Consider the following 57,671-nt stretch of genomic DNA (forward strand, 5'->3'; position numbering starts at 1 on the left):
CGCCTGGCTCCACACCTACAATCACCACCGCGGACACACCGCACTCGCAGGCCAACCACCCGCAAGCCGCATCCCCAACCTCACGGGACAGAACATCTAGGGCCTGCCGTCACGTGCGGTCAGGCGGCCGGCCCGGGGCGCCGGGCGCCGGCGAACTCGCCCGCCCAGCGCGGGACGTCCAGGACGTGGTCGACCTGGGCCACCAGCGTCCCGGTGCGCTCGGCGTGGATCATCGCGCCGTCGCCGACGTGGATTCCGACGTGGTGCAACGGCGCGTCCGGGCGGGAGAAGAAGAGCAGGTCGCCCGGGGCGAGGGCGCCGCGCTCCACCGGCGCGCTGCGGTGGAACTGGGCGACGGTGTAGTGCCCGAGCTCGACGCTGCCGTGGCTGGCCAGGTACCAGCAGTGGAGGGACAGTCCGCTGCAGTCGAAGCCGACCGTGCTCTCGCCCAGGCAGGTGCCGTCGAGGTAGCCGTTCTCCTCGTCGCAGAAGCCGAGGCTCGCCCCCAGCCGGTCGCCGCCGCCCCAGGCGTACGGCACGCCGATCTGGGCGGCGGCCACCTCGGCGACCCGGCGGCCGAGGGCGGCGGACGGGAGGGCCGGGGGCGCCGCGTGGTTCGCGGCTCGGGCCGCGGCCGCGGGGGCGAGTGCCGGGATGAGTCCCGCCCCGAGCGCCAGGCCCAGCATCCGGCGCCGCCGGACTCCGAAGGCCTCGTCGCGATACGGCGGTTGGGATTCCATCGATGACCCCTGGTGTTCGGCGCGCCGTCGACGCGCGCGGTCGGAGGCACCAGGATTCCGGCCCGGCGGGTCGGCCCACCATCACCCATACCGGTGAATCGTGGGCGCACCGGGCCCGAGGTAAAGGGGAAACCGCTGGTAAATGGTTTGACGGTCGGTCAGGAGAAACCAACGATGGGCGCAAATGTTCGGTCGAGACCTTCGGAGTGCCCCATGAGCAGTGCCGTCAAGCTGATCCGAAACTCCCGCCTCACCTCGGCCGTCGACTACGCCTATGCGGCCGTGGTCGACGCCCCGGCCCGCTCGCTCTGGCTCGCGGGCGCCTGCCCGCTCGACGCCGAGGGGCGGACGGTCGCCGTCGGCGACTACGAGGGCCAGGCCCACCAGGTGATGCGCAATCTGATCACCACCTTGGAGGACGCCGGAGCCGGGCTGACCGACATCGCCCGGACGACGGTGTACGTGGCCTCCGCCGACCGGGCCGACCTGGTGGCGGTGTGGAACGTGTATCGCGAGTACATGGGGGAGCACGACGCCCCCAGCACCCTGCTCGGCGTCTCGGTGCTCGGCTACGACGACCAACTGGTGGAGGTGGAGGCGGTGGCCGTGCTGCCCTGACGCCCGCCGGCGCGGCGGGAGTTGCGCCGGCCCGGCGACCGGTCCCCCCGTAGGCCTCCGCCGAGCCTCGTGCGGTCGTCCGGCGTATTCACCGGTGTGGTTGTGGAGCCTCCGGGATCGGCTTCCGGGCCCTGGATGTCCGAATTCAGATACCGATCGTTCGGTTTTCTGCTGCCAGGTGGCGTGCGGCGCCGACCCCGCTTTTGGCCACCCGTCGACGGGCCGGCGACCCGTGGGCAAAGTGCGGACCATGCGGTGGGGAGGGGGAGCGTTTGAGGCGATTCGCCGACATCGTCTTGTCGGCCGTAGGCCACCGGTAGCTAAGATACGGGGTGTTTGGTTTTGTTTTCCGGGAGCTCTGGGTGGGGTGGTTGCGGTGGTACGGCAGGAGCGGGCGCTCCGGACGCGTCGGCTGATCCTGGAGGCGGCGGCGTCGGTCTTTGACGAGTTCGGCTACGAGGGCGCCACCATCGGCGAGGTGGTCTCGCGGGCCGGCGTGACGCGCGGTGCGGTCTATTTCCATTTCGCCTCCAAGCGGGATCTGGCCCAGGGTGTCGTCGAGGAGCAGTTCGTCCAGGACGGTGTGCCCGAACGGGTCTGCAAACTCCAGGAGTTCGTGGACACCGGGATGGTGGTGGCCTATCTGATGCCACGTGATCCGCTGCTGAGCGCGGGGGCCCGGCTCTCCCTCGGCCAGGACGTCTTCGACGACCTCGGCGGCGGTGCGATCCCGGGCTGGATCAGCCGGTTGGAGGCGCTGCTCGTCGCCGCGGGCGAGCGAGGCGAACTGCTGCCGCACGTCGTCCCGGCCGACACGGCGTGGTTGGTCACGGCCGCGTGGACGGGTGTGCAGATCCAGTCGCAGAAGCTCTCCGGGCGCGCCGACCTCGAGCGGCGGGCCGCCGGGCTGTTTCAGCACCTGATGCCGAGCGTCGCGGTGCCGGGTGTGCTCGGCTCGCTGCAGATGGGACCGGACCGCGGCGCCCAGGTGGTCGCCGAGGTGGCGGCCGCCCGGGCGGCGGCGGAGGGTGCCGAGGCGCCGGGCGAGTCGCAGCCGGAGGCGCAGGTGGTCGCGGACGGGGTCGGTGTGGGCTGACGGTCCGACAGCGGCCGGAAGTCTCGCTGGCCGGTGCGGAGTTGATCGAGGCTCGGTGGCCTCCCTGCTCGCGGGGGCGTCCGAGCGGCGGCAGACCGGGCGATGGTCGGCCGGCCGGCGGCCGGCTGGTCGGTGGTCGGTGCGGGTGTGGGCGAATTGGCGGCGGCGCGGGATCCATGGGGGTCCGACGCCGCCTTCGGTTTGTCCGTGCACGGATGCGCTGCGTGCCCGGGTCGTGGCACGGCGTGGATGCCGCGCCACGACCTTGGTGGCGGCCATTCATCCCACGGAAACAAACAGCGCGTTCGGTTTTGTATTGACAAACCGCGCGTCCTGTTTTTGACTGGTGACAGTCGCCCTAGGGGTGTCGACCCGGGTGCCAGCCGCGGCGGATCGGCCTGCGGCGTTCCGTGTGATTGGGGTGGTCATCGTGGAAATTCGGGTGCTCGGGGCGCTGGACGTCCGGGTGTGCGGAGTGTCGGTGGTGCCGTCGGCGCCGAAACCGCGTCAAGTCCTGGGGCTGCTGGCCCTGCGGGCCGACCAGGTCGTTCCGGCCGGGGTGCTGGCCGAGGAACTGTGGTCGGGCCGCCCGCCGCGCAGCGCGCGCACCACCGTGCAGACGTACGTGCTCCAGCTGCGCGACATGATCGACCGGGCGCTCGCCCGGGTGGGCACGGCCGCAGGGGTCTCCTGCGCCAAGGACGTGCTGGTGACCTCGCCCGGCGGCTACATGCTGAACAGCGGCGGCGGGTTGACGGATGTCCGCGAGTTCGAGCGGCTCGCCGGCATGGGCTACCGGGCCATGGACGGCGACGACCACCCGCTGGCCGCCAGGATGCTCGGCGAGGCGCTCGGCCTGTGGCGTGGGCCGGCCTTCGCCGATGTGCCCGCGGGCGGCCAACTCGCCGTCGAGTCCAAGCGGTTGGAGGAGACCCGGCTCTGCGCCCTGGACCAGCGGATCGAGGCGGACCTACGGCTCGGGCGCCACCGTGTGCTGCTCGCCGAACTCACCGTCCTGGTCGACCGCTACCGCACCCACGAGAGCCTGCACGGCCAGTACATGATCGCCCTGCACCGCTCCGGCCGACGAGGCGAGGCCCTGGAGGCCTACCAGCGCCTGCGCAACACCCTGGTACGGGAGCTGGGCATGGAACCCTCGGCCGGGCTGCGGCGGCTGCAGCGCTCCATCCTGCTGGCCGGCCCGGAGCGCCCGGACCGCGAAGCGGCCGGGGCCACAGCGCCGGAGGCGGCCACGGCCAGGTTCACCAGGGTCGGCTGAGGACGCGCGGAAGACGCCGGCGCCGCCGGGGCGCCGCTCGGGTGTGGTCGGAACGTGCTTGTCGTTGTGAGGGGTTGTGGGTCGGGTGGTGCAGGAGAGGTCGGAACGGACGCGCGGACGGCTGGTCGAGGCGGGGGCGGTGCTGTTCGACCGCTGCGGCTACGCCGGCGCCACGCTCGGCGAGATCGCCGGTGCGGCGGGAGTGACGAAGGGCGCGCTCTACTTTCACTTCGTGTCCAAGGAGGAGCTGGCCCAGGCGGTGTTCCAGCAGGCCGAGCGCTTGCTGCGCAGAGCCTGCGGCGCCCTGCGCGCCACCTCCTCCCCCCTCCAGGCGCTGATCGACCTGGGCCACTGGCTGGTCGACGCCCTGGAGTCGGACGCCGTGGTCCGCGCGGCGTTCCGGCTCGGCCGGGAGGGTGGCGGCTGGCAGCCGCAGGCCGCCGTGCCCCCTCCCGGCGGAGTCGCCTCCGGCGCCCTGGTCGCGGGTATGCGGGGCTTCCACGGCGTCTGGGCCGGTGTCGTCCGGGACCTGCTGACCGGCGCCCGGCGGGCCGGTGAGCTGCGTGAGCGCACGGGCGCGCTCGGGCCGGAGACCCTGGTCGTGGCGGCAGCCTGCGGGCTGGAGGTGGTGTTCGGCGACGGCTGCCCGGGCGAGGAGCGCGCCCTTCGCGTCGGCGCCCTGTGGGAGTGGCTGCTGCCCTGCCTCGTCCCCCCGGGCTCCGCCGACGGCTACCGGACCAGGCCGCTGGCACCGCTGCCCGGCTGAGCCCCGGCGGCCTGCGCCACCCCGCCGGGCGGGCGGCTCAAGAGTAGGCGGGTCAAGGGCGGGTGGTTCAAGGGTGAGCGGGTGGGGCGTTCCGTACGGCGCGCCCCACCCGGTGCGCTGGTCACGCCGAGCGGAGGCGCTCCGCCAGGCCGGCGGCGGTGAAGGCGGCCACCAGGTCGTCGCGGTCCTCGGTGAAGTGGGCCCAACTGTCGTGGTGGACGGGGACCACCCGGCGGGCGTCGAGGATCCTGGCGGCCTCGGCGGCCTGGGCGCTGTCCAGGACGAGGGGCGCGCCGTCGAAGAGAGCGGGGAAGCGGGGCGCCCCGGCGAACAGGATCGCGGTGTCCACGGGTGCGAACCGTTGGGCGATCTCCTCGACCAGGGGGAGTGAGGCGTTGTCGCCGCTGACGTAGACGGTGGGCAGCCCCTCCCCGGTCAGTACGAAACCGACGACCTGGCCGGTGACCGCCTCGACCTCCGCGCGGGACCCGGGCCCGTGGAGGGCGGGAACGCCGGTCACGGTGACGGTGCCGCCGCCGGGGCGGTCCAGCGTGATGGACTCCCAGTCGGCCAGCCCCCGGGCCGTCCCGCCGAGGCGCCGGCCGCCGCCGGGAGTGGTGAGGGTGAGCGGGACGTCGGCCAGCAGCGCCCGGCCGGAGTGGTCGAGGTTGTCGGGGTGCTCGTCGTGGGAGAGCAGGACGACGTCGACGCGGCCGGTGTCCGCGGGGCTTCCGGCCGAGGGCGCGGTCTTGGTCAGCAGTGGGCCGGCGGGCCGCTGGTAGTCGCCCGGCTCGTCGAAGGTCGGGTCGGTGAGGAACCGCAGGCCGCCGTAGTCGAAGAGGGCGGTCGGGCCGCCGAAGAGGCGGACGGGGAACTGCTCGACGGTCGTGTCGGAAGAAGCCATGGCGAAGTACACCTCACGGATTGAAGCGGTTTATCCGTGAGAAAAGCTAGCCCGTTCTCACGGATGAGCGCAACCGCTACCATGAGATTCATGACGGAGACCGACGACGACCCCGCCCCGCCGCCTGCGACGGGCGAGCAGCAGTACCCCTCGATCGCCCTGGTCAACAGCGCCGTCACGCTGCCCGGCGGACACGTGGTCGACCGCCTGGGCACACCGGCGTCCGCCGAACAGTGGCTCCTGGAGCACGAGCTCGCGCCCGCCGACGCCGGCCTGCGGGAGATGTGCACGGCGCAGGTGCGCTCGATGCGGGAGCAGATCAGGACCTTGTTCGCGGCCCGGGTCGCGGAGCTGCCCGCGCCCGCCTCCGCGCTGACCGCCGTCAACGACGCCCTGACGCGTCTCCCCACCGCCCGGCTGCTGCGGTGGGACGACGGCAACGGCCCCTACCGTGCCGCACCGCACCCCACCACCGAGATCGTCGACCACGCCCTGGCGACCCTCGCCGCCGACGCCGCGGACCTGCTCACCGGGCCCGACGCCGTCCGCCTCACCGCCTGCGGCTCCACCCCGTGCACCCGGTACCTCCTCCGGCACGGCCGCCGCCACTGGTGCTCCACCCGCTGCGGCGACCGCGCCCGCGCGGCCCGCGCCTACGCCCGACGCACCCGGCCCCAGCCGGACTGACCGCCCCGGCGGGAACCCGGGGCCGTGCCCGCGCGTCCCGCCGGTCCCGCCCGCCCGCCGGCCCGCCGGCCGGGTCGGGTCGGCGGGTCGGGTCGGGGGCCGCGTTCGGCCGGGCCGAATGTCAGTGCGGCTCGCCATGATGGCGGTATGAAGGACGCAGCCACCATGGCCTCTCCCGCCGCCCCGGCCTCCCCGCAGGCCTACGCCGATGCCGTCGCCGCCGCCGTACGGGCCGCCGCCGCGTACTACGCCGACGGCGCCACCCCGCTCGGCGACGACGAGTACGACGCCCTGGTGCGGGCGATCGAGGCCTACGAGCGCGAGCACCCGGACGAGGTGCTGCCCGAGTCGCCCACCGGCAAGGTGGCCGGTGGCGCGGCGGTCGGCGACGTCCCGCACAGCGTGCCGATGCTCTCCCTCGACAACGTCTTCTCGGCCGAGGAGCTGGAGTCCTGGGCGGCCGGCCTGGAGCGTCGACTCGGTCGCCCGGTCGCCGCCTGGTGCGTCGAGCCGAAGCTGGACGGCCTCGCCATCGCCGCCCGCTACCGGGCCGGCCGGCTCACCCGGGTGCTGACCCGAGGTGACGGCCTGGCGGGGGAGGACATCACCGCCGCGGCCGACGCCGTGCTCGGCCTGCCCGACCGGCTCGCCGAGCCGGTCGACGTCGAGCTGCGCGGTGAGGTGCTGCTCACCCACGAGCAGTTCGAGCAGGCCAACGCCGTCCGTACCGCCCACGGCGCCACCCCGTTCGCCCACCCGCGCAGCGGCGCGGCCGGCACCCTGCGAGCCAAGGACCGCGCCTACCGCGTCGAGCTCACCTTCTTCGCCTACGACGCCCTCGGCCTGCCCGGCCTCGACCACGCCGAACTGCTGGTCCGGCTGGCCGCCCTCGGCGCCCACACCGCCGCCGGCACCGCCGCCGCGCCGCGCCGCTGCGCCACCCTCGCGGAGGCGCAGCAGCGGATCGACGAGATCGCCGGCCTGCGCGCCGCGCTGCCCTTCGGGATCGACGGCGTCGTGGTGAAGGCGGACGCGGTGGCCGACCAGGAGGCGGCCGGGTCCGGCTCCCGCGCGCCGCGCTGGGCGGTCGCCCGCAAGCTGCAGGCGCAGCACCAGGTCACCCGGCTGCTCGGCGTCGAGTGGAACGTCGGCCGCACCGGGATCATCGCGCCCCGGGCCGTCCTCGAACCGGTGGTGATCGACGGCGTCACCGTCACCTACGCGACCCTGCACAACCCGGCGGACATCGAGCGCCGCGGCCTGATGATCGGCGACCAGGTGTTCGTCTACCGGGCCGGCGACGTGATCCCGCGCGTCGAGGCGCCGTTGGTCGACCAGCGCACCGGCGCCGAGCAGCCGATCGCCTTCCCCGAGGTCTGCCCGCGCTGCGGTGACGCGATCGACACCTCCGAGCAGCGCTGGCGCTGCGTGCGCGGCCGGGCCTGCCAGGCGGTGGCCTCGGTGATCTACGCGGCCGGGCGCGACCAGCTCGACATCGAGGGCCTCGGCGGCACCCGGGCCGTCCAGCTGGTCGAGGCCGGGCTGGTCGCCGACCTCGCCGACCTGTTCACCCTCACCCGGGAGCAGCTGCTCACCCTGGAGCGGATGGGCGACACCAGCGCCGACAACCTGCTCGCCGCCATCGAGACCGCCCGCAGCCGCCCCCTGAACCGGGTGTTCTGCGCCCTCGGCATCCGCGGCACCGGCCGGACGATGTCCCGCCGGATCGCCGCGCACTTCGGCAGCATGGCCGCGATCCGCGCCGCCGACGCCGAGGCGCTGGCCGGCGTGGACGGCATCGGAGCCGAGAAGGCCGCTGTGATCGTCACCGAACTCGTCGACGTGGCGGCGCTGTTGGACCGGCTCGCGGCCCAGGGCGTCGGTGCCGCGGTGACCGAGCCGACCGCTCCCGCCGCCACGTCTGCGGACGGCGGCTCGGCGGCCACGGACGGCACCGCCGCGGGCCCGCTGGCCGGACAGAGCGTGGTCGTCACCGGCAGCATGACGGGCGCCCTCGCCGAACTCTCCCGCAACGCGATGAACGAACTGATCGAACGCGCCGGCGGCAAGGCCTCCTCCTCGGTGTCCAAGCGCACCACCCTGCTCGTCGCGGGCGAGAAGGCCGGTTCCAAGCGCGCCAAGGCCGAGGAGCTCGGCGTGGCGGTCATGACCCCGGAGGAGTTCGCCGCCCTGGTGGCCGACCAGCTCGGCTGAGGGCCGGACCATCGGTGCCGAGCCCCGAGCCCCGAGCCCCGAGCCCCGAGCCCCGAGCCATCGGTGCCGAGCCCCGGGCCGTGGGTGCCGAGCCCCGGACGACCGGAGCCGAGCCCCGGAACACCGGTTGATCACCGGCGTCGGCGGTGCGGTAGGGTAACCGACGCCGAGTATGACCGCGACTCAAGGAGGTGAGCCCCATTACCGGTATGTCCGAGCGGGTGCTCCCGGAGCGCGGCCGTGCGGGCGCCCCGCGCGCGTAGCGCGGACGCGTCGGCGCGGCGCCGGCCCTTGTGGGAGCCCTGACGGAGTCGTCCGTCTCCTCCCGATTCCCCCAAGGGGTTCTCTTGTCGGTCTTTGCCTCCGCCGCCCTCCGTTCCTCGGTGATCTCCCGGCTGCGTGCCGCCGGATGCGTGTTCGCCGAGGACGAGGCGCGGATCCTGCTCGCCGCCGCCACCACACCGGCCGACCTGGGTGTGATGGTCCGCGCCAGGGCCGAGGGGCGGCCACTGGAACACGTCGTCGGCTGGGCCGAGTTCGCCGGACTGCGGATCGCCGTCGACCCCGGCGTGTTCGTCCCGCGCCGTCGCAGCGAGTTCCTGGCCGCCACCGCCACCGCGCTCACCGGCCCGGGCGCCGTGGTCGTCGACCTCTGCTGCGGCAGCGGCGCCCTCGCCGCCGCGGTGGCGGCCGCCGCCACGCACCCGGTCGAGCTCTACGCGGCCGACGTCGACCCGGTCGCCGTCCGCTGCGCCCGCCGCAACCTGGCCGGGGCCGGGGCCCTGGTCGTCGAGGGCGACCTGTTCGCTGCGCTGCCCGTCGACCTGCGCGGCCGGATCGACGTCCTGCTGGCCAACGTCCCGTACGTCCCGAGCGCCGACATCGCGCTGCTGCCGCCCGAGGCCCGTCTGCACGAGGCACGGCCGGCACTGGACGGCGGCGCGGACGGACTGGACGTGCTGCGCCGGGTGGCCGCCGAGGCACCGGGCTGGCTGGCCCCGGGCGGCTCGCTGCTGTTCGAGACCAGCGAGCGGCAGACGCCGACGGCCCTCGCCGTCGCCCGCGCGGCCGGGCTCGACGCGGCCGACGGCTGGTGCGAGGACCTCGACGCGACGGTCGTCACCGCGACCCGGCGCTGACGGGCCGCCCCGCCGCCCGGGCCCGGCGCCGACGGGCCGGGCGGCCGTGGCGGATCAGATCCGGGCGCCGTAGACGTGGTCGACCGGGACGGTGATGAGCACGCGGCGGTCGGAGACCATCGCCTGGCGGTACTCCGCCCAGTCGGGGTGTTCGCCGGCGGCCCGGCGGTAGTAGTCCACCAGCGCCTCGACCTCGGCCCCATCGGGGTCGGTGCCCGGTCCGGTCAGGCCGGCGACGCCCTCGGCGGTGGCCCAGGAGCGCCCGTCCGGCCCGGTCACCTCCAGGCTGACCCGGGCGTCCCGGCGCAGGTTGGCGGTCTTGGCCAGGCCTTCCCTGGTGGAGATGAGGATGGCGTTCGCCGCACGGTCGTAGAAGGGCATGACGGGCGAGAGCTGGGGGCGGCCGTCGGCCTTGATCGTGGCGAGGATACCGAGCCGGCTCTCCGCGAGGAGCGCGTACGGGTCGAAGGATGTGGTGGTCGTCATGGCAGCATCATCGGGCTTCACACCGGTGTGAAGGTCAAGGCGCGGCAGGCGTGTTGCGGTCGGTCGGCCGGCCTGGCTGTTGCGCGGACCCACCGTACGGCACCTGCCTGGGGAGCGGATGCCGTACGCGGGCGGCAGCCGGTCAGCTGTTGCGGCTGATGGTGTCCCGGATCCAGTCCGCGTAGGCGGGCGCACTGGTGTAGAGACCCGGACCCTGCGAACAGGGGACCCCGGGGGCGCCGGGGCCGGAGGTCACGCCGATGAGCTCCCACCGCCCGCCCCGGCCCCGCTGGATCTGCGGCCCGCCGGAGTCCCCGAAGCACGCCATGGCGTCCGGCACGCGGCTGATCGTGCACAGCCTGGTGGGGTCCGCGTAGCCGGGGGCGCACTCGCTCTCGGCTCCCCGGCGGGTGTCGAGCTCCTGCAGCCGCTCCGCGAACCGCGCGTCGGCCAGCTCGGTGATGTCGACGACCGTGCCGAAGCCCAGCAGCCGCGTGTCGGTGCCGGGCCGCCCCGGCTGCTTCGCGATCCGGACGGGCTTCTGGGCGACCGGGCGATCCAGCCGGACCAGTGCGACGTCGTCGCGGTTCGCGGCCACGTTCTCGCCATTCCGGTAGCCAGGGTGGACCACCGTCAGATCGATGGACCGGACGGTGCCGCCGGAGTGCCGCTGGGCACTGCCGATCCGGACGGTCCCGTCCAGGTCCACCGGCCCAGTCACGCAGTGGGCCGCCGTCAGCACCCACTGCGGATCGATGAGCGACGCCCCGCAGGCGCCGTCGGTCAGACCCGCGGACGGGGCCGACATCGGGATCGACGCCATGAACGGGTAGCGCTCGGTGGAGTCCCGTCCGTTGACGATCGCTCCGGCGCTTCCGGCCGTCATGGTGGCGCCCACCGCGGCGACGAGGCCGGCGACGGTCACGGCACGCGGGGTACGACGGCGCATCAACTTCGGCAAGGTGACGTTCCTTTCCTGCTGTTCGGATGTGTCCAGCCTGCGCGGTCAAGATCCACCGAACCATCAGGACAACCGGCCGACGCCTGGTGGGGACAGCCCCCGATCCCCCCGGGGGGCTGTCCTGACCAGGGGGATCAGGCGGGCGTGGGCAGCGCCCCGGCCGGTCACCCGGCTCAGAGCCCGGCGGCGGTCAGCCGTCGATGCGGTGCTCGCGCCAGAAGGGGGTCAGGTCGACCAGGGTGGCGGCCTGGGCGGCGGACTTGAAGGCGGCGGTGGTGGAGAGGCCGTACCAGTGGGTGCGGGCGTAGTCGTGCAGGAGGGCGGACATCGCGGCGGGGCCGATGAGGCGGCGCAGTTCGTGCAGGGCGCAGGCGCCGTGGTCGTAGACGACGGCCTCGTAGCGGGCGGGGTGGGCGTCCCAGTAGGCCATCGGGTTGGTCAGGCGTTCGGCGTCGGACTCCCAGGGGGTCGCGGCCGTGCAGCCCTCGCCGGTGCGGCCGAGGGCGAGGTCGGTGGCGTACTCGCTGAAGGACTCGTCCAGCCAGGGCGCGCGGTACTGGTCGTCGCCGACGATGCCGTACCACCACTGGTGCGCCAACTCGTGGACGAGAGCGCTGGGTTTGACCCGGTCGAGGACGAAGGCCGGGTACTCCATGCCGCTGAACCAGAAGGCGTTGTCCAGCACGACGGCCAACTCGCCGTACGGGTAGGGGCCGTAGCGGGCCGAGTGGGCGTCGATGGTGGCGAGGGCGAGGTCGAGCATCCGCCGGGCGTCCTCGGCGGTGACGTTCGCGGCCGCGAAGACGCCGATCCGGACACCGCCGGGGGAGCGGCCGGTGATCCGGGTGAACGGGCCGGCCGCCCAGGCGAAGTCGCGGACCTGGCGCGCGGCCGCCCGGGTGATGGTCCGGCCCTCGGCACCGGGGGCGTCGACGGCGCTGCCGGTGGCGGGGACCAGCAGCTCGGAGGGGTGGTCCAGGGTGACGGCGAAGTCGGCGGCGAGGGCGTAGAAGGACTCGCCGTTGCCGGTGTACGGGTCGAGGTGCCAGCCGGCCTCGTCGTGGACGGCGAGCACCGGCAGCGCGTTGCCGAGGAAGCTGAAGGCGCCGTCCCGTCCGAAGCGGTCGGCGGCGCCGGGGGCGTCGACGGCGAGGTCGAACTCGACGGTGCCGGCCGCTCCCGGGGGCAGCGGCCGGGGCAGGGCGACCCGTAGCGCGGTGCAGTCCAGGGAGTAGTCGCCCGGGAGGCCGGACAGCCGGACGGGCGGTGCCGCGCAGCCGCCGTGGGAGTTGTCCCAGAGCCGCAGGTACACCTCGTGCAGCGGCCGCGGCGAGGCGTTGGTGAAGGTGATCCGCTCGTGGCCCCGCCAGCTGCCGCCGGTGGCGTCGCTGCGCAGCGCGACGGTGTAGGCGGGCCGGGCCGGGGTGTGGACGGTGTCAGCCTGCGGCACAGGCACAGGCACAGGCACAGGCACAGGCGCAGGCGCAGGTGGTGACGGTGGCGGGGCCGCGGCCACCGACAGGAGCACGGCGAGGACGGCGAGCAGGATGGGGGTTCGTCTCATCGGTCGTGCTCCGATCGGTGGCCGCCGGTGCGGGTCAGCGCGCCGGGGTGGTCTCCCGGTGCCGGGCCAGCACCCGTTCGACCGCCCGGTCGACGCCGGGCAGCGCGGTGCCGAGGTCGGTGTAGACGACCTGCTCCACGGTCGCCACCGTGTGCAGGCCCTGGACCAGGAAGGTGTACTCCCGGCCGCGCTCCAGCAGCAGGACGATCGGCTTGCCGAAGGCGCTCGCCCAGCCGATCTCGATGTGGGTGCCGGGCGAGGCCGGGAAGCCGGGCAGGGCGACGAACAGTTCGGCCTTGCGGATCTCGTCCTGGTCGAGCTTGGTGCACTGCTCGGGCCGCATCAGTTCCTCGCCCCACGCCTCGCGGCGGTGGGCGTTGTGCACGGCGACGCCCTGGGCTTCGAAGTGCTTGATCAGAAGGTCGAACGGCGCCCGGGCGTCGTCCGGCATCAGGCCGGTGGCGGGGTCGAGGAGTTGGATGAACGGCCCGGCCAGGAACAGTGAGCGGACTGCGGGCGCGGCGGCGGTGGGCTGAGTGGTCATGGCGGTCAGTCCTTGATGAAGCACTGGATGTAGGCGTCGCCGCTGGTGCCGAAGGTGTACTCGGTGGTGTCGTAGGCCGTGTACGGGTGGCGCTCGACCCGGATGGAGCGGAAGTGCGGAGTGTACTGCCAGCGCAGCTCGGGCTTGGTGCTGAAGAAGGGGATGAACACGCCGCCCGGGCGCAGCGCCCGGACCACCTCGGGCATGGTCCTGGCCCACAGCTCGGCGTCGGTCCAGACCTCCATGTCCAGGGCCGGGTCGAAGAACATGCCGTCGATGCTCTCCGAGGGCAGTTCGAAGATCCGCTGGAAGAAGTCGCCGCGCTCGACGGTCAGGTTCCCGGGCAGGTCCGGGTTCTTGGCCCGGAACAACTCCTCGACCTCGTCGAAGAGTTCGAGGACGGTGTGGCGGCGGGTGGCGGGGTGTCGGGCGATCCGCAGGGCGGACAGGCCGAGGCCGAGCCCGACCTCGTAGAAGTCCTGGCCGTACTCGCAGAGCAGGTCGGCGCTGGCCCACATCAGGTCGCGCTCCCAGGCCTGCATGGCCTGTTCGCCTCCGATGCTGAGGGTTACTTCACCGTTCTGCTCGATGAGTCGGATCTCGGGCTTGGTGGCAGGCGTCGTCATGGCGGTCGTCTTTCTCGTGGTGCGGGGGATCAGCGGGGCAGGACGCCGAAGTGGCGCCGGGCGGTGGAGACGGCGAGGTCCTGCACGGCGAAGACCGTGAAGTAGTACGCCTGGGGGGCGGTGGCCGGGTCGAAGCGGACGCGGAACACGACGTACTGCGGCTGTCCGCCGGTGGCGCGCACCTTCACCAGCTCCGGTTCGACGCGGGCGTCCTCGCGCAGGTAGGTCGGCACGAACAGGCCGAGCCGGACGGGGCCGGTGCGGGCGGCGTTGAGGACGGCGCGCACCTCCAGGAAGCCGCCCTGCTCGACCTCGTCGGCGCTGTACGCGAGCAGCGAGGGCGCCTCCGGCAGCCGGAAGGTGACGTCGCCGCAGCGCATGCAGACCGCGCAGGTGGTGTCCAGGACCTGCGGGAGCAGGCCGCGGCGGGTGAACTCCTGGGCCGGGCGGCCGCAGTGGCAGGTCACCTCGCGGACCTCGTGGTCGAGCGAGCTGCGGTCGCCGAAGTGCGCCGGGTAGGTCATCAGCTCGTCCTCGGGGTTCGCCGCGACCTGCCCGGCGATCGCGTGGTCGAGCGACTGCAGGTCGGCGGTGAGCGAGGTGTGGATCTCGGCGGCGGACTGGTCGGCCAGGTGGGTGGGCCGGGCCACCCAGAGGTCCACCTTGCGGGCCAGCTTGGTCAGCCGGGGGCGCAACGTGTGGTTGTGCGGCAGGAGTTCGGAGCCGAGCAGGGCGTTCAGCCGGCGGCCGACGGTGAGCACCAGCGGGTCGGGACGGTGATCGGCGGGCTCGGGTGCGGGGTGCGGGGTGTCGGGCAGGCCGAAGCGCAGGAAGGCCGGGTAGGGGTGCGAACCGGCCAGGCTGGCGTTGAGGGTGTCGACGGTGTCGGCGCCGGTGAGGGCGGAGCGCATCCAGGCGACGTTCTCCGGCCGGTCGGAGTCGTGCACCGAGACGGCGGCGACCACCGTGCGGGCGGGCCCGTCCAGCGCGTTGAGCAGCAGCTGGTACTTCGGGTCGTACAGCGCGAGGTCGGCCAGTGGCCCGCTGTTGCAGGCGCTGAGCACCACCTCCACGGCGGTCACCCGGTGCAGCGGGACGAGCTTGTCCTCCGGCTTGTAGCAGGGCAGCCCGTACGCGCAGCGCGGGCCGAGCAGCCCCGGCCGGGACGGGACGGCCGGGTTGAGGCCGCAGATGGTGAACTCGCCCAGGTTGACGCTGTCGTCCTTGCCGTGGCCCTGGAAGGCGACCTTGCGCCAGCGGGTGCCGAGGATCGCGGACTGGATGTCGACGCGCTCGAAGTCCCGGTCGTCGAAGACCTGGACGCCGGGCAGGTGCGGCGGCCGGTCGGTGTCGGTGAACAGGCCGAGGGCGTCGATGCCGGTGTCCGCGCGGGCGTACTGCTTGGCGATGCTCCAGGCCAGCGAGGCGGCGTCCCGGCCGCTCAGCAGCGTGAGGGCGTGGGTGCGGCTGCGGTAGGTGGCGAGCAGCAGCGAGCGCACCGGGTCGAGGGTGAGCCGGTCGTAGCAGCCGATCAGCAGCAGGCTGCCCGGGTGGTCGCGCAGGAAGGCCGGGGCGTCGGCGAGTTGGTCCTCGGGCAGCCAGGTCCGGGCCAGCGGTCGGGCCAGGTCGGCGACGCCGTCCGGGAGTCGGTCCTCGCCGAGGACGACGCCGAGGTCCAGCGGCCGTGGCCGGTCGAGGGCGGTGTAGAGGCGGGAGGCGAGCTCCGCGCTCTGCGCCAGGTCGTCCCGGCCCTCGACCGGGACGGGCACCGCGACCGCGTCCGGCGCGTCCAGGAACTCCTTGACGGCGGACGGCAGGTGGGCGAACTTGACCGGCCGGAAGAGCGGGCCTGCGGGGTTCATCGTCGGTGACCTCGTGGGAAGGAGGGGTGGGAACGGGGACGGCTGCCGGATGGCGCCGGGAGTCGGTCACGCCGCGCACGTCCCGGCGGCGGGGCGGGCGCGGTCCAGCAGCGGGCGGCAGACGAAGGCCAGGGCGGCCGCGGCCAGGGCGGTGGCGAAGGCCACGGCGAAGACCCCGCGTGGCCCGAGCGGCTCCACCAGCAGGCCGCCGATCTGCTGGCCGACGGCGTCCCCCAGCACGGTGGCCAGCGAGGCCCAGGTGAAGGCCTCCGCCAGCGAGCCGCCGTCCGCCACCGAGCCGACCAGGGTCATCTCGACGGCGGACACCAGGGCGATGGGCGCGCCGCCGATCGCCAGCGCGAGCCCGAGCAACGGCTGGGAGGTGGCCGCCAGCGTCAGCCCCGTCCCCAGCGCGTACGCGAGGACCAGACGCGGGAACCGTACGGTCGCCGGGACGGCGGACTGCGAGCGCCCGAGCCAGACGGCGCCCAGCGCGCTGCCCACGCCCCAGCAGGCGTAGACCGCGCCGGTGCCGCCGGGGGAGCCGTGCGCGGCGACGAAGGCCGGGATGGCGAGCGTGAGCAGCCCGATCGGCACCGCGCAGGCCGCCATGATGCCGGTCAGCGCCAGCATGGCCGGGTTGCGCAGCGGCCCCAGCAGGTCGCGGGGCGCGGCCGGGTCGGCGGGTCGGGGGCCGGTCCCGGCCGGGAGCCGGACCAGGGCCAGGCCCAGCGCGCCCGCGCCGCCGACCGCCGCCACCGCGGTCAGCGCCAGCGCGGCCGAACCGGCGAGCATCAGCCCGGCCAGCATCAGCGGCGCCCCGATCACCAGGACCTCGGTGAGGACCGCCTCCCAGAGGTAGGCGGTGTCGCGCTCGGTGTCGCTCAGCGGCAGGCGCGCCCAGAGCGAGCGCATGCAGGCGTTGGCGGGTGGCAGCGCCACCCCGGCCAGGGCGGCGGCGGCCAGCTGGCCCCAGGTGCCGGGCCGGGTGGCCCAGGCGAGGACGGCGAGCGCCGCCGGGTAGAGCAGGCCGGTGGCCAGCAGCACCGGCCGACGCCCGGCGCGGTCGAGCCGCCGGGCGACCAGCGGCCCGCCGGCCGCCATCCCGGCCGTGTACAGCGCGCTGGTCAGCCCGGCCTGCGCGAAGCTGCCGCCCTGCTCGCGCACCACCAGGACGGTGGCCAGCGACATCAGGTAGACCGGCAGCCGGGAGACCACGCTCCACCCGGCCACGGCGCGCACGTGCGGGCGGCGCAGCAGCGAGCGGACGCGGTGCGCCAGGGTGTCGGGGGGCGGTGGCGAGGTGTCGCGGGGCAGGGTGTCGCTCACCGGTCGCCCTCCAGCGCGGGGGCGGGCGCCAGCTCGATGACGAAGGCGCCGAGGACCGCACGCATCCGCCGCTCCACCTCCTCGATCGAGGCTCCCACCACGTGGACGTACCCCGAGGCGTTGTGCGAGGCGCGCCGGGCGGACACCGCGTCGCCGACCCCGACCTTGAGCACGGCGTCGACCACCCCGGGGGCCCGCAGCAGTTCCTCCACCGGGGTGATCCGGCGGACCGTCCCGGACTCGGGCAGAGGAAGCAACAGGTCTCCGGCGCACTGTCGTTGACGATAGCTCAGATCCGGCCGCCGCCCCCGGTAGACGTCCAGGGTGGCGCCGAAGACGTCGAAGCCGTACGCGTGCCCGTGGTTGGCCGGGATCTCGCAGCCGGCCAACCGCAGTCCGATCTCCCCGGCGTACGGCTCGCCGTCGATCAGGAAGAACTCCATGTGCGCGTACCCGTGGTCGATCCCCATGCCGGTGACGATCCGCTGCAGCAGCGCGCGCAGGTCGACCGGCGGGGCCTCGTCGGTGCCGACGCTGATGTTGGCGTTCATCGCGCCCTCGACGATGTCCAGTGGGCGGCACGGCATCGCACTCGGCCAGGCGTCCAGCACCTCGCCCTGGAGGATGATCGCGCACACCTCCCACTCGACGCCGCCGAGGAACTGCTCGACCATCCAGTCCCGGGCGGTCAGGTCGACGGCGGCGAGCGACTCGGGGCCGTCCAGCCGGTGGGTGTCCACGCAGGCGAAGGAGTCCACCGGCTTGAGCACCAGCGGCCAGCCGTGCTCGGCGGCGAACCGCTCGATCTCGCCGGCCGTCCGGACCTGGGCGAACTCGGCCGTCCGCAGCCCGAGTTCGCGGAAGCGCCGCTTCATCACGGCCTTGTCGCGCACCCAGGAGACCTGCTGCGCGGTCAGGTGCGGCAGCCCGGCCAGCGCCGCGAACCGCTGGGCGACGACCTGCCGCGGCTCGGACGGGTTGCAGAACCGGCTGGGGGCGACGGGAAGCCCGGCGGCCCACTGCCGGTACCGTGCGGCCTCCTGTTCCAGCGGCACCCCGGCCCGTACCCAGAAGGCGGGCAGGTGCGCGGTGCGGTGCAGGTGCTCCGCGGAGAGGTCGGCGCGCGCCTCGTCGAAGCGCAGCAGGACGAGGTGGTCCGGGAGCGTGCGGGCCGCGTGGCGGGCGAAGGAGGAGGCGCGGTCGTCCACCATCAGCAGGACCGGACCGGGCGGGCTCACACCGCCTCCAGGACGCGCCGGATCGCCTTGACCGCGGCGGCCTGCTGCGGCTGCGGCAGTTCGGGGGAGAGCGGCACGCAGAGCGTGCGCTCCAGCAGGTCGCGGGTGCGGGCGAAGCCGTCACGGCTGAGCGCGAGCGGCCCCTCGGGGGCGTGGTTCCACGGGAAGCCGTCGGCGTACAGCGAGCGGCGGCCGGTCAGCACCGGGTGTTCGGGCAGCAGGTACTTGCCCAGCGTCCAGTTGGCGATCCCCTCGGCGGTGAGGGCCGCCACGGCGGCGTCGCGCAGCTCGCGCGACTCGCAGCGGAAGCGCAGGCTGACCTTGACGTCGCCCTCGGCGCGCGGGAGCGCCCGGAGGTCGCTGCGGTCCGGCAGTTCGGCCAGCGCGAGGGCGTACATCCGCTCCAGCCCGGCCAGCACCTCGTCGAGGTGGCGGAACTGCTGGCACTGGACGGCCGCGACCTCCTCGCTGGTGACGAAGTTCTCGCCGTAGTAGGCGTCCTGGTTCCAGGTCGGGTAGTGGCCGGGGACGCGGGCCGAGCCGTGGTCGTGGTAGCAGCGCATCGCCGCCCAGGCCTGCTCGTCGTCGGTCACCACCAGCCCGCCCTCGCCGGAGGTGAGCACCTTGTTGTGGTGGAAGCTGAACACCCCCGCGTAGCCCGCCGTCCCGACCTGTCGGCCGTCCGGGAAGCGCCCGCCGAGGGTCTGCGCGCAGTCCTCGATCACGTACGGCACGCCCTGCGGCAGGGCGGCCACCGAGCCCTCCATGTGCGCGGTGATCACCCGTCGGGCGTCCGCCGGCAGCAGGGTCGGGTCCATGCCGAGGGACTCGTCGGCGTCCACCAGCACCGGGATCAGGCCGCAGGACAGCACCGCGCCCGCCACCGCCACGAAGGTGACCGCGGGGATGTACACGAGGTCGCCGACGGAGGGCCGGGTGGAGATCAGCGCCAGCCGCAGCGCCTCGGTGCAGTTGTGCACGGCCAGCGTGTGGCCGGTGCCCAGCCGTTCGCCGACCAGGCGTTCCAGCCGGGAGGCCATGCTCTCCTGCTCGGTCTGGTAGCGGAACAGGACCTGGTGGTCGATCACCTCCTTCAGCTCCGCCATGTCGGACCAGTCGAGGTAGTTGGCGCCGTACGGGAGGAAGCGCTGGCCTTGGCGTTGGTGGAGGGTCATCGGGCGTCGGACTCCGTGATCGGGTGCGTGGTGCCGTCGACGAGGAGCTGCTGGTCGCGGAAGTTGCGCAGCAGCAGGCCGCCGTCGGGCGTCTCGGTGAAGGAGGGGCGGGCGACCGGGATCTTGCCGATCTTCGTCGTGAGGACGTACTGCGGCACGGCGAAACCGGTGATGTGGCCCTGCAGGCCCTCCATGATCTCCCAGCCCTTCTCGACGGAGGTCATGAAGTGCGCGACACCGGTGACGTTGTCGCAGTGGTACAGGTAGTACGGGCGCACCCGGATGCGCAGCAGCTCGGTCATCAGCCGGCGCATGGTCGGGACGTCGTCGTTGATCCCGCGCAGCAGCACGGTCTGGTTGCCGACCGGGATGCCGTGCCGCAGCAGGCGGTCCACCGCTGCGGCGGACTCGGGGGTGATCTCCTTGGGGTGGTTGAAGTGGGTGTTCAGCCACACCGGGTGGTAGCGGGAGAGCATCGCGCACAGCTCGTCGGTGATCCGCTGCGGCAGCAGCACGGGGAAGCGCGAGCCGATCCGGATGATCTCGACGCTGGGGATCGCCCGCAGGCCGGCGACGATCTCCTCCAGCCGGCCGTCCTGGTAGGAGAGCGGGTCGCCGCCGGTGAGCAACACGTCCCGGATCTCCGGGTGTTCGGCGATGTAGCGGAAGTCCTCGTCGTAGGTGCCGCCCTCGTCGTCCCGGAAGTAGCTGCCCTGGAGGTCGGTGGTGTGGAACTTGCGGGTGCAGTGCCGGCAGTAGACCGGGCAGGTCTCGGTGACCAGCATGATCACCCGGTCCGGGTACTTGTGCACCACCCGGTTGGTCCGGCGGTAGAGGGTGTCCCCGACCGGGTCGACCTCGGCGCCCGGGAACTCCACCAGCTCCTCGGTCGCCGGGACGGCCTGCTGGCGGACGGGGCAGAGCGGGTCGTCCGGGTCCATGAGCGAGGCGTAGTACGGGGTGACGCTCCAGCGGTACCGGCCGGCGACCCCGGCGATGGCCCGCTCCTCGTCGGCGGTGAGGTTGATCCACTGCCGGGCCTTGTCGACGGTGTTGATGCGCTTGCGCATGTGCCAGCGCCAGTCGTCCCACTCGGCGGGGGAGGCGCCGGGGCGGTTCGGCGGCGGGCCGGTGGTCCGGTCGGCTCCGGCGCCCCGGTCGGTGTCGGAGGTCTGGTCGGGCCCGGTGGTTCGTCCTGGTTCGGTGATCGGGCCTGGTTCGGTGGGGGTGGGGGACATGGCGGCTCCGTACGGGGTGGAGGACGGTGACGGCGGCTACAGCGGCGCGAGCAGCAGTTGACGGACGGCCCGGGCGACGCCCTGCGCGCCGCGCAGGTCGTCGAGCTCCGGGCCGATCGCGCCCCACTGCGCGTTCGCCCCCGGCGGCTGCCAGACGGCCGGGTCGGCGGGGTCGGCCGCCGACGGCACCGGGACGTGCCGGGTGATCCGCTCGGCCAGGTCGTGTTGGGCGGCGCCGAGCGCGGGGAGGAAGACCAGCGGGGCCCGGCGGGCCTGGGCGAGCGCGACGGCGGCCAGGGTCGGTGAGGCGAGCAGCAGTTCGGCGCCGGCGTGCAGCGCGTCCACGTCCACCTCGGCCGCGCGGCCGACGGTCACGCCCGGCAGGTGCGAGACGGCCGCCCGGACCTGGTCGAGCCCGGTGTCGCAGACCAGCTGGCAGGCCCCGGTGCGGCGGACGGACTCCCGTGCGAGGAAGAGGAGTTGATCGCCGGTGAAGGCCTCGGCCGCCGGGTGCGGCACCTGCCAGAGCGAGAGCAGCAGCAGCGTCCCCCGGCGGTTGCGGCGGCGGGCCAGTCGGGCCGGTGCGAGCAGCCCGGTGGGCCGTAGGCCGCCCGGGTGTTCCAGCCAACCGGGCCAGTGTGCGCGGTGCAGCAGCCGCTCGGTGGGCGCGGGGGCGGCCGCCGGCGCGGAGGCCAGGTGCAGCACCGGGACGCCCAGCGCGGTGAGGCGCGCGGTGGTGGCCTCCTCGTCGCAGACGAGCGCCGCGCGCGGCAGCGGCTCGTGGGAGGCGAGGACGGCCCGGGGCAGGTCGCCGAGGTGGGCGGTCACCCGGCGCAGCGCCAGCAGAGAGTCCAACTGCTCGTCCCGGCAGGCGAGCAGCACCGCCGGCTGCCGCCCAGCATCGGGGGTCAGTACCGCCACGGGGCCACCGACCCGAGCCGGGCGACGTCGTCGCTGTAGCCGGCCGCCGTGGTCGAGCAGCCGTTGCACAGCTGCGGGCCGCGCTCTCGGAAGTAGTCCGCGTGCTCCCGGAACGCGGGCGTGTCCAGCAGCAGCACCCCGCCCTCGCGCACCGGCGCCCCGCCGGGCCCGCCGCCGGTGCCCTCACGGTGCGGGATGCAGCTGCAGGCGTGCATCCGGCCGCCCTTGCCGTCGATGTAGATCACGTCGTCCGCGACGTGGCAGAGCGGCAGCGAGGCCCGGGGCGGGGTGGAGTCCTCGAAGTAGCGGGCCTGCTCCTCGGGCGTGTCCCCGTAGAAGCGCTTGCCCATCGGGACCAGCAGGGCGTCCGGGTCGGCCGCGTAGAGCGGATCGCACACCGCGCGCACGTGGTCCGGGTCCGGGTAGCGGATCGTCCGGTCCAGCTTGAGCGCCGACAGCTCCCACTGGCGGACCCCGGCCTCGGTCAACACCTGCTGGAGTTCCGGCATTTCGGTGTAGTTGTGCGGTCCGACGACGGTGTTGACGCGGGGCAGCACGCCGAGTTCCGCGGCGAGCCGCAGCCCGCGAAGGCCGCCGTCGAACATGCCGGGCGAGCGCCGGTAGGTGTCGTGGGTGGCCGCCGAGGCGCCGTCCAGGCTGACGATCACCTGGGCCAGCCCGGCCGCGGCCAACTCCGGTGCGAGCTTGGGCAGCAGGGAGCCGTTGGTGATGATCGACATCTTCATGCCGGCCGCCGTGCCGGCCCGCACCAGCTCCACGACGTCCGGGTGCATCAGCGGCTCGCCGCCGGTGAACCGAACGTAGTCGACCCCGGCGGCGCGGGCCTTCGGCAGCAGCTCGGCGAAGTCGGCGAGGGGGAAGCGGAAGGTGTCGCGGGAGAGCGCGAAGTCACACATGAAGCAGTCGGCGTTGCAGGCTTCGAGGATGCGGATGAACAGGTAGCGAGAGCGCGTACGCGTTGTGGAGGACACCCGGGACCGTTTCGTGGCTCGTGGTTCGTGGGCTCGTGGCTGGTGGTTCGAGGGGGCGGATCAGTGGACGGGGCCGGCGGCCCCCAGGAGTTCGACCAGGACGTCGGCGACCTGCGCCGCACCCCCGGTGCCGACCGCGGTGGTCAATGCGCCCCAGTCGACGCCGGGTTCCGTCTCCAGGCGGCCCAGCACCGCAAGGACGTCCTGCCGCACGGCGGTTGTCGTCTCGCGCCGGCTCTGCTCGGCGGCGCGGGCGATCCCGCCGTAGATCACGTCGAGCGCACGGCCCTCGCCCTCGGAGCGCAGCGCCAGCGCGTCGTCCTCGGCGAAGACGGCCTTGGGCCAGGCGACGCGGACATCGGTGCCCAGCGCCCTGCTGTGGAAGCGGCCGTTGAAGATCTGACTGAGGTTCTGCGGCGGCAGGCAGACCGTCGGTACCCCGAGCCGGCCCGCCTCCAGTAGCGTGGTCAGCCCGGGGGAGGTGAGCAGCACATCGCACGCGCCGAGCCGGTCGAGGAACTCGTCGTGCGCGAGCGCGCCGACCGTCGTCGTGACGGGCGCCGGACACGAGTCCACCAGCTGCCCGGCCAGCCGGGCCGGCAGGTTGCCCGCGACGTGCACCTCGCCGACCCCGTACGCGGCCAGGGCCTCCAGCGCGGCGGGCAGCACGATCCGCGGATAGCCCGACCAGTCGGCGAGTTGCGGTGCCCGCAGCCCGCCCAGGTTCACCAGCGCCCGCCGGGGCGGACGCGCCGACGCGGGCCGCGCGGCGGCCGTCCCGGTCGCGATCACCGCGTCCACCCACCGCAGGCGGCGGACGTCCGCCAGCACCCCGGCGCACTCCGGCGGCAGCTCGACGCACCGCTGGGCGCAGTACACGTCGGCGTCCAGCGGCAGATCGTCGCGGTCACCGTCCGTCCAGAGGAACGGCAGGCTGTCGACGAACACCACCGGCACCCCGCAGGAGCCGAGCGCCTTCGCGAGCCGTCCGTCCAGCACCACCAGCGCCGCCCGTACCCGCTCCGCCCGGACGACCTCGGCGACCGCCGCCGCCAACTCCCCGTCCGGCAGGTCGAACCAGCGCTCCACCGGCTGCCCGGCCAGCACCGGCCGCCCCAGCCCCGACGCCAGCCCGACGAACCTCAACCCCGGGTCGCGGCGCCCGTGCAGCGCCGACAGCACCGCGCTGATCTTCCCGGAGCTGCCCCAACCGAAGTCCACCCCGGCAACGGCTACGGTCCGGACCTCGTCGTCTGCCTTCATCCGCTCCTGCCTCGCCCCGCATCAGCCCCGCGCACACCCGCCCCGATCGGAGCAGTCGGGCACCTTCGTAGCAGCGCGGGGGAGCGGACGGTTGGCGTACCGACGGACACGCATGGCGGACCACCCTCCCAGGTGAACGCCGTGAACGCTGCGTTGACACTCGTCCCGCCGCACGCCCGTCGGGCAGAGGGCCGAGATCCCCGACGGCTTGCGCCAGGACCCTGCCACTGGCACCGCCGGTCTCACCGTGGCGTCGACGCCACGCGGTCCGCCCCGGCGCCCTCTTCCCACCCGACCCGCCCCGGCGTAGCTTCGTCTCGCCGGATTGTTTTCCATCAAAGGGGGAGAAATGAAGCTCGCATGGGGGCGCCGAGCCGCCTCGCTCGCGACGGTGGCCGCACTGACCGCGGTGGGAATGGGGCTGGCGTCGGGCAGCGCATCCGCGACCGACGCCGTCTACTTGAACACGAGCCACTCGGTGGGCATCTACAACAGCCCCAACACCTGGAACGGCAAGGTCGGCGGAGCCCCGGACTTCTCACCGGGCGGTTACGTCATGGCCGTGTGCTGGACCGTCGGACAGGGCATCGACAACCTGGGCGACACCTGGTACCAGGTCTACGCCGAACTTCCCTCGGGCAGCCACGACTGGCAGTACTGGTCGGGCTACATCTTCGCGGGGTACGCGGACGGCAACGCCCACTCGGTGAATCGCGATCCGTACATCCCCCAGTGCCCATGAGCTGACGAAGCCGTGCGGCGCCCGCGCTGTACACCCGGGTTGACAGCGCGGGCGCGTCGTGGAACTCACGGAGCATCAGGTGCGGTGCCGCTGGTGCCCCGCGCGGCGGTGGTGGGTCGTCGACGGTCCGATGGCGGATGCCCAGGATCGGCCCACGACGGTGCCCGCCCCGGGCTGGTCCCTTCAGGTGTTCCGGGCGCGCGACCGGGGGATACGGGGTCGCGCCGGGCACGCGCTCGGCTAGCTTTCGTGCCGTGGACCGTGCCCTGTGGTTGTCCCGGCTGTTGCGCCGCCCGCTGGTGGGGCGTGGCGGCGCGGTGGTAGGTCGGCTCTCCGATGTCATCGTCCGGCTGCGCGGGCGGGACTATCCGCTGGTCACGGGGCTGGTGGTGCTGATCGGGAAGCACCAGGTGTTCCTGCCCGTCGAACAGGTCGCCTCCTTCGACGCGGATCGGATCGGACTCGCCAGCGAGGTCGTGGATCTGCGCCCCTTCGAGCGTCGCGAGGGCGAGGTGCTGCTGCGCGCGGACGTCCTGGGGCATCGGGTGGTCGACGTGGCCGACGTCGAACTGGTCCGGGCCCAGGACATCGAACTCCGTGAGCGGCCCGACGGCTGGGTGGTCGATCGGCTGGGCACGCAGTCGCACCGCCCCCGGCTGTTCGGACTGGGCGCGACGGCGGAACCGCGGTGGCGGGACTGGAGGTCCTTCGAGCCGCTCATCGGCCATTCCCAATCGGCCCGCGTACGGCGCCCGTTCGGCCGACTGGGCCGCCTCAAGCCGGCCGACCTCGCGGACCTCCTGGAGAACGCCGACCGAGGGGAGTCCCACGAGATCCTGGCGACGGTCCATGCGGACCCGGAGCTGGAGGCGGACGTCTTCGAGGAACTGGAGCCCGACTCGCAGACCCGTCTGCTGGCGGAGAAGGACGACGCCGGGATCGCCGCCGTGCTCGCCCGGATGCGTGCGGACGACGCCGCCGACGCGATCAACGACCTGCCGCAGCGCCGCCGCCAACCGGTCCTGGACGCGTTGCCCGCCGGACAGCGCACCAAGGTCCTGACCCTGCTGGGGTTCAACCCGGCCAGCGCCGGCGGGCTGATGGCGCTGGACGTCCTCGCCGCCCCGGTGGACTCCACCGTCGCACAGGCGCTGGATCTCGTGCGCGGTGCACGCGCTCTTCAGCCCGAGGCGCTGACCAGCGTCTATCTGGTCGAGGCCGTCGGGCAGGAGCGGCGGCTGATCGGCACCGCCACGCTGGTCGCGCTGCTGCAGGCGGATCCGGGCGCGGCGGTGCGGCAGGTCATGGTCACCCAGCCGGTCCGGGTGCTGCCGGACACCGATGTCGAGGACGTCGCCCTGCTGATGACCGACTACAACCTGTTGACCGTGCCGGTCGTGGACGAGCAGGAGCGCGTCCTCGGCGTCATCACGGTCGACGACATCCTGGAGACCGTTATCCCTGAGGACTGGCGTCGACGCGAGCCCGCCCCGCACCCGACCCGCCGCGCGGAACACGGCCAGGCGGACGGCCCGCCGTACGACAGAACGGACCAGGGCGCGTGACCGGCGCTCAGGATCCGCCTGAGCAACCGGGGCAGCCCGGGCGGTCGGGGCAACCCGGCCGGCCCGGAAGGCCCGATCGCCCGAAGGACGAGGGCCACCCGGCCAGACCGTCCGCAGGGCGGCCCGCCGCCGGACCTCAGCCCGCGTCGTCTCCCGAACCCGCGGCCGCACCCCGCTCCAAGCCCGTCCCCGCCAAGCCCGTCCCCGCCAAGCCCGTCCCCGCCAAGCCCGCACCCGGACCGGCCCCGGCCAGCCCCCGGCCCGAAGCGAGGCGGGCAGCGAGGCCCGCAGCGAGACCCGGGGCAAGACCCGCAGCGAGACCCGGGGCGAGGCCCGCCCCGGCCCCGAGGCCCGGCGCCGTCCTCGACGAAGCCCACCTCGGCGACATCGAAGGCGCCTTCGGTCGCATCCCCCGCGAGCGCCCGGAGGAACGCCCCGGCCTCAAGACCCGCCTGCTCACCCTGCTGGCGATCATCGGGCCCGGCATCATCGTGATGGTCGGCGACAACGACGCCGGCGGCATCGCCACCTACGCCCAGGCCGGCCAGAACTACGGCTACTCCCTGCTGTGGGTCCTTCTCCTGCTCATCCCAGTGCTGGTCGTCAACCAGGAGATGGTCGTCCGCCTCGGCGCGGTCACCGGCGTCGGCCACGCCCGGCTGATCACCGAGCGCTTCGGCCGGTTCTGGGGCTGGTTCAGCGTCGGCGACCTGTTCGTCCTCAACTTCCTGACCATCGTGACGGAGTTCATCGGCATCTCCCTGGCCGCCGACTACCTCGGCGCCTCCAGGTACCTGGTCGTGCCGCTCGCCGCCCTGCTGCTGATCGCCGTCACCACCAGCGGCTCCTTCCGTCGCTGGGAACGCGCCATGTTCGCGCTCATCGCGGTGAGCCTCCTGCTGGTCCCGCTCACCTTGCTGGCGGAGCCCCAATGGGGCCGTGCCGCACACGACTTCGTGGTTCCCGGCATCCAGGGCGGCATCAGCGGCGACGCCGTTCTGCTGATCATCGCGCTCGTCGGCACCACGGTGGCCCCCTGGCAGTTGTTCTTCCAGCAGTCCAACGTCATCGACAAGCGGATCACCCCGCGCTTCATCGGCTACGAGCGCGCCGACACCGTGATCGGCTCGCTCGTGGTCGTCGTCGGCGCGGCGGCCCTGGTGATGATCGCCGACTACGCCGCCCGCGGCACTCCCTTCGCGGGCGCCTTCACAGACGCCGCCGGCGTCGCCCACGCCCTCGCCCAGCACAGCCGCGCCCTGGCCGTGATGTTCGCCGTCATCCTGATGGACGCCAGCATCATCGGCGCCGCGGCCGTCACACTCGCGACCAGCTACGCCTTCGGGGACGTGTTCAACCTGCGCCACTCCCTCCACCGGGGCTTCGGCGAAGCCAAGCAGTTCTACGCCTCCTACAGCCTGATGGTGCTGCTCGCCGCCGCCATCGTCCTGATCCCCGGCGCACCGCTCGGCGTGATCACCGAGGCCGTCCAGGCCCTCGCCGGCCTGCTCCTCCCCTCCGCCAGCGTCTTCCTGCTGCTGCTCTGCAACGATCCCGAGGTCCTCGGCCCCTGGGTCAACCCCCGCTGGCTCAACCTCGTCGCCACCCTCATCATCTCCGTCCTGCTGATGCTGTCCGGCACCCTGATGGTGACCACCCTGTTCCCCGCCGTCGACGTCGAAGCGCTCGCCGGCGGGCTCGCCATCGCCCTCGTCGTGGGACTGGCCGTGTCCGCCGTCGGCCTGCGCATCGCCCGCAGCCGCGCGGGCGCCCCGGGAAAGCCGCCACCCGCGATTCCCGCCGTGGACAAGCTGGCCTGGCGCATGCCGCCGTTGGCCCTGCTCAAGCCCGTCCGATGGTCACCGGGGGTGCGCCTCGGCATGCTGGCGCTGCGCGGGTACCTGGTGCTCAGCGCCGTCCTGCTCCTGGTCAAGGCCATCCGCCTCGGCGGCGGCTGACCGAGGACCGAAGGACCGGCGGACCGGCGGTAGTGCCACGGTCGCGCCCGCGTGCGACAGGGGATCATCCCCGACCCGGCGGGTCCTGCGCGTGGACGGCGCCGGCTTCGCGCCGTCGGGCGGCGTCGACCAGGAGGTGGGCCGTCCCGACGGGCAGGTCCACGTGGTGGGCGATCCAGGCCGCGTCGCGCCCGTGGGTGGCGAGGATCCACGCGGTGGAGAGCGTATCGGGGCTCGGCGCGTCCGGACCGTGCAGCAACGGGCGAACGGCCTCCGTCGGGAACCCCTCCAGGGTGTCGGGGCTGAACCAGTCCCCCTCCGAAGGGCTCGGGGAGGGCCGGTCCGTACCGGGGCGAGCGGCCCGATGGCCGCGCAACAGGACCGCCACCAGGACGAAGGCCGCGACCGCCGCACCGGCGAACACACCGCCGGTCACCAACCGGTCCCGCAGCGGGAGCGCGCTCAGCACGATCACTTCCAGCAGCAGGAAGGTGAGAACGCCGAGCAGCGCCGCCCCCTCACCCGTGCGCGGGTGGAACCAGGTCCGCATCATCGGAGAGCCTCCTCTCCCACCACCATCATGGCCCTCTCCCACCACCATCATGGCTCCGGTCCGGGCCGCCGCCACAGGCCGGTGGCGGTGCCGGCATCGCACCGGTCACGACGGCCGGCCGCCACCCGGACGTGCCGGTCGGCCCCGCTCGGGCCGACCGGTCAGGCGTCGGCGGCCCGGTCCAGGAGTCGGGCGACGGCGGGGTCGTCCAACTGGTAGCGGACGGTTCGCCCGTGTCGGGCCGCTGAGACGGTCCCGGTCGCCCGGAGCAGGCGCAGGGCCTGGGAGACCGTGGTGTCGCGGATGCCGGTCGCGAGGGCGAGGTCCGTGACGCAGATCGGCCCGGCGCGGCGGATGGCCAGCAGCAGGGCGAGCCGCCCGGGATCGGCGAGCAGCGCGTACCGGGCCGCCATGGCCTGCACCGCCCCCCGGTCGGCGACGGCTCCGCGGGCGGTCCGTACGGCCGGTTCATCGATGGGGCGCCGCCCGGCCGGCGGCTGGGTGTTGGTGCCCAATGCGCTGTCCTCGTTCTCCTCGGGTGTCGACCCGTGCCGAAAGGCCGGCAGGGGCGACACCCGTCGCCCCTGCCGGCCTTTCGGCACGGTGACGTGGGTGTCCTCCGGTGCTCAGTGCACCGACGCGGCCGCCTCCGGTGCGGTGCCCCGGCCGGTCGCCGCCGCGGCGGGCTCCGGCTTCGGGGCGAGGAGGCGTTCGGCGAGGTGGCCGAACAGCAGGCCGAAGGAGGCCCAGAGGGTGAGTTGGATGGCGAGCGCCGCGAGGCGGAACTGCCAGAGCAGGGTGGCCGAGAAGTCCTCGGGCACCTCGTTGACGGCGGGCAGGAAGGTGTAGGCGAGGCCGATGGCCACGCCGAAGCCGAGGATGGCGACGACGGTGGCGTACCACGTGCCCAGGCGCGGTGCGAGCCGCTTGCCGACGATCACCGAGGCGATCGCCAGCAGCACGCTGAGCGCCATCATCAGGAAGTACAGCGTGGTGCGCTTGCCGATGGTCTCCGGGTCGCCCACCGACGGCGGGTTGGCCGGGTACTTGAGGAACGGCACCACGTAGACCGCGAGCAGTGCGACGCCGGACAGCAGGAGCGCCGTGGCGCGCGGGGAGAAGCGGCCGACGCGGCCGAGGGCGAAGCAGTAGGCGAGGGCGGCGATGCCGCCGAGCGAGACGCCGTAGACGAGCACGCCGGTGGCCAGGCCGGCGGTGGACTGCAGGGAGCGGCTGACGATCTCCATGCCGTGCTCGGCGGTGTGGGCGTCCTCGTAGGCGATCGCGGCGTCCACCCGGGGTTCACCGAGCAGGTAGGCGACGATCAGGGCGAGCAGGCCGGCGCCGAGGCCGGCCAGCATGCCGCGGACGAGCAGGGATCTGACGGTTGCGGAGTTCACGTGTCGGCCCCTGGTCAGTGGCAGGGGAAGCCGAGCAGGTGGCGACCGTCGTGCACCCACTCGTGCACGTCCTCGCCGGAGATGAGGGAGGTGGCGCCCTGCTCGGCGCCGACGAAGTAGATGAGGGCCATCAGCAGGATGCCGAAGAACACGGCCCAGGGCAGGATCGCCTTGACGGAGATGGGGGTGATCGCCGGTGCGGCGGGGGCAGTGGGGGCTATGGGGTGAGCCATGGCCGACCTCCTTCTGGGGAACACGCGTCCCGTTCGGTGGAGCACGGACGACGGAGGCGGGTCTGACTTTCCGGGCCGCGATGGGGATCGCTGCTCCGGGTTCACAGTGGCGCGACCGTGCCGGGTTCTCACCGGGCTTCCGCGTACCGTCGTCTTGAGTTGTCGCAGGGACGGTACCGTGTCGGGACTGCCCGGCCAAGGGGCCTGGCAGGGGCTCACAAACGTGTGACCGGCACAGAAGGGCGCGCAGACCCTCGTACGTATGCGCGCGGGGCCTGGTTTCGGGCTCGGGGAGGAGGACGGGTGACCGTACGCGTGATCTTCGTCGCACCAGCGATCGGGTCCGAACTGCGCGCGGCCCGCTTCGGCGGCGACGGACCGGCGGACGAGGCGGCGCTGGCGGCCGCCCGCGCGGCGGCCGGCACGCTGCCGTCGGCGTCCCGCACCCTCACCTCGCCCTCCGTGCGCTGCCGTCGGACGGCCGAGGAGCTCGGCCTCGGGGCCGAGCCGGCGCAGCAGTTGGCCGACCTGGACGTCGGGGCGTGGCGCGGCCGCAGTCTCGACGAGGTCGCCGCGGGCGACCCGGCCGCGGTGTCCGCCTGGCTGACGGACCCGGCGGCGGCGCCGCACGGCGGCGAGTCGGTCACGGCCCTGGGCGCCCGGGTGGGCGGCTGGCTGGACGGGCTGGCCGAACTCCCCGGCCGGGTGGTGGCCGTGGCGGAGCCGGCGGTCGTCCGGGCCGCGGTGGTGCACGGCCTCGGTCTGCCTCCGGCGGCCTTCTGGCGGTTCGACGTGCGGCCGTTGTCGGTCACCGAGCTGTCCGGCCGCGCGGGGCGGTGGAACCTGCGCTGCGGGTGGGACCTGGTGCAGGGCGGGTCGGTCCGGGGCTCGTGACCGTCGGCTCGTGACGGCCGTCTCGTGATCGCCGCTCAGGTGGTGCGGGACGCCCGGCGGCGTCGGACGAAGCGCTCGGCCAGCAGCATCGTGGCGACCGCAGCGGCCGTGAACAGCGCGGTGTCGAGCACCGTTCCCGTGGTGGTCAGCCATGCGGGGGCGCCACCGTCCGGCAGTCTCGTCTCGGTGAACAGCCCGCCGATGCCGGTCGACAGCCCGCGCACGACGTACACGGACACCAGCGCGACGAGCCCGGCGGGAATGGGCAGCACGATCCCCGCGAGGTAGAAGCGGCCGCTCCGGGTCAGCCCGCCCGACCCGGCCATCACCCCGATCAGGGCCACGTAGCAGCCTGCCGCCCACCTGGAAGCACGCATCGGAACCCATCCCCCTTGCTCTGCGTACCGGGGCGGAAAGCGCCCCGTGCCGTCCTGCTCCTCCCTCGTCCAGGCCCTGGTCACCCTCGGCAGGGCTTGGAGTGGAGCGGCAACTCCCCGTCGGCGGGAGGGACTTCCTCCGGGGTGACCATCCGTGATCAGGGAACGTGCGGTCCGGGCGCAGGGAGCCTTCTCCGGCTACCTGTTCGGCTTCCTGCTGAACCTCTCGTTCTGGCCGTTCTCGACCGACCCGAACAGCTCGATCGCCTACCTGCCCGGGCTGCCCTTCACCGAGCAGTGGCACCGCTACCTGCTCTTCGACCTGGCCACCTCGCTCGGCTGGGACACCGGCCGCGCCGCCACCGCCTTCGTCGCCGTCCTCGTCGTCGGCCCGGCGGTCCGCACCGTGTTCCGCCGCGCGGCCCGACGCGCCAACTTCGAGCCGACCGTGCGCTTCGAGCTCCCGAGCGGGCCCGCTGCCCCGGCCGGGGCGGGAACCGCGCCCTCCTGATCTCGCCCTCCTGATCGCGCCCTCCTGATGTCGAAAGGCTTAGGCCTCGGCATCACCGTGCACGTCCGCAGGCCGCCGCGGTGGTGCGGAAGCGTGCCCGGTAGGTGGTGGGGGCGATGCCCAGGGTGTGCTGGAAGATGCGGCGCATGGTTTCCGCCGAGCCGAAGCCGCACTGCCCGGCCACCGTCTCGACGGGGTCGTCGCCCGTTTCGAGGAGCACCTGGGCGCTCTCCAGCCGGACGGATTCGAGGTACTGGCCGGGCGTCAGCCCCGTCTCGCTGCGGAAGAGCCGGCCCAGGTGGCGGGCGCTGATACCGACGTCACGGGCCAGGGACTCCATGCTGTGCGGCGCGGCCGGGTCTGCCACGACGGCGTCCATCACCTGCCGCAGTACCGCGTGCTTGGCCGTCCGGGGGGTCAGACGGGCGCTGAACTGGGACTGTCCGCCGGGGCGGGCCAGGAAGACGACCAGTTCGCGGGCGACCTCCCGCGCCAGGTCGGCGCCGTGGTCGTCCTCGACCAGGGACAGGGCCAGATCGATGCCCGCGGTGACGCCGGCGGAGGTGACGACGGGTCCGTCCTTGACGAACACCGGGTCCGCCTCGACCCGCACCCGGGGGTAGGCGGCCGCGAGCCGCCCGGCGAGGCGCCAGTGCGTGGTGGCCCGCCGCCCGTCGAGCACTCCGGCCTGGGCCAGCACGAAGGCTCCGGCACACACGGAGGTGATGCGGCGCGAGCGCTGGACAAGCCCGGTGACCAGGGCCGTCAGCTCCGGGTCGGCGACGGCCCGCTGCCAGTCCCGCCGGCCGGGCACGACCATGGTGTCCAGCCGCGCCGGCAGACTGTCCAGTGCGCCGTCCACGCCGATCCGCACGCCCGAGGAGGTGCGCACCTGCGCGCCGGTCGGGGAGACGGTCCGGACCTGGTAGCGGGCGCCGAAGAGGTTGGCCGTGGTGAAGACCTCGGCCGGGCCGGTGACGTCCAGCAACTGCACGCCGTCGAAGGCCGCCACCGCGACCACGTGGTCCGCTCGCCGCCGTGGGGTCACTCGGCCCACGGGGAGTCCAGGATGGTGCGGACGAAGTCCCCGCGCTCGAAGCCGGGCACGTAGTGGGCGAGCACATCGGCCTTGACGTTGCCGAACGTGGTCTCCGGCCTGGGCCGGACCCCCTCGGTGAACGCCTGGAGGATGCGCTGTTTGAAGTCGGGGCGCGGGTGCAGGGCGACGATCGCGGCGCGGTCGCCCTCGGTGATGTCGTGGTAGCCGATGCCCAGGACGTCGTACTCCACGCCCGCCGTCACCAGCGCCACCTCGGGCTCCATGAACTCGGGGATGCCCGGGGTGGTGTGCAGGGCGATGGCCGTCCACACCCGGCGGATGCTGTCCTCCGGCACCTGGCGCGCCCGCAGGAAGCGGCGGGCCTCATCGGCGCTGTCCACCTCGAAGCGCCGTCCGCTGCGCCGGAAGGGCTCGCCCAGTCCCAGGTCGTGGAACATGGCCGCGATGTAGAGCAGCTCGGCGTCGAAGCCCAGATCCCGGTTGCGCCCCTGGAGGGCGCCGAAGAAGTACACCCGCCGCGAGTGGTCGTAGATCAGGTCGCTCACGGTGTCCCGGACGAGCTCGGTCGCCTCCCGCGACAGCTTCGAGTCCGGCACCCGCACCCCGGCTGCGGAGGAGTCGCTCGTCATGGTCATCACCTGGTCCTTCCGTCCGCCGGCCCTTCCGGCGACGACCCCAGTCTCCGACCCGCCGGATGCCCGCGCCATGGCCATGCGGCCGGGTAGCCCACAGATACGGACCTCCCGAATCCTGGCCGGCCGGCGACGCGACCGCCCCGGTACCCACCGGCACCGGGGCGCACGGCGGAGGTGTCGTCCACCGACGGTCACAGCTCCGTGGGGTGGCCGCTGCGCGGGGATTTGGCGTTGGCGAGCTGGCGGCGGGGGGCTCTCGGGGGCCTCGACGGCGAGTCGCGCGCGGGGGAGCGCGGCGGGGAGTAGGCCAAGGTGGTGGTGGAGGGCTCCGATTCGGTGGTCCGGCCGCGCAGGGCCTGGGTTTCGACCGCTTCGGCGAGCCGCCGCAGGGCGATGCGTACCTGTGCGCTCTGTTCGTCGCCGAGTGCCCCGAGGACCTGTTGCTCGATCGCCAGGCGCTTGGGCATGACGTCGTCGACGGCGGCCGCGCCCGCGTCGGTGATGGAGACCAGGACGGCGCGCCGGTCCGCGGGGTTGACCGTCCGGACCACGAGGTCGCGCCGTTCCAGCTTCGCGAGCGCCTTGCTCAGTGCGGCCGGCGAGCGGCCCATCGAGGCGGCGAGGCGGCGTGCGATCGTCGGCTCGGCCGAGTGGCGGAGGTGGTACAGCACGTCGAACTCGGACGAGCTGACCGCCGCCGCTTCGAACACCGGTTCAAGGAGGAACTCCAGCATCGCGTGTGCGTGCTTGAGGCCGCCGAGGATCTCCATCGACGACAAGTCGAGGTCAGGACGGCTCTGTACCCACAGTTGCCATACCGCCGGCGCTTGATCCATTCGTGCACTTGCTCCAACTTGTTAACCGGTAACCTATCGGTTACCGTATGACACGTGCCCGGCTCCGAGCTGGGCGATCAGGGCAGGCTCTTCGGAGGCTTGTCCGCTTCTGGCTTTTGATGTACTTGATCTGCTCGCGTCAAGTGAACGTGGACCGCGACATCCCGCCCGATGGCTTCTCGTCTGTGACCGGAGCTGAGGAAAAGTGTCATCATGGTCATCGCACACGCCCCCGTCGCCCCGTCGCCTGGAACTGTTCCGGGACTGGGGCATCTCCGGCAGATAATAGTGGACCGGAAACGCTTTGTGTCTACCTGCGCGCAGGTGGCTTTCCTGAAGAGACGAAGCAGCGCTCGACTTTGACTTCGTCGAAGTACTCGAACGCGTCGAACGCCTCGAACGCCGGGAAACCGGCCTCGTCGGATTCGCCGTTCGTCGCGCCGGCCCCGAAGTCGTTGCGGGGGCAGGGTCGGCGGTAAGCCCGGTGCACGGCACCGTTGGTGACGGATCGTCGGCGCGTGGCGGCTGCGGGGGAGAACCGGCCGACGCGCCGCGGATCGTGGTCCGCTCGCGCCGGGGCGCTGCGCCCCGTGCTGCCGGGCTGGTCGAGGCGACCGTCACCGGCCGTCACCGGACTCCGTATCGATAGCGGGCACCCGTGCCCCGGCGCGCCGGACCGTGGCGCGCTGGACCGTGGCGCGCCGATTCACCAGCGGTTCGTCACCGAATGCCGGGCGCATTCCCGTGGCGCGCCACGGCCGACCGTGAAAACCGAATGGTCAGACTCCGGGAAAAGGTTTCCGTGCACCATGACCGATCGCTTGGGATTCAGCCTCACACAATTACGGTACTTCGTCGTGTCCGCCGAGATCGGCAACATATCGGAGGCGGCGGAGCAGTTATGCGCGTCGCAGTCGACGGTCTCGTCGGCGATCATGCGGTTGGAACGTCAGCTCGGTGTTCAGCTGCTTCTCCGTCACCATGCCCGCGGGGTCTCCCTGACGCCGAGCGGTCGCCACCTCCTGCGGGAGGCGCGGGCGTTGTTGGGGCAGGCCAGGAGTCTCAAGGCCCAGGGCGATGCCCTGGCGGGCGAGACCGCCGGCCAGCTCGACGTCGGGTTCTTCTTCCCGATCGCCCCGTTCCTGCTGCCGCAGGTCTGTCGGATGGCCGAAGAGCGGTACGGGGCACTGCAGTTGAACGTCCACGAGGCGTCCGCCGACCGGCTGCTGGAGTTTCTGCGGGACGGCCGGTGCGAACTGGCCGTCACCTATGACTTCCTGTCGGGCGACGCCAGGTTCCATCCGCTGGCCGACCTGACGGTTCACGCGCTGGTGGCGGACGACGACCCGATGGGGATGGCCGGCTCGCTCGGTCTGGGCGAGTTGGCCACCCGGCCGCTCGTCACCTTGAACACCCCGAGCGTGCTCCGCCACGTCGAGCGGATGTTCGCCCGTGCGGGCGTCCGCATGCCACGGGTGGTGGCGACGACGAGCCTTGAGACGATGCGCGGCCTGGTGGCCGCCGGTTCCGGGTTCGCGCTGATGTATCAACGCGCTTCGCACGCGCGGACGTTGGACGGCGGAAGGGTCCGTGCGGTCGACCTCGCCGACGACCTCCCTCCCTCGTCCCTGGGGGTGGCCATGATGCCCGACCTGGCCATGACCAGCCGCGGCAGGGCCTTCGTGGACGTGCTCGCGTCGGCGGTTTCGGCCGGGGCGCGGCGGGCGCAGGTCATTGCAGGTCAGCAGGTAGGCGCAGGGTGAACAGCAGGTAGGCGCACGTGGGAGGAGTGTCGTGCTGGCGGTCATCTTTGCTGGTCAGGGAAGTCAGGAAAAGGGGATGGGGGAGGAGGTTTTCGGCCGTTATCCGGGCCTTGTGCAATTCGCCTCGGACGTGCTGGGATACGACCTGGTCTCCCTGTGTACGGAAGACCCGGACGGATTGCTGGCCCGTACCGAGTACACCCAGCCGGCGCTCTACGTCGTCAATGCACTGCGGTATTTCGAGCGGGTGCACGGCGAGGACCGTAGGGCGGACTTCCTGCTGGGGCACAGCCTGGGCGAGTACAACGCCCTGCTCGCGGCGGGCGTGTTCGACTTCGAGACGGGCCTGCGGCTGGTCGCCAAGCGCGGTGAACTGATGGCGGCGGCCTCCGCGGGCGGCATGACCGCGGTGATGAACACCCCGGCGGACCAGCTGCTGAAGCTCATGGCGGAGGACGGCGTCGACGGCGTCGACCTCGCCGGCCTCAACACCGGCTCACAGATCGTCATCGCGGGCACCCCGCCCGTCCTGGCCGCGGCGCACGAGTGCCTGAAACGCCGGGAGATCCGCTTCGTACAACTCAAGGTGAGTGCGCCGTTCCACTCCCGGTACATGGAGCCGGCCCGGGTGCGGTTCGCCGAATTCCTGACGGGATTCAGTTTCGCCGAACCCGCCATCCCCGTGGTTTCCAACGTCACGGGCCGGCCCTACGAACCGGGGCAGGCGGTACGCATGCTCACCGAACAACTGGTGTCCCCGGTGCGCTGGACCGACAGCGTCCGGATGCTGCTCGACGGCGACGACGGGATGGAATTCGCCGAAATCGGGGGCCTTTCCCTCACCAACATGGTGTTCAAGATCAGGGCTGGAGTGTGACCGATGGCAACGACGACGGAAACGATCAGGAAGTACCTGGAGGACCGGTTCCTCTTCGAGTTCGACGACGTGATCACCCCGGACACCGATCTCTTCAAGGCCGGTGTCATCGACTCGTTCGGCTACGTCAGGATGATGAAGTTCCTGGAGACCGAGTTCTCCGTCGAGATCAGTCCGGAGGACATCCTCCTGAACGTCTTCGTCTCGCTCACCGCGATCGACGAATTCGTCACCAAGAAGATCTCCGCGAGCTAGAAGGACGGATCATGTGCGGGCTGGCTGGTTTCCTCTCGACCTCGCTGCACCCCGGTGCCACCGCCGAGGTCATCACCTCGATGCTGTCCAACATCCGCCACCGCGGGCCGGACGAGGCCGGCTACTACCTGGACGACGGTCTGGCCATGGGGGCGGTGCGGCTGGCCATCGTGGACCTTGCCGGTGGCTCGCAACCCATGTCGGACCCGTCACGGCGGTACTGGATCTGCTTCAACGGTGAGATCTACAACCACATCGAGCTCCGGGCGGAACTGGAGCGCCTCGGCCGGCCGTTCCGCACCGACCACTCCGACACCGAGGTGGTGCTCCAGGCGTGGATCCAGTGGGGCTCGGCCTGTTTCACCCGGCTGAACGGCGCCTTCGCCGTCGCCATCAGGGATGCGGCGACCGGTGACCTGGTCCTGGCCCGGGACCGTTACGGCAAGCGCCCGTTGTTCTACACCGACAACGACGGTGACCTGCTGTTCGCCTCCGAGATGAAGGCGTTCCGCGCCTTCCCCGGCTTCCGCTTCGAGCTCGACCCGAGGGAGCTGGCCACCACCTACGCCGCGTGGACGCCGCTGCCCGACCGCACCCCCTACCGGGGTGTGCGCCAGCTGCCGATGGGCTCCGTGCTGACCATCAGCGCGGGCCGCCGCTCGCTGCGCCCGTACGAGGAACTCGACTTCGACGTGCCGGGCTTCGACGGCACTGAGGCCGAGGCGATCGAGCTCGTCCGGCAGACCCTGCGCACCAGCGTGGAGCTGCGCCTGCGGTCCGACGTCGAGGTCGGCGTCTACCTCAGCGGCGGCCTGGACTCCTCGGTGGTGACGCGACTGGCCACCCAGCTCTCGCCGCACCAGGTCCGCACCTTCTCCGTGGCCTTCCAGGACAAGGAGTTCGACGAGTCCGACAGTCAGAGCCTGGTCGCCGAGCACCTGGGGACGGTGCACTCCACCGTCCCGATCACCAGCACGGACATCACCGACGCATTCCCGGCCGCCGTGTACCACGCCGAGGTCCCGACCTTCCGCACCTCGTTCGTGCCGATGTTCCTGCTGTCCCGGCACGTCCGCGACGCCGGGATCAAGACGATCCTCAGCGGCGAGGGCGCCGACGAGGCGTTCCTCGGCTACTCGCTGTTCCGCGAGACCCTGCTGCGCGAGCGCTGGAACGAGCTGCCCGAGGCCGAGCGCCGCACCAGGCTGGCCGGGCTGCACCCGGAGCTGGCGCACTTCGGCTCCGCCCACCAGGCCCATCTGCTCGGCCTGTACCAGCAGTTCTCGGTGGAACGGCTGCCGGGCCTGTTCTCGCACGAGATGCGCTACCAGAACGGCCGGTTCGCGGCGCGCCTGCTCGCCGACCGGTTCGACCCGTTCGCCGACCTGCTCGACCTCGTCGCCGGGACCCCGGGCTACGCGGAGATGTCCGCGGTGCACAAGGCCCAGTGGCTGGAGTACAAGACGCTGCTGCCCGGATTCCTGTTGTCCACCCAGGGAGAGCGCGCCGCGCTCGCGCACAGCGTGGAGAACCGCTGCCCGTTCCTCGACCCGGCGGTGGTGCGCGCGGCCGCGTCGGTGAACCTGCGCTACGACGACGGCCAGGTCGAGAAGGCCCTCCTGAAGAAGGCGTTCCGCGCCGAGCTCCCGGAGTGGACCACCAGCCGCCCGAAACAGCCCTACCGCGCGCCGGGCAGCGCCGCGTTCAAGGACAGCCGCCCGGACTACCTGGAACTGCTGCTGTCCGACCATGAGTTGGCGCGGATCGGCTGCGTGGACCGGAGGTTCGCCCGCCGCCTGGTCGACAAGATCATGTCCTCGCCGGTGGAGGAGATCAGCACCAAGGAGGACCAGGCCTTCCTCTACCTGCTGACGACCGCCGTGCTCCACCAGCAGTTCGTGCTGGACGGCGGGAGCCGGCCGGGCGGGTCGGCTCCCGCCGCGCTGAACCTGCGGGTGACCGTGGACAACCGCCGTGCCATGCAGCGAGTGGGGGAGAGCCGATGAGTGCCGACGACATCGCGATCATCGGTCTGGCCCTGCGGTTCCCGGGTTCCGACACGCTGGTCGAGCTGTTCGACCACCTCGCGGCGGGGCGCTCGCTGATCACCGAGGTGCCCGCGCAGCGGTGGTCCAAGGAACGCTACTTCGGCGATCCGCGCAGCGGCGAGGAGAAGACGTACAGCGTCTGGGCCGGCTTCGTCGAGGGCGCCGACCGCTTCGACGCGGCCTTCTTCAACATCTCCCCGCGCGAGGCCGAGACCATGGACCCGCAGCAGCGGTTCGCGCTGGAACTGGCCTGGCAGGCCGTCGAGGACGCGGGCTACCGGGCGGGCGAACTCGCGGGCAGCCGCACGGGCGTGTTCATGGGCCTGTGCCACGGCGACTACGCCGAGCTGATCGAACGCGACGACGTGCCGACCGACGCCTACTTCCCGACCGGCACGGCGTACTCGATCGTCGCCAACCGCCTGTCCTACTTCTTCGACTTCCACGGCCCCAGCATCGCCAACGACACCGCCTGCTCCAGCTCCCTGGTCTCGCTCTACGAGGCCGTCGCCGCGCTGCACAACGGCGACTGCGACCTGGCGCTGGCCGGCGGCGTGAACCTGTGCTGGTCGCCGAAGCTGTTCGTGGCGTTCAGCAAGGCGAGCATGCTCTCGCCCACCGGCCGGTCGCACGCCTTCGACCAGGCCGCGGACGGGTTCGTCCGGGGCGAGGGCGGCGCGGTCCTGCTGCTCAAGCCGCTGGCCAGGGCGCTGGCGGACCACGACCCGGTGTACGCGGTGATCAAGGGCGTCGGCACCAACCACGGCGGCCGGACCAACTCGCTGACCGTCACCAACCCGGCGGCGCAGGCCGCGCTGATCGAGGACGTCTACACCCGGGCCGGCGTCGCCCCCGAGACCGTGAGCTACATCGAGGCCCACGGGCCGGGCACGCCGGTCGGTGACCCGATCGAGATCGTCGGACTCAAGCGCGCCTTCCAGAGCCTGCACGACGCCAACGGGACCACGCCGAGCCCCGGCAGCACCGGCATCGGCTCGGTCAAGACCAACATCGGCCACCTGGAGTCGGCCGCGGGCGTGGCGGGCGTGGTGAAGGTGATCGGCGCGATGGCCGCAGGGATCCTGCCGGCGACGGTCAACTTCCAGACCCGCAACCAGCTGATCGACCTGGACGGCAGCCCCTTCTACATCGTCGGCGACACCCGGCCGTGGCCGGGCGGCGACGGTGCGCCGCGCCGGGCGGGCGTCAGCTCGTTCGGGTTCGGCGGGACCAACGCCCACGTGCTGCTGGAGGAACACGTCCGCCCGACGGCGGCGCACGGGAGCGGGACGCCCGAGGACGGTGCGGCGGCGTCCGAGGCGCCGGGGCCGTACGTCGTGCCGCTGTCGGCGAAGAACCCGGAGCGGCTGCGGGTGCTGGCCGCCCGGCTGCGGGAGCACCTGCTGGCCCCCGAGACCGGGCTGAGCCCGCGCCAGTCGCTGGCCGACATCGCCCACACGCTCCGGGTCGGCCGCGAGCCGATGCGGGCCAGGGCCGCGTTCGTCGTCGCGGACCGGGAGCAGCTCGCCGCCGCGCTGGAGTCCGCCGCGGACGGCGAGGTGCGCAACCCCGCCGGGGCCGGGGCCGAGGTGGTCGCGGCGGCACAGGCGTGGGCACGCGGGGGGAGCGCCGACTGGCCCCCGCTGCCCGGGGCGCAGCGCGTACGGCTGCCGACCTACCCGTTCGCCAGGGACCGGCACTGGTACGTCACGCCGCCGGCCGAGACCCCGGGCGCCGCGACGCTGCACCCGCTCGTCCACCGCAACACCTCCGACCTGGCGCAGCAGCGCTACACCTCCACCTTCACCGGAGCCGAGCCCTTCCTGGCCTCGCACCAGGTCCGCGGCCACCGGGTGCTGCCCGCGGTCGCGTACCTGGAGATGGCGCGGGCCGCGGTGGAGTTCGCGGCGGCGCGGGAGGGAGTGATCCGACTGAGCGACGTCGCGTGGATGCGGCCGGTCGTCGTCGACGAACCGGTCGACGTCGAGCTCGCACTGACGCCGCGTGCAGACGCGATCGCCTTCGAGTTCCGCCGGGGCGAGACGACCCACAGCGCGGGCTCCGCCGAGATCGTCACGGCGCCGGAGCCGGCACCACTGGACCTGGACGCCCTGCGCGCGTCCTGCCCCACCACGCGCGACCCCGCCGAGATCTACGCCGAGTTCGGTGCCCAGGGCCTGGAGTACGGGCCGGACATGCGCGCGCTGCGGGGGCTGCGGGTCGGGCGGGACGAGGCTCTCGCCCGCATCCCGGCGACCGGGGCCGAGGGGTACGTGCTGCCGCCGAGCGTCCTGGACGCCGCCTTCCAGACCTCCGTGGTCCTGATGGGCGAGGCCGCCGGCCCGACCCTGGCCTTCGCCCTCGACGAGCTGCGGGTGTACCGGCCCTGCCCGTCCGAAACCTGGGCGTGGGTGCGGCGGAGCGCGGACTCCGGGGCGCTCGCCAGGTTCGACATCGACCTGTGCGACCGCGACGGCGTGATCAGCGCCAGCCTGCGGGGGCTCGCCCAGCGCACCGCCGACGCGGGCGCGCGGGTCGTCACGGCGACCACGCGGTGGACCGACCGGCCGCTGAACGCGGGCGGCTCCTCCCGCACCGCGCACACCGTGACCCTGCCGGAGATCACCCCGGCGAGCCCGGCCGACGGCGTCGACGCCGTGACGGATCAGGTGTTCGCCGAGGCCCAGCGGCTGCTCGCGTCCGCTCCCAAGACCGAGCACCGCTTCGTGGTGCTGGTCGGCGGCCGGGTCCCGGCGCACTTCCACGCGCCGCTGGGGGGCCTGTTCCGCACGGTCGCCCTGGAGAACCCGCTGGTCTCGGGCCGGGTGGTCCGGGTCGCCGGCTTGGAGTCGGCCTCCCCGGCACAGATCGAGCGGATCGTGCGGGAGGAGTGCGCCGACGACTCCGCCGACACCGAGGTCCGCTACGCCGCCGACGGCACCCGGCAGGTGCTGGAGCCCGCCGAGACGCGGCTCGACGCCGGTCCGGAGGTGCCGGACCTGCGCCCCTGCGGCGTGTACTGGGTGACCGGCGGCCTGGGCGGCATCGGCCGGCACATCGCCCGCTACCTCGGCCGCGCCGAGGCGACGGTCGTCCTGAGCGGACGGTCCACCGCCGGCTCGGTCGAGTCCCTGCGGGCCGAGGGGGTCGACGCGCACTACCTGCCGGTCGACGTCACCGACGCCCGGGCCGTCCGCGCCGCGGTCGACACGATCGTGCGGGAGCACGGTTCGCTGCACGGCGTGGTGCACGCGGCCGGTCTGCTGCGGGACCAGTACCTGCTGCGCAAGGACCTGGCCGACGTCCGCCTGGTGACCGCGCCGAAGGTGCGCGGCACGCTCAACCTCGACGCCGCCACCCGGCACCTCGACCTGGACTTCTTCGCGCTGTTCTCCTCGGTCGCCGGCGTCTACGGCAACCCGGGGCAGGCCGACTACGCGGCGGCCAACGCGTTCCTGGACGCGTTCGCCCGGCACCGGCAGGCGCTGGTCGACGCGGGGGAGCGCAGCGGCAGGACCGTCGCCGTCAGCTGGCCGCTGTGGGCCGAGGGCGGCATGACGCTGGACGAGGTCACCCGTGAGTCGCTGCGCCGTGAGCGCGGCTGGGAGGCCCTGCCCACCGAGGACGGGCTGCGCGCCTTCGGCCGCTCCCTGCTCGCCGACGCCCCCGCGCACGTCATCGTCGGGTACGGGGCCAGGGCGAGCCTCGCGGTGCCACGCCGGGCGGCTCCGGCGCCCGTGGTGTCGGCCTCGGTCGTGCCGTCCGGCGGCGTCGTCGAGGGCGATCTGCTGGAGCGCACCGAGGGCCTGCTCAGGGAGGTCGTCGCCGGGGTCCTCCGGCACGCCCCGGAGCACATCGAGTCGACCACCAACCTGATCGAGTACGGGATCGACTCGCTGAGCATCCTGGGGGTGACCGCCGAACTGGAGAAGCTGTTCGGACCGCTGTCCAAGACGATCTTCTTCGAGTACCTGAACATCGCGGACGTGGCGGCGCACTTCGTGGAGTCGCGGCGGAGGCAACTGGAAGCCGTACTGGGGGCCGTGCCGGGGGCGACGGCGGAGGCCGGGGCGTCCGACGCACAGCCGGAAGCGCCGGCGGCACCGCCGTCGGAGACGCCCGTCGTACCGCCGGAGGCCCCGGCCGTGTCCGCCACCGCCACCACCACCGCCGAGGTCCGCGAACCCGCGCGCGAGGACCGGCACGACATCGCGATCATCGGGGTGTCCGGGCGCTACCCCGGCGCCGACACGATGGACGAGCTGTGGGAGCTGCTGGAGAACGGCCGGCACACGTTCGAGGAGGTCCCCGCCGAACGCTGGGGCCACGAGGCCATCTACGACAGCGACCGGGCCGTCCGGGGCAAGAGCGTGATCAGGACCGGCACCTTCCTCCGCGACATCGACGCGTTCGATCCCCGCTACTTCCGCATCTCCAAGCGCGAGGCCGAGCAGATGTCCCCGGAGGTGCGGCTGTTCCTCCAGGCCGGCGTGCAGGCGCTGGAGGACGCCGGCTACTCGCGGCAGACCATCCACCGCCGCTACCAGGGCGACGTCGGTGTGCTCGTGGGCACCATGAGCAACCACTACAACCTGTACGGCTTCCAGAACAGCCTCACCCGCGGCGCCCCGCAGAGCGGCAGCTACACCGGGACGCTCCCCAACATGCTGTCCTACTTCTACGGCCTGACCGGGCCGTCGATCTTCGTGGACACGATGTGCTCCGCCTCGTCGACGTGCGTGCACCAGGCCGTGCAGATGCTGCGGGCCGGCGAGTGCCGGATGGTGGTCGCGGGTGGCGTCAACCTGATGCTGCACCCGTACAACCTGATCACCTCGTCGGAGGAGCACTTCACCACCGGCACCTCCGACGTGATCCGCAGCTTCGGCCACGGCGTGGACGGCACCATCCTCGGCGAGGGCGTCGGCGCGGTCGTGCTCAAGCCGCTGGTCGACGCCGAGCGCGACGGCGACCAGGTGTACGCCGTGATCAGGGGCACCGCCCTGTCCAACGCCGGCACCCGCAACGGCTTCACCGTGCCGAACCCGGGCATGCAGGCGCACGCGATCGAGAAGGCGATCGAGGACGCCGGGGTCGACCCGAGGACGATCAGCTACGTCGAGGGGCACGGCTCGGGCACCGCGCTGGGCGACCCGATCGAGGTCCGCGCGCTCACCTCGGCGTACCGGAAGTACACGGCGGACAGCCAGTTCTGCGCGCTCGGGTCCGTCAAGGCGAACATGGGGCACCTGCTCGCGGCGGCCGGCATGATCGGCCTGGCGAAGGTGCTGCTCCAGTTCCGGCACGGCAAGCTGGTGCCCTCCCTGCACAGCACGGAACTCAACCCGGACATCGACTTCACCGACACGCCGTTCCAGGTGCAGCAGACGCTCGCCGACTGGCGGCCTGCGGTCACCGTCGTCGACGGCCGGCAGGTCACCCATCCCCGGCGGGCCGGCATCACGTCGATCGGTGCCGGCGGCATGAACTCGCACATCGTCCTGGAGGAGTATCCCGAACGTCCGGTACGTCAGGAGCCGTTCGGCGAGCAGCTGTTCGTGTTCTCCGCGATGAACGAGGCCGCGCTCGGGCGCTACCTGGCCACCTTCCGCGACCACCTCGCCGGGGCGCGGGAGGCCGATCTGCCCGACATCGCGTTCACCCTGCGGGTGGGCAAGAACGAACTGCCCCACCGGTGGGCGTTCGTGGCGGGGGACCTGCGGTCCGCGCTGGCGGCCGTCGACGGCTACCTGGCCGGGCGGCGGGAGCTGCCCGCGCACGAGCTCGGCACGACCTGGGTCGCCGGCAGGACCGTCGACTGGGACCGGCTGCCGACGGCCCGTCGGGTGTCACTGCCCGCGTACCCGTTCGAGAAGGTGCGGTGCTGGGTCGAGCAGACCGACGGCGCGCCGTCCGTGCTGGCCCCCCTGGCACTGCGCGAGCGGCTGCACCCGTTCCTGGGGCGCAACGAGTCCGACGTGCGCGGCCTGCGCTACGGCCTCGACGTCCACCTCGCCGACCTGCTGGACTACGGCTACCGCCTGGCCAAGGCGCCGACGATCGTGCCCACCTTCGCGGTGGACCTCGCGCTGGCCACCGCGAAGGTCAGCGGGTTCGCCGGGGAGGCGTCGGTCCACGACCTCCGGGTGCTGCGGCCGATCGACTGGTCGGCGACCAGGCGGCTCGTCACGGAGTTCGCCGACGGCCACGGCATCGTCCGGACCGAGGACGGGGCGGCGGCGGTCGAGTTCACCGTGCGGGCGGCCACCGCGCCGACCGGTCGGGTCGACCTGGCCGACCTGCGGCCGGTCCTCACCCGGGAACGGTTCCTGGCCGAGCTGGCCGAGGGCGGGCTGGACTACAAACCGGCGTCGTGCGCGGTCGACGGTGTGTTCCGCACGCCGGACGGCCGGACGGTGCTGGGCGTCGGCCGGCCCGACTTCCGGCAGGACCACGTCCGGCGCAACGTCACCGTCGAGCCGTTCGTGCTCGCGGTGATCGCCCAGGGCGTGCAGTGGGAGGCCAAGCGGGCCGGGGCGCCGGACTGGACCCGGGTGGCGCTCAACCGGGTCGGGGGGATCCGGGTACGGGCCGGGGTGCCGGTCACGCACGTGGTCTTCGGAGACGACCGGATCCTGCTGGTCGAGGGCTCGGGCGAGGTCGTCGGGGAACTGGACGGGGTGCGGCGCGGCGTCGGAGGGACGACGCCGGCCGAGCGGCCGGTACCGCAGGCCCGTCCGGTCCGGGTCGAGCGGGTGCAGGTCGACGCGGTGCCGGCCCAAGCGGTGCAGGGCGGCACGAAGCCGGCCGCGCCTGCGGACTCGGCCGTGGTGGACGTCCTGCGCTCCATCGCCGCGGACCTCCTCAAGTTCGAGCCGGCGGAGCTCGATCCGCGGACCGGCCTGGACGCGTTCGGCTTCGACTCCATCTCGCTGGTGGCCTTCGCGGAGGAGATCCGCGAGCGGTTCGGGGTCGTGGTGAGTCCGGCGGTGTTCTTCGACGTCAGCACGCTGGAGGCGCTGGGTGCCCACCTGGTCGACGAGCACGGAGCCACGGTCGAGCCCGGGGCCGCGCCGGTCCGGGCCGCGCCGGTGCCGCCGCCGGTCGAAGTCGAGGCAGCGGCAGAGGTCGTGGCCGCGGTCGAGCCGCAGCCGGTTCACGCCGAGGCCGATCCGCGCCTGCCGATCGCCGTCATCGGCGCGGCCGGGCGCTTCCCGGGCGCCCGCACCCTGGACGAGTACTGGGCGAACCTGCTGGCGGGCGAGGACTCCGTCACCGCCTTCCCGTGGCACCGGTACGACGAGGACCACCGCAGGACCATCGAGGCCCAGGACTTCCCCCAGCGGATCGGGGCCCTGGACGACGTCGACGCCTTCGACGCCGCCTTCTTCCGCATCCTGCCGCGCGAGGCCGAGCTGATGGACCCGCAGCACCGCCTCGTCCTGGAGACGGTGTGGCAGGCGCTGGAGGACAGCGCGTACCGCCCGGCCGACCTGCCGACCAGCACGGGAGTGTTCATCGGCGTCACGGGCAACGACTACGCGACGCTGCTCACCACCCGCGGCGTGCAACCGGACGCGTTCACGTCGACCGGGACGACGCACTCGATCCTGGCCAACCGCATCTCGTACCTGCTCGACGTGCGCGGCCCGAGCGAACCGATCGACACGGCCTGCTCCAGCTCGCTGGTGGCGGTGCACCGCGCGATCGAGGCGATCCGCTCCGGCACCTGCGAGCTGGCCGTCGCCGGCGGGGTGAACGTGCTGCTCAGCACGGACACCTTCGTCAGCGCGCACCGCGCGGGCATGCTCAGCCCGGACGGCCTGTGCAAGACCTTCGACGCCGGCGCGAACGGCTATGTGCGCGGCGAGGGCGTCGGGGTGGTTGTGCTCAAGTCCCTGGCGGCGGCGGAGCGCGACGGCGACGCGATCCTCGGTGTGCTCCGGGGCAGCGCGTACAACCACGGCGGCCGGGCCAACTCGCTGACCGCGCCGAACGCCGACGCCCAGGCCGACCTGGTGACGGCCGCCGTCGGCGACCTCGACCCGGACACCATCGGCTACATCGAGACCCACGGCACCGGCACGGCGCTCGGCGACCCGGTGGAGGTCCGCGCGCTGCGCACGGCGTTCCGCCGGCTGGGCCGCAGTGACGACGGTGCGTGCGGCCTCGGTTCGGTCAAGACCAACATCGGCCACCTGGAGTCGGCCGCGGGCATCGCGGGGCTGCTGAAGGTGCTGCTCGCGCTCAAGCACGGTGTGCTGCCCGCGACCCGGCACGTCCGGCAGGTCAACCCGTACATCGAACTGGACGGCGGCCCGTTCCACATCGTGCGGGACAACGAGCCCTGGGCGCGCCCCCGCAGCGCTGACGGCGGCCTCGCGCCGAGGCGGGCCGGGGTGAGCAGCTTCGGGTTCGGCGGCGTCAACGCCCATGTCGTCGTCGAGGAGTACGTCGGCGCCGACCAGCGCGAGCAGGGAGAGTCGGGAGAGCGAGAGCAGGACGGCGGGAGCGTCCTGGTGCCGCTGTCGGCCCGCACCGCTGGGCAGTTGACCGACCGGGCCCGGGACCTGCTGTCCTACCTGGAGCAGTCGGCGGACGTTTCGCTGCGGTCCGTCGCGTGGAGCCTGCAGGTCGGCCGCGAGGAGATGGCGGAACGGGTCGGCTGGGTCGTCTCCTCGCGTGCCGAACTCCTCGACAGGATACGGGCGTTCGTCACCACCGGGGACCGTGGCGGCAGCGCGGAGCCGATCGGGCGGTGGATCGGCGGTGGCGCCGTCGACTGGCGTTCGCTGTCCGGGGGCAGGACCCCCAAGCGCGCCCACCTGCCCGGATACCCCTTCGCCCGGGACCGGTTCTGGCTTCCCGGTAGCAGGGAATCGGTCGGCACCGGAGGTAGCGGCACGAGGGAGTCGGCCGGCACCGGGGTGGCGACCGGTACGGCCCTGCTGACCGCACGGTGGACGCCGACGCCCGCCGCCGCGACCGGCCGGTACGACCAGCGCGTCGTCCTCCTGTGCGGGGTCGACGGGCCGGTGCCCGGGGCGATCCGCCTCGACACGGCCAGGCAACGGCCGGAGAGCCGGTTCCGCGACCTGTCGTGGCAGGTGCTGGAGACCGTCCGCGGCCTCGACGCCCGGCACGGCACCACGCTGGTGCAGGTCGTCACCCACGACCTCGCCCTGGTCGGCCTGCTGCGCACCGCGACCAAGGAGAACCCGCGGATCGTCGGTCAGGTCATCGGTGTCGAGGGTGTCGCCGGCGACGACCTGGCCGCCGTCGTGGCGGAGAACGCCCGCGCCGCCGACGACCTCGTGAGCTACCGCGACGGCGTCCGGCACACGCGCAGCTGGGCCCCGGCCGTGATCCGGGGAGCAGCGTCCGACCGGCCCTGGCGGGACGGCGGCGTGTACCTGATCACGGGCGGCGCCGGTGGGATCGGCGCCGCCACCGCCCGGCGCATCGCCGCCGACGTGCGGCGACCGACCATCGTGCTCGCCGGCCGGTCGCCGGGCGACGACCGGATCGAGGGCCTGCTCGCCGAGTTGCGGCAGGCGGGTGCGGTCGCGCGGTACGTGCGCGCCGACGTCTCCCGCTGGGAGGAGGTGCGGCACCTGGTCGCCGAGGCGGGCGGGATCACCGGCATCGTGCACGCCGCCGGTGTGGTGCGCGACTCGCTGCTTGCGGACAAGACCGCCGAGCAGTGGGACGACGTGCTCGCGACCAAGGTGGACGGCCTCGTGCACCTCGACCGGGCCACCGAGCACTGCCCGCTGGAGTTCGTGCTGACGTTCTCCTCGGGCGCCGCGATCACCGGCAACCCCGGCCAGTCCGACTACGCGACCGCCAACGCCTTCCTCGACGAGTTCGCCGCCGTGCGCAACGCGCGGGTCGCGGCGGGGAGCCGCCGCGGGCGCACGTCGTCCATCGCGTGGCCGCTGTGGGAGGACGGCGGCATGCGGGTCAGCGAGCGGACCCGGGCGTACCTGTGGGAGGACCGGGGGCTGGCGCCGATGCCCACGCAGGACGGGCTCGCGGCGCTGATCGACGCCTGGAACACGGGGGCGGACCAGGTGTGGGTGCACTACGGCGACCGGGAGCGGGCGCAGACCGGGACGGGGACGGGGACGCAGGCCTCGGTGCCTGCGCCGGTGGCGACGACCGCCACGCCCAGCGCCGACCCGCATGTCCTTCACCACTTGCTCACCCTGTTCTCCGAGGTCAGCGGGCTGGCGCCGGGCTCGGTCGACCCCGACCGCCCGCTCGTCGACATCGGCCTGGACTCGGTGATGGTCATCCAGCTCAACCGGGAACTGGTCAGGACCTACCCCGAGGTGTCCTCGACGATCTTCTACGAGCAGCCGACCCTGCGGGCGGTGGCCGGTCAACTCGCCGGTCACGTCGCCGGCCGACCCGCCGGCGGACCCGTCGGCCGGCAGCCGGAACATGCGCGCCGGCAGCCGGTCGCCGACCGGCCCGCCACCATCGAGCAGCCGTCCGAGAGGCCGTCGGAGCAGCCGTCCGGGAAGCCGGTCGTCGCGACCGACGGGCCCGACGCCGTCGCCGATGAGCCGATCGCGGTCATCGGGCTGAGCGGCCGCTACCCGGGCGCCGCCGACCCCGAGGAGTTCTGGGAGAACCTCAGGGCGGGCCGCGACTGCGTCCGCGAGGTGGACCGCTGGCCGCTGGAGGGCTTCTTCGAACCGGACCGCAACACGGCGGTGGCCACCGGCCGCAGCTACAGCAAGTGGGGCGGCTTCCTCGACGACTTCGCGGCGTTCGATCCCCGGTTCTTCGGCATCGCCCCGCGCGACGCCTACGCCATGGACCCGCAGGAACGGCTGTTCGTTCAGGCCTCGTGGGAGGTGCTGGAGGACGCGGGCTACACCAGGGCGCGCCTCGCCGACCGCCACGGCCACGGGGTCGGGGTGTTCGCCGGCGTCACCAAGGTCGGCCACGCCCGACACGAGGTGGGCCGCCTGCCCTCGGGTGAACTCGTGGTGCCCGGGCTGTCGTTCGCCTCGCTGAGCGCCCGCGCCTCCTACCTGCTCGACCTGCGAGGCCCGAGCCTGACGATCGACACGATGTGCTCGGCGTCGCTGACCGCGATCCACGAGGCGTGCGAGCAACTCCGGCGCGGCGCCTGCGAGGTGGCGATCGCCGGTGGCGTGAACCTCTACGCGCACCCGCTGGACTACGTCGAACTGTGCCGCTCCGGCATGCTCTCGCCCGACCAGCACTGCCGCAGCTTCGGCACCGGCGGCCACGGGTTCGTCCCCGGCGAAGGCGTGGGCTGCGTGCTGCTCAAGCCGCTGTCCCGCGCGGTGGCCGACGGGGACCGCGTGCTCGCGGTGATCCGGGGCTCCAGCGTCAACCACGGCGGCCGCTCCACCGGCTACACGGTGCCGAGCCCGGTCGCCCAGGCCGACGTGATCCGGCGAGCGCTGGACCGGGCCGGGGTCTCCGCGCGGCAGGTCAGTTACGTCGAGGCCCACGGTACCGGCACCGAACTGGGCGATCCGATCGAGATCACCGGCCTGACCATGGCGTTCGAGCAGGACACCATGGACCGGCAGTACTGCGCGATCGGCTCGGCGAAGTCGGGCATCGGCCACCTGGAGGCCGCGGCCGGGGTGGCCGGTCTGACGAAGGTCCTGCTCCAGCTCAAGCACCGGCAGCTCGCGCCGAGCCTGCACGCCGAACAGCTCAACCCGAACATCGCCTTCGAGCGGACCCCGTTCCGGGTCCAGCGCGAGCTGAGCCCGTGGCACTCCGACGGCCCGCGGATCGCGGCGGTGTCCTCCTTCGGTGCCGGCGGCTCGAACGCGCACGTGATCGTCGAGGAGTATTCCGTGCAGCCCACAGACGGCGCGCCCAACGGCGCCGAACAGGTCGTCGTCCTCTCGGCGAGGACTCCCGAACAGCTCACCGCGTCGGTGGACCGGCTGGCCGGCTACCTCGACCGCAATCCGGACACCGATCTCGCCGACCTGGCCTTCACGCTCCAGGTCGGGCGGGAAGCGATGGCCGAGCGGTACGCGGTCGCGGCGTCGTCGACCGCGGAGCTGCGGGCCGCGCTGCGGGCGGGCCGGGGGCACCGGGGCACCGCCGGGGATGCGGGCGGTCTGCTCGCGGAGATCACCGGTGACAGCGATCTGCAGGAACTGCTGGTACGGCAGTGGGTCACCGCCGGCAAGCTGTCCAAGCTCGCGGCGCTGTGGGCGTCGGGCGTCGAGGTGGACTGGGAGCGCCTGCACCGGGGGGCGCCGCGCCGGGTGCTGTCGCTGCCGACGTACCCGTTCGCCAAGGAGCGGTTCTGGATCGGCGACCTGACCCGGCAGGCACCGGCCCCGCTGCCGGCGCCACGTCCGCCGGCCGCACCGGTGGTCACGGCACCGGTCGCGGCGGTGAGCCCCGAACCCGCCGTCGCACCACGGAGCCTGGACGAGCTCGTGCCCGCGGTGGTGCGGGAGAAGATCGCCCGGGCACTGGCGATGGAGGTCGCCGAGGTCGAGGGCGGGCTGGCGTTCGCCGACTACGGCCTGGACTCGATCCTGGCGATCCGCGTGGTGGACCAGCTCAACGACGCGTTGTCGCTGGACCTGCCGACGAGCGTGGTCTTCGACTTCAGCAGTGCCGACCGGCTGGCCGCGCACCTGCTCGCCGAGTACGGGGACACCATCGTCTACACGGAGGGCGCCCCGGCGCCGGCGGCGGCGCGCGACGATGCCCCGCAACCGGTCGCGGAGCCCGCGCCCGTGCCCGCGGCTGTGCCCGTGCCCGGGGCCGTGCCCGGGGCCGTGCCCGGGGCCGGGGATCGCGGACCGATCGCGGTGGTCGGCATGAGCGGCCGCTTCGCGGGCGCCGACTCGCTCGACGACCTGTGGACCCACCTGGTCGACGGCGACGACCTGGTCACCGAGACGACCCGGTTCGACCTCGACGGCGTGAGCACCTGCACCCGGGGCGGCTTCCTCGACCGCATCGACGAGTTCGACGCGATGTTCTTCAACATCTCCGGTACCGAGGCCGTGGTGATGGACCCGCAGCAGCGGCTGCTGCTGGAGGAGTCCTGGAAGGCGTTGGAGGACGCCGGCTACGCGGGCCGGATGGGCCGGCGGCGCTGCGGCGTCTACGTCGGGGCGTGGGCGGGGGACTACCAGACGCTGCTCGACCGGGACGCACCGGCGCAGACCCTGTGGGGCAACATGGCCTCGGTCATCCCGAGCCGGGTGGGCTACTTCCTCGACCTCAAGGGCCCGGCGATCGCCGTCGACACCTCGTGCTCCAGCTCGCTCGTGGCGATCGACCTGGCGTGCAAGGACCTGTGGTCCGGCGAGACCTCGATGGCGCTGGCGGGCGGGGTGTTCGTGCAGTCCACACCACGGCTGTACGGGCTCGCGGGCCGCGCCGGCATGCTCTCGCCGACCGGCCGCTGCCACACCTTCGACCACCGCGCCGACGGCTTCGTACCCGGCGAGGGCGTCGGGGTCGTCGTACTGAAGCGGCTCGCGGACGCACTGGCCGACGGCGACCACATCCACGGCGTGATCAAGGCCAGCGGCGTCAACCAGGACGGCGCCACCAACGGGATCACCGCGCCGAGTTCGGTGTCCCAGGAGGCTCTGCTCGGCGAGGTGTACGAGCGGTTCGACGTCGACGTGGAACGCATCGGACTCGTCGAGGCGCACGGCACCGGCACCAAGCTGGGCGACCCGATCGAGTTCCAGGCGCTGAACCGCGCGTTCCGCGCCCGCACCGACAAGGCGGAGTACTGCGCGGTCGGTTCGCTGAAGACCAACATCGGCCACGCCCAGTTCGCGGCCGGCGTCGCGGGTGTGCTGAAGGTGCTGCTGGCGATCAAACACCGGCGGATCCCCGCCTCGCTGCACTTCGAGAGCGCGAACGAGGCGATCCCGCTGGCGGGCAGCCCGTTCTACCTGAGCACCCGCACCCACGACTGGGAGACCCCCGCCGGGGTGCCGCGCTGCGGCGTGGTGAGCTCCTTCGGCGCCAGCGGGACCAACGCGCACCTCGTGATCGAGGAGGCCCCGTCCGTCGCGCGGGACGTCGCGTGGGACGTCGCGCGGACCGCCGCACCGGCCGCCGCACCGCAGGCGGAGCACGTGGTGGTGCTCTCGGCGCGGACGGAGCAGCAGCTCCTCGAACAGCGGCGCCGACTGGCCGCACACGTCCGCGCCCACGCCTCGATCGACCTCGGCGACCTCGCCTACACCCTGGCCGTCGGCCGGGAGCGGTTCGCGCACCGGTTCGCCTGCGTGGTGCGCGACCGCGAGGAGCTGATCCGGGTCCTCGACGGCACGAGCCCGGCCCGGGTGCCCGAGGACACCCGGCCCCCGGTCGAGGGCCGGCGCATCCCGCTGCCGACCTACCCCTTCGCCCGCGACCGGCACTGGCCCGCGACCGGCGGCGAAGCCGTACCGCCCGCCCGCGCGGACGCTGTGCCGCCGACCCCCGCGGACACTGCGCCACGGACCCGCGCCGACGCGGTGACGCTGACCCGCGCCCACGGCCTGCTGCGCGACCACGTGGTGCAGGGCCGTCACCTCCTGCCCGCGGTCGCCTACCTGGAACTGGCCCGCAAGGCGCTGGGCGCCACCCGGGTGCGGATGCGCAACGTGACCTGGGTGCAGCCGCTGGAGGTCGCGGACGACCCGGTCGACGTCCGGGTCGACGTGCGCGCCGACACCAAGGGCGGGCACCGGTTCGAGATCGTCGCCGGCGCCACCGTGTGCTGTGAAGGCCGCATCGCACCGTCCGACGCCCCGCGCCCGGCACCGGTCGACCTCGCCGCACTGCGCGCGGACTGCCCGGAGACCGTGTCCGGCGACCGGATCCACCAGGCCCTGGTGTCGATGGGCATCGACCACGGTCCGACCCTCCGGGCGATCCGGCGGGCGCACGTCGGCTCCGGGACGGTCCTGGCCGAACTGGTCCGGCCCGACTCGGCGGAGCCCGGCGCGCTGACGCCCGCGATGCTGGACTCGGCGATCCAGGCGGCGGTCGCGCCCCACCTCGACGGGATGAGTGACACCGCCGTGCCGTTCGCCCTGGACCGGCTCGACCTGTTCGCCCCGTGCCCGGCCACGATGTGGGCCGTCGTCCGAGGCGGCGCGTCCGGGCCGCTCGGCAAGCTGGACATCGACCTGGTCGACGCCGACGGCGCGGTCTGCGTGCGGCTGACCGGGTACACCTCGCGCCGCACGGGCCGGAGCGAGCCCGCACTGTTCGCCCCCGTCTGGGATTCGATCAGCGCGACCGACGCGCCCGTGCCCGCCCGGACCGACCGGGTCCTGGCCGTCGGCGGACCCTCGGCCCTCGCCGGCGCGCTGGCCTGGCCGCTGCCGCCGTCGGCGTCCGTCGAGGAGGTGACCGCCGCGCTGCGCGAGCTCGGGCCGATCGACCACCTGGTCTGGACCGCGCCCGAGCCCAAGCTCGACCCCGTCGACGCCGCCGGGTACGTGGCCGCCCAGGACGACGGCGTCGTCGCGGCCTTTCGCATGATCAAGGCGCTGATCGGTGCCGGGTACGACGCCCGGCCGCTGGGGATCACGCTGGTCACGACCCGCGCGCTGGCCACCCACACCGACGACCCCGTCCAGCCGGCACACGCCGGACTGCACGGCCTGTTCGGCTCGCTGGGCCGGGAGTACGCGCAGTGGACCGTCCGCCGCGTCGACCTCGACGGCCCCGAGTGGCCCGCCGACCTGCCGGCCCTGCCGGCCCGGTCGCCCGAGGACGCCTGGGTCCGGCGGGCCGGCCAGTGGCTCGCCCGGCACTGGGCGCCGTGCGAGGCGCCGGCGAAGCCGGTGTACCGCGAGGGCGGCGTCTACGTGGTGATCGGCGGGGCCGGCGGCCTGGGCACGGCGTGGACCCAGCACGTGGTGCGCGAGTTCGGCGCGCACGTCACCTGGATCGGCCGCAGCGCACCCGACGCGTCCGTCGAGGACCGGATCCGCTCCGTCCAGGGACGCGGCACCGTCCGCTACCTCAGCGCCGACGCCGCGGACCCGGCCGCGCTGCGCCGTGCCGTCGCGGCGGTCAAGGAGCGCCACCCGCGGATCGACGGGGTGGTGCAGGCCGCACTCGTGCTGCGGGACAGCACGTTCGCCAGGATGGACGAGGCCACCCTCCGCGCGGGGCTGGCGGCCAAGGTCGACGTCACCACCGCGATGGCCGAGGTCTTCGACGGCGAGCAACTGGACTTCGCGGTGCTGCTGTCGTCGATGCAGTCCTTCACGACGGCGGCCGGCCAGGGCAACTACGCGGCCGGGTGCACCTTCAGCGACGCCTACGCGCACGCGCTCGGACAGCACTGGGACACCCCGGTCAGGGTCATGAACTGGGGGTGGTGGGGCGACCTCGGGAGCGTCACGTCCGCGTTCTACCGGGAGCGGCTGAGCCGGGTCGGCCTGGTGTCGATCGAGCCGCGCGAGGGGCTGGCCGCCCTGGACGCGCTGCTCGGCGGAGGCCAGCGGCAGCTCGCCTTCGTCAAGACCAACCGGCACAACACCCTGGCGAACTTCGACCGCGCCACCAGGGTCACCGTGCACGGCCGGACGCCGTCGCGGGTCCCCGGTGAGCTGCTGATCGCGCCCGAGGGCGCGGACGACCTCATGGACGAGGTCGTGCGGTGGCGTCGAGCCGAACGGGACCCGTGGCTGGCGAAGGTGCTGGCGGCGCAGCTGGCGACCGTCGACCACGCGGCGATCCTGCCGCTGTACGCCGACTGGCTGGAGCACGCCCGGCGCGTCCTCGTCCCGGCCGAGCCGGTGGACGTCGTGCTCGGGCAGTGGGACCGGCAGTGCGAGCGGTGGTCGACCGACGCCGACCGCAGGGCCGAACTGCGGCTGGCCTCCGCCATGCTGCGGGCGCTGCCGGGCATCCTGACCGGCCGGACCAGGCCCACCGACGTGATGTTCCCGCGCGGTTCGGTGGAGTTGGTGGAGGGCTGCTACCGGGACAACCACGTCGCGGACCTGTTCAACCGTGCCATGGCCGGCGCCGCCGTCGGCGTGGTGGCGGAGCGGCTGCGCCGGGAGCCCGGCGCGCGGCTGCGGATCCTGGAGATCGGCGCCGGTACCGGCGGTACCAGCGCCGGGATGTTCGCCGCGCTCAAGCCCTACCAGGACAGCATCGAGACCTACGTCTACACGGACCTGTCCAAGGCCTTCCTCAACCACGCGCGCACCGCGTACGGGCCGGACGTGCCGTACCTGGACTGCCGGCTGCTCAACATCGAGCAGCCGCTGGCCGGGCAGGACATCGGCGAGGGCGGGTTCGACCTGGTGATCGCCGCCAACGTGCTGCACGCGACCAGGGACACCCGCAACACCCTGCGCAACGCCAAGGCCGCGATGCGGGCCGGCGGGTGGCTGCTGCTGAACGAGCTGTCGGCGTTCGACCTGTTCAGCCATGTGACGTTCGGGCTGCTCGCCGGCTGGTGGCTGTTCGACGACCGGTCGCTGCGGATCCCCGGCTCGCCGGCGCTGTCGCCGGAGAACTGGCGGGACGTGTTGGCGGGGGAGGGCTTCGGCACGGTCGTGTTCCCGCTGGCGCAGGCGCTGCCGCTGGGGCAGCAGGTCATCGCGGCGGAGAGCGACGGGGTGGCCCGGCAGGCGGTCGGCGCCGGGCCGGGGAGCGCCGCACGGCAGGGGACCGGCGGGCCGGAGCGGCCGGTACCGGCGTCGGCACCGCGACCGGAGCCCGTGCCGACCCCCGAGCCCGTGCCCGTCCCGGTTCCGGAGCCCTCGGCCGCGCCGGCGACGCCGTCCGACCTGGCCGCGCTCATCCTCGGCAAGGCGGCCGCCGTCCTCGGCATCCCGGCCGAGCGGATCGACACCACAGCGCCGCTCACCAACTACGGCCTGGACTCGATCCTCGTGCTCCAGCTCACCAACGCCCTGCGCGAGGACTTCGGTGACGACGTCTCCGCCACCCTGCTCTTCGACGTCGAGACCATCGAGGGCCTGTGCGCCCACTTCACCGGCCCGGCGGGCGGGCGGTGGAACCTCGCGCGCGGTCAGCTGACCATGTACCGGGACCAGCTGCGCTCGCCGGAGTCGACCAACTACCACCTCCCGCTGCTCTTCGAGATCCACGGCGAGCTGGACGAGGCGGCCCTGGAACGGGCGATCCGCGCGCAGACCGGGATCCACCCGGTGCTGAGCGCGGTCCTCAGCGAGCGGGACGGCGTGCCGTACCTGGACATCGACCCGACCAGGACGCCGTCCTTCGACCGGGTCGACCTCGCCACCACCTCGCGCGCCGCGCAACTGGCCGGGCTGCGCGACCTGGTGGA

40 protein-coding genes and 1 pseudogene (1 of these 41 running past the window's edge) are annotated in these 57,671 nt (G+C 73.3%); 17 read left to right on the forward strand and 24 right to left on the reverse strand.

What is annotated here, in order from left to right; all coding sequences use genetic code 11:
- Positions 1 to 119: 119 nt before the first annotated feature.
- Complete coding sequence (locus P3T27_RS24275; RefSeq protein ID WP_280681899.1) at positions 120 to 740, reverse strand: NlpC/P60 family protein; 621 nt, start codon at positions 738 to 740, stop codon at positions 120 to 122.
- Between the two features lie 213 nt (positions 741 to 953).
- Here P3T27_RS24275 and P3T27_RS24280 point away from each other — a divergent pair, with 213 nt between their 5' ends.
- From P3T27_RS24280 to P3T27_RS24295, 4 genes are all read left to right on the forward strand, one after another.
- A complete protein-coding gene (locus P3T27_RS24280; RefSeq protein WP_280681901.1) occupies positions 954 to 1,358 on the forward strand; it encodes a RidA family protein in 405 nt (134 codons plus the stop codon).
- Positions 1,359 to 1,725: 367 nt separating this feature from the next.
- Positions 1,726 to 2,454, forward strand: coding sequence for a ScbR family autoregulator-binding transcription factor (locus P3T27_RS24285; RefSeq protein ID WP_280681903.1), 729 nt, complete (start codon positions 1,726 to 1,728; stop codon positions 2,452 to 2,454).
- 430 nt (positions 2,455 to 2,884) lie between these two features.
- Positions 2,885 to 3,733 (forward strand): AfsR/SARP family transcriptional regulator, encoded by an 849-nt coding sequence (locus tag P3T27_RS24290; RefSeq protein WP_280681905.1) that lies wholly within the window; start codon positions 2,885 to 2,887, stop codon positions 3,731 to 3,733.
- Between the two features lie 85 nt (positions 3,734 to 3,818).
- Positions 3,819 to 4,499, forward strand: coding sequence for a ScbR family autoregulator-binding transcription factor (locus tag P3T27_RS24295; RefSeq protein WP_280681907.1), 681 nt, complete (start codon positions 3,819 to 3,821; stop codon positions 4,497 to 4,499).
- Between the two features lie 121 nt (positions 4,500 to 4,620).
- Here the strand turns inward: P3T27_RS24295 and P3T27_RS24300 are convergent, their stop codons facing one another.
- Positions 4,621 to 5,403 carry an MBL fold metallo-hydrolase gene (locus tag P3T27_RS24300; protein ID WP_280681909.1) on the reverse strand — a complete coding sequence of 261 codons (783 nt, stop codon included), beginning with the start codon at positions 5,401 to 5,403 and terminating at the stop codon, positions 4,621 to 4,623.
- 90 nt (positions 5,404 to 5,493) lie between these two features.
- On the opposite strand from P3T27_RS24300, the gene P3T27_RS24305 reads away from it, so the two are divergent.
- The 3 genes from P3T27_RS24305 to P3T27_RS24315 all read left to right on the forward strand — a co-directional run bounded on the left by P3T27_RS24305 (position 5,494) and on the right by P3T27_RS24315 (position 9,443).
- Positions 5,494 to 6,090 carry an ABATE domain-containing protein gene (locus P3T27_RS24305; protein ID WP_280681911.1) on the forward strand — a complete coding sequence of 199 codons (597 nt, stop codon included), beginning with the start codon at positions 5,494 to 5,496 and terminating at the stop codon, positions 6,088 to 6,090.
- Positions 6,091 to 6,237: 147 nt separating this feature from the next.
- Positions 6,238 to 8,304, forward strand: a complete 2,067-nt coding sequence (gene ligA, locus P3T27_RS24310) for an NAD-dependent DNA ligase LigA (RefSeq protein ID WP_280681913.1) — start codon at positions 6,238 to 6,240, stop codon at positions 8,302 to 8,304.
- Between the two features lie 347 nt (positions 8,305 to 8,651).
- A complete protein-coding gene (locus P3T27_RS24315) occupies positions 8,652 to 9,443 on the forward strand; it encodes a putative protein N(5)-glutamine methyltransferase (RefSeq protein WP_280681915.1) in 792 nt (263 codons plus the stop codon).
- Positions 9,444 to 9,497: 54 nt separating this feature from the next.
- On the opposite strand, the gene P3T27_RS24320 is transcribed toward P3T27_RS24315, so the two are convergent.
- The 13 genes from P3T27_RS24320 to P3T27_RS24380 all read right to left on the reverse strand — a co-directional run bounded on the left by P3T27_RS24320 (position 9,498) and on the right by P3T27_RS24380 (position 23,642).
- Positions 9,498 to 9,929 carry a PPOX class F420-dependent oxidoreductase gene (locus tag P3T27_RS24320; RefSeq protein WP_280681917.1) on the reverse strand — a complete coding sequence of 144 codons (432 nt, stop codon included), beginning with the start codon at positions 9,927 to 9,929 and terminating at the stop codon, positions 9,498 to 9,500.
- Between the two features lie 142 nt (positions 9,930 to 10,071).
- Positions 10,072 to 10,878, reverse strand: a complete 807-nt coding sequence (locus P3T27_RS24325) for a serine protease (RefSeq protein ID WP_280682145.1) — start codon at positions 10,876 to 10,878, stop codon at positions 10,072 to 10,074.
- 202 nt (positions 10,879 to 11,080) lie between these two features.
- Positions 11,081 to 12,340 (reverse strand): M1 family metallopeptidase, encoded by a 1,260-nt coding sequence (locus P3T27_RS24330; protein ID WP_348534126.1) that lies wholly within the window; start codon positions 12,338 to 12,340, stop codon positions 11,081 to 11,083.
- 148 nt (positions 12,341 to 12,488) lie between these two features.
- Positions 12,489 to 12,998, reverse strand: a complete 510-nt coding sequence (locus tag P3T27_RS24335) for a nucleoside 2-deoxyribosyltransferase (RefSeq protein ID WP_280681920.1) — start codon at positions 12,996 to 12,998, stop codon at positions 12,489 to 12,491.
- A 5-nt stretch (positions 12,999 to 13,003) separates the two neighbouring features.
- The gene (locus P3T27_RS24340; RefSeq protein WP_280681922.1) at positions 13,004 to 13,624 is read right to left on the reverse strand and encodes a class I SAM-dependent methyltransferase; all 621 of its coding nucleotides are present in this window, start codon (positions 13,622 to 13,624) and stop codon (positions 13,004 to 13,006) included.
- Between the two features lie 29 nt (positions 13,625 to 13,653).
- A complete protein-coding gene (locus tag P3T27_RS24345; RefSeq protein WP_280681924.1) occupies positions 13,654 to 15,486 on the reverse strand; it encodes a hypothetical protein in 1,833 nt (610 codons plus the stop codon).
- 66 nt (positions 15,487 to 15,552) lie between these two features.
- Positions 15,553 to 16,815, reverse strand: coding sequence for an MFS transporter (locus P3T27_RS24350; RefSeq protein ID WP_280681926.1), 1,263 nt, complete (start codon positions 16,813 to 16,815; stop codon positions 15,553 to 15,555).
- Positions 16,812 to 18,053 (reverse strand): ATP-dependent carboxylate-amine ligase, encoded by a 1,242-nt coding sequence (locus P3T27_RS24355; RefSeq protein WP_280681928.1) that lies wholly within the window; start codon positions 18,051 to 18,053, stop codon positions 16,812 to 16,814. Before P3T27_RS24355 ends, P3T27_RS24350 begins: the two co-directional genes overlap by 4 nt.
- The gene (locus tag P3T27_RS24360) at positions 18,050 to 19,228 is read right to left on the reverse strand and encodes a DegT/DnrJ/EryC1/StrS family aminotransferase (RefSeq protein WP_280681930.1); all 1,179 of its coding nucleotides are present in this window, start codon (positions 19,226 to 19,228) and stop codon (positions 18,050 to 18,052) included. Before P3T27_RS24360 ends, P3T27_RS24355 begins: the two co-directional genes overlap by 4 nt.
- A complete protein-coding gene (gene blsG / locus P3T27_RS24365; protein ID WP_280681936.1) occupies positions 19,225 to 20,466 on the reverse strand; it encodes an arginine 2,3-aminomutase in 1,242 nt (413 codons plus the stop codon). The genes P3T27_RS24360 and blsG overlap by 4 nt, the downstream gene beginning before the upstream one ends.
- 36 nt (positions 20,467 to 20,502) lie before the next feature.
- A complete protein-coding gene (gene blsF, locus P3T27_RS24370; protein ID WP_280681937.1) occupies positions 20,503 to 21,387 on the reverse strand; it encodes a CGA synthase-related protein in 885 nt (294 codons plus the stop codon).
- Complete coding sequence (gene blsE / locus P3T27_RS24375; protein ID WP_280681939.1) at positions 21,375 to 22,379, reverse strand: cytosylglucuronate decarboxylase; 1,005 nt, start codon at positions 22,377 to 22,379, stop codon at positions 21,375 to 21,377. The genes blsF and blsE overlap by 13 nt, the downstream gene beginning before the upstream one ends.
- A 60-nt stretch (positions 22,380 to 22,439) precedes the next feature.
- Entirely contained in the window at positions 22,440 to 23,642 is a 1,203-nt protein-coding gene (locus P3T27_RS24380) for a hydroxymethylcytosylglucuronate/cytosylglucuronate synthase (RefSeq protein ID WP_280681941.1), read from the reverse strand.
- A 349-nt stretch (positions 23,643 to 23,991) separates the two neighbouring features.
- Between P3T27_RS24380 and P3T27_RS24385 the strand changes: the two genes are divergently transcribed.
- The 3 genes from P3T27_RS24385 (at position 23,992) to P3T27_RS24395 (ending at position 27,907) form a co-directional block, all read left to right on the forward strand.
- On the forward strand, positions 23,992 to 24,384 hold the full coding sequence (locus P3T27_RS24385; RefSeq protein ID WP_280681943.1) for a hypothetical protein: 393 nt from the start codon (positions 23,992 to 23,994) through the stop codon (positions 24,382 to 24,384).
- 254 nt (positions 24,385 to 24,638) lie between these two features.
- Positions 24,639 to 25,949, forward strand: a complete 1,311-nt coding sequence (locus P3T27_RS24390; protein ID WP_280681945.1) for a CBS domain-containing protein — start codon at positions 24,639 to 24,641, stop codon at positions 25,947 to 25,949.
- A 494-nt stretch (positions 25,950 to 26,443) separates the two neighbouring features.
- Positions 26,444 to 27,907, forward strand: coding sequence for a divalent metal cation transporter (locus tag P3T27_RS24395; protein WP_280681947.1), 1,464 nt, complete (start codon positions 26,444 to 26,446; stop codon positions 27,905 to 27,907).
- Positions 27,908 to 27,971: 64 nt separating this feature from the next.
- Here the strand turns inward: P3T27_RS24395 and P3T27_RS24400 are convergent, their stop codons facing one another.
- From P3T27_RS24400 to P3T27_RS24415, 4 genes are all read right to left on the reverse strand, one after another.
- Positions 27,972 to 28,460 (reverse strand): hypothetical protein, encoded by a 489-nt coding sequence (locus P3T27_RS24400; protein WP_280681949.1) that lies wholly within the window; start codon positions 28,458 to 28,460, stop codon positions 27,972 to 27,974.
- 161 nt (positions 28,461 to 28,621) lie between these two features.
- Positions 28,622 to 28,975, reverse strand: a complete 354-nt coding sequence (locus P3T27_RS24405; protein ID WP_280681951.1) for a metalloregulator ArsR/SmtB family transcription factor — start codon at positions 28,973 to 28,975, stop codon at positions 28,622 to 28,624.
- Positions 28,976 to 29,086: 111 nt separating this feature from the next.
- Complete coding sequence (locus P3T27_RS24410; RefSeq protein ID WP_280681953.1) at positions 29,087 to 29,860, reverse strand: CbtA family protein; 774 nt, start codon at positions 29,858 to 29,860, stop codon at positions 29,087 to 29,089.
- 14 nt (positions 29,861 to 29,874) lie between these two features.
- The gene (locus tag P3T27_RS24415; RefSeq protein WP_280681955.1) at positions 29,875 to 30,093 is read right to left on the reverse strand and encodes a CbtB-domain containing protein; all 219 of its coding nucleotides are present in this window, start codon (positions 30,091 to 30,093) and stop codon (positions 29,875 to 29,877) included.
- Between the two features lie 303 nt (positions 30,094 to 30,396).
- On the opposite strand from P3T27_RS24415, the gene P3T27_RS24420 reads away from it, so the two are divergent.
- The gene (locus P3T27_RS24420; protein ID WP_280681958.1) at positions 30,397 to 30,987 is read left to right on the forward strand and encodes a histidine phosphatase family protein; all 591 of its coding nucleotides are present in this window, start codon (positions 30,397 to 30,399) and stop codon (positions 30,985 to 30,987) included.
- Positions 30,988 to 31,022: 35 nt separating this feature from the next.
- Here P3T27_RS24420 and P3T27_RS24425 read toward each other — a convergent pair whose 3' ends face one another.
- Positions 31,023 to 31,364: a hypothetical protein gene (locus tag P3T27_RS24425; RefSeq protein WP_280681960.1), complete on the reverse strand. Its 342-nt coding sequence runs from the start codon at positions 31,362 to 31,364 to the stop codon at positions 31,023 to 31,025.
- A gap of 184 nt (positions 31,365 to 31,548) precedes the next feature.
- Here P3T27_RS24425 and P3T27_RS24430 point away from each other — a divergent pair.
- Positions 31,549 to 31,875 (forward strand): annotated as a pseudogene (locus tag P3T27_RS24430) (ECF transporter S component); the annotation flags it as partial.
- Between the two features lie 52 nt (positions 31,876 to 31,927).
- Here P3T27_RS24430 and P3T27_RS24435 read toward each other — a convergent pair.
- From P3T27_RS24435 to P3T27_RS24450, 4 genes are all read right to left on the reverse strand, one after another.
- Entirely contained in the window at positions 31,928 to 32,932 is a 1,005-nt protein-coding gene (locus tag P3T27_RS24435; protein ID WP_280681961.1) for a GlxA family transcriptional regulator, read from the reverse strand.
- Positions 32,920 to 33,564 (reverse strand): HD domain-containing protein, encoded by a 645-nt coding sequence (locus tag P3T27_RS24440; RefSeq protein ID WP_280682147.1) that lies wholly within the window; start codon positions 33,562 to 33,564, stop codon positions 32,920 to 32,922. Before P3T27_RS24440 ends, P3T27_RS24435 begins: the two co-directional genes overlap by 13 nt.
- A gap of 197 nt (positions 33,565 to 33,761) precedes the next feature.
- On the reverse strand, positions 33,762 to 34,340 hold the full coding sequence (locus tag P3T27_RS24445) for a winged helix DNA-binding protein (protein WP_280681963.1): 579 nt from the start codon (positions 34,338 to 34,340) through the stop codon (positions 33,762 to 33,764).
- Positions 34,341 to 34,716: 376 nt separating this feature from the next.
- Positions 34,717 to 35,037, reverse strand: a complete 321-nt coding sequence (locus P3T27_RS24450; RefSeq protein WP_280681964.1) for a hypothetical protein — start codon at positions 35,035 to 35,037, stop codon at positions 34,717 to 34,719.
- 178 nt (positions 35,038 to 35,215) lie between these two features.
- Here P3T27_RS24450 and P3T27_RS24455 point away from each other — a divergent pair, with 178 nt between their 5' ends.
- The 5 genes in view from P3T27_RS24455 to P3T27_RS24475 are tightly spaced (at most 31 nt apart) and all read left to right on the forward strand, a layout consistent with a single transcriptional unit that may run on beyond the window.
- Positions 35,216 to 36,169 (forward strand): LysR family transcriptional regulator, encoded by a 954-nt coding sequence (locus P3T27_RS24455; protein ID WP_280681966.1) that lies wholly within the window; start codon positions 35,216 to 35,218, stop codon positions 36,167 to 36,169.
- A 31-nt stretch (positions 36,170 to 36,200) separates the two neighbouring features.
- The gene (gene fabD / locus P3T27_RS24460) at positions 36,201 to 37,046 is read left to right on the forward strand and encodes an ACP S-malonyltransferase (RefSeq protein WP_280681968.1); all 846 of its coding nucleotides are present in this window, start codon (positions 36,201 to 36,203) and stop codon (positions 37,044 to 37,046) included.
- A 3-nt stretch (positions 37,047 to 37,049) separates the two neighbouring features.
- On the forward strand, positions 37,050 to 37,301 hold the full coding sequence (locus P3T27_RS24465) for an acyl carrier protein (protein ID WP_280681970.1): 252 nt from the start codon (positions 37,050 to 37,052) through the stop codon (positions 37,299 to 37,301).
- Between the two features lie 11 nt (positions 37,302 to 37,312).
- Entirely contained in the window at positions 37,313 to 39,307 is a 1,995-nt protein-coding gene (gene asnB, locus P3T27_RS24470) for an asparagine synthase (glutamine-hydrolyzing) (RefSeq protein WP_280681972.1), read from the forward strand.
- Positions 39,304 to 57,671, forward strand: partial view of an SDR family NAD(P)-dependent oxidoreductase gene (locus P3T27_RS24475; RefSeq protein ID WP_280681973.1) — the 5' portion only. It continues 955 nt past the right edge of the window; only the first 18,368 of its 19,323 coding nucleotides appear in the window; the start codon lies at positions 39,304 to 39,306; its stop codon lies beyond the right edge, outside the window. Before asnB ends, P3T27_RS24475 begins: the two co-directional genes overlap by 4 nt.

The sequence above is a fragment of the Kitasatospora sp. MAA19 genome (assembly GCF_029894125.1).
Lineage (GTDB): Bacteria > Actinomycetota > Actinomycetes > Streptomycetales > Streptomycetaceae > Kitasatospora.

Bases quoted from the DNA above. Each gene is read 5' to 3' on its own strand.
- P3T27_RS24275 (WP_280681899.1), bottom strand. From the start codon at position 740: ATGGAATCCCAACCGCCGTATCGCGACGAGGCCTTCGGAGTCCGGCGG.
- P3T27_RS24280 (WP_280681901.1), top strand. From the start codon at position 954: ATGAGCAGTGCCGTCAAGCTGATCCGAAACTCCCGCCTCACCTCGGCC.
- P3T27_RS24300 (WP_280681909.1), bottom strand. From the start codon at position 5,403: ATGGCTTCTTCCGACACGACCGTCGAGCAGTTCCCCGTCCGCCTCTTC.
- P3T27_RS24305 (WP_280681911.1), top strand. From the start codon at position 5,494: ATGACGGAGACCGACGACGACCCCGCCCCGCCGCCTGCGACGGGCGAG.
- ligA (WP_280681913.1), top strand. From the start codon at position 6,238: ATGAAGGACGCAGCCACCATGGCCTCTCCCGCCGCCCCGGCCTCCCCG.
- P3T27_RS24320 (WP_280681917.1), bottom strand. From the start codon at position 9,929: ATGACGACCACCACATCCTTCGACCCGTACGCGCTCCTCGCGGAGAGC.
- P3T27_RS24325 (WP_280682145.1), bottom strand. From the start codon at position 10,878: ATGCGCCGTCGTACCCCGCGTGCCGTGACCGTCGCCGGCCTCGTCGCC.
- P3T27_RS24335 (WP_280681920.1), bottom strand. From the start codon at position 12,998: ATGACCACTCAGCCCACCGCCGCCGCGCCCGCAGTCCGCTCACTGTTC.
- P3T27_RS24340 (WP_280681922.1), bottom strand. From the start codon at position 13,624: ATGACGACGCCTGCCACCAAGCCCGAGATCCGACTCATCGAGCAGAAC.
- P3T27_RS24345 (WP_280681924.1), bottom strand. From the start codon at position 15,486: ATGAACCCCGCAGGCCCGCTCTTCCGGCCGGTCAAGTTCGCCCACCTG.
- P3T27_RS24360 (WP_280681930.1), bottom strand. From the start codon at position 19,228: ATGACCCTCCACCAACGCCAAGGCCAGCGCTTCCTCCCGTACGGCGCC.
- blsG (WP_280681936.1), bottom strand. From the start codon at position 20,466: ATGTCCCCCACCCCCACCGAACCAGGCCCGATCACCGAACCAGGACGA.
- P3T27_RS24380 (WP_280681941.1), bottom strand. From the start codon at position 23,642: ATGAAGGCAGACGACGAGGTCCGGACCGTAGCCGTTGCCGGGGTGGAC.
- P3T27_RS24385 (WP_280681943.1), top strand. From the start codon at position 23,992: ATGAAGCTCGCATGGGGGCGCCGAGCCGCCTCGCTCGCGACGGTGGCC.
- P3T27_RS24395 (WP_280681947.1), top strand. From the start codon at position 26,444: ATGGTCGGCGACAACGACGCCGGCGGCATCGCCACCTACGCCCAGGCC.
- P3T27_RS24400 (WP_280681949.1), bottom strand. From the start codon at position 28,460: ATGATGCGGACCTGGTTCCACCCGCGCACGGGTGAGGGGGCGGCGCTG.
- P3T27_RS24415 (WP_280681955.1), bottom strand. From the start codon at position 30,093: ATGGCTCACCCCATAGCCCCCACTGCCCCCGCCGCACCGGCGATCACC.
- P3T27_RS24425 (WP_280681960.1), bottom strand. From the start codon at position 31,364: ATGCGTGCTTCCAGGTGGGCGGCAGGCTGCTACGTGGCCCTGATCGGG.
- P3T27_RS24440 (WP_280682147.1), bottom strand. From the start codon at position 33,564: ATGACGAGCGACTCCTCCGCAGCCGGGGTGCGGGTGCCGGACTCGAAG.
- P3T27_RS24445 (WP_280681963.1), bottom strand. From the start codon at position 34,340: ATGGAGATCCTCGGCGGCCTCAAGCACGCACACGCGATGCTGGAGTTC.
- P3T27_RS24455 (WP_280681966.1), top strand. From the start codon at position 35,216: ATGACCGATCGCTTGGGATTCAGCCTCACACAATTACGGTACTTCGTC.
- P3T27_RS24465 (WP_280681970.1), top strand. From the start codon at position 37,050: ATGGCAACGACGACGGAAACGATCAGGAAGTACCTGGAGGACCGGTTC.
- asnB (WP_280681972.1), top strand. From the start codon at position 37,313: ATGTGCGGGCTGGCTGGTTTCCTCTCGACCTCGCTGCACCCCGGTGCC.